Origin of the sequence: Pseudomonas sp. RG1 (assembly GCF_025910115.1) — a bacterium.
Lineage (GTDB): Bacteria > Pseudomonadota > Gammaproteobacteria > Pseudomonadales > Pseudomonadaceae > Aquipseudomonas > Aquipseudomonas atacamensis.
In genome coordinates this window covers 112,821-170,491 of record NZ_JAPCIK010000040.1, presented here as the reverse complement: position 1 = coordinate 170,491, position 57,671 = coordinate 112,821, and the positions used below count along the sequence as shown (strand labels likewise).

52 protein-coding genes (2 of these 52 cut by a window edge) are annotated in these 57,671 nt (G+C 56.6%); 43 read left to right on the top strand and 9 right to left on the bottom strand.

The window, feature by feature from the left end:
• From pheA to fabF, 31 genes are all read left to right on the top strand, one after another.
• A protein-coding gene (pheA, locus tag OK411_RS20230; protein ID WP_016770924.1) for a prephenate dehydratase crosses the window boundary here: on the top strand, positions 1–212 show its 3' end. Its footprint begins 883 nt before the window's first position; the window shows 212 of its 1,095 coding nt (coding positions 884–1,095); its start codon lies beyond the left edge, outside the window; its stop codon occupies positions 210–212.
• Positions 213–225: 13 nt separating this feature from the next.
• On the top strand, positions 226–1,338 hold the full coding sequence (gene hisC, locus OK411_RS20225) for a histidinol-phosphate transaminase (protein ID WP_071173169.1): 1,113 nt from the start codon (positions 226–228) through the stop codon (positions 1,336–1,338).
• Positions 1,339–1,366: 28 nt separating this feature from the next.
• On the top strand, positions 1,367–3,574 hold the full coding sequence (locus OK411_RS20220; RefSeq protein WP_264365613.1) for a bifunctional prephenate dehydrogenase/3-phosphoshikimate 1-carboxyvinyltransferase: 2,208 nt from the start codon (positions 1,367–1,369) through the stop codon (positions 3,572–3,574).
• Positions 3,571–4,260: a (d)CMP kinase gene (gene cmk, locus OK411_RS20215; protein ID WP_024013869.1), complete on the top strand. Its 690-nt coding sequence runs from the start codon at positions 3,571–3,573 to the stop codon at positions 4,258–4,260. Before OK411_RS20220 ends, cmk begins: the two co-directional genes overlap by 4 nt.
• Before the next feature lie 119 nt (positions 4,261–4,379).
• Positions 4,380–6,065, top strand: coding sequence for a 30S ribosomal protein S1 (gene rpsA, locus OK411_RS20210; protein ID WP_016770920.1), 1,686 nt, complete (start codon positions 4,380–4,382; stop codon positions 6,063–6,065).
• A gap of 192 nt (positions 6,066–6,257) precedes the next feature.
• On the top strand, positions 6,258–6,536 hold the full coding sequence (locus OK411_RS20205) for a hypothetical protein (RefSeq protein ID WP_122700170.1): 279 nt from the start codon (positions 6,258–6,260) through the stop codon (positions 6,534–6,536).
• Positions 6,537–6,689: 153 nt separating this feature from the next.
• Entirely contained in the window at positions 6,690–6,986 is a 297-nt protein-coding gene (ihfB, locus tag OK411_RS20200) for an integration host factor subunit beta (RefSeq protein ID WP_007950920.1), read from the top strand.
• Between the two features lie 30 nt (positions 6,987–7,016).
• The gene (locus OK411_RS20195) at positions 7,017–7,256 is read left to right on the top strand and encodes a LapA family protein (protein ID WP_136492961.1); all 240 of its coding nucleotides are present in this window, start codon (positions 7,017–7,019) and stop codon (positions 7,254–7,256) included.
• Between the two features lie 224 nt (positions 7,257–7,480).
• Positions 7,481–8,557: a dTDP-glucose 4,6-dehydratase gene (rfbB, locus tag OK411_RS20190; RefSeq protein ID WP_217878636.1), complete on the top strand. Its 1,077-nt coding sequence runs from the start codon at positions 7,481–7,483 to the stop codon at positions 8,555–8,557.
• A complete protein-coding gene (gene rfbD, locus OK411_RS20185; RefSeq protein ID WP_264365595.1) occupies positions 8,554–9,447 on the top strand; it encodes a dTDP-4-dehydrorhamnose reductase in 894 nt (297 codons plus the stop codon). The genes rfbB and rfbD overlap by 4 nt, the downstream gene beginning before the upstream one ends.
• Positions 9,444–10,364: a glucose-1-phosphate thymidylyltransferase RfbA gene (rfbA, locus tag OK411_RS20180; RefSeq protein WP_136492964.1), complete on the top strand. Its 921-nt coding sequence runs from the start codon at positions 9,444–9,446 to the stop codon at positions 10,362–10,364. Before rfbD ends, rfbA begins: the two co-directional genes overlap by 4 nt.
• Positions 10,364–11,383, top strand: coding sequence for an NAD-dependent epimerase/dehydratase family protein (locus tag OK411_RS20175; RefSeq protein WP_319636918.1), 1,020 nt, complete (start codon positions 10,364–10,366; stop codon positions 11,381–11,383). Before rfbA ends, OK411_RS20175 begins: the two co-directional genes overlap by 1 nt.
• Positions 11,380–12,390 carry an MraY family glycosyltransferase gene (locus OK411_RS20170; RefSeq protein ID WP_264365594.1) on the top strand — a complete coding sequence of 337 codons (1,011 nt, stop codon included), beginning with the start codon at positions 11,380–11,382 and terminating at the stop codon, positions 12,388–12,390. Before OK411_RS20175 ends, OK411_RS20170 begins: the two co-directional genes overlap by 4 nt.
• Before the next feature lie 498 nt (positions 12,391–12,888).
• Positions 12,889–13,743, top strand: a complete 855-nt coding sequence (locus OK411_RS20165; RefSeq protein ID WP_136492966.1) for a dTDP-4-dehydrorhamnose reductase family protein — start codon at positions 12,889–12,891, stop codon at positions 13,741–13,743.
• Between the two features lie 16 nt (positions 13,744–13,759).
• Complete coding sequence (locus OK411_RS20160) at positions 13,760–14,770, top strand: SDR family NAD(P)-dependent oxidoreductase (protein ID WP_136492967.1); 1,011 nt, start codon at positions 13,760–13,762, stop codon at positions 14,768–14,770.
• A complete protein-coding gene (wecB, locus tag OK411_RS20155) occupies positions 14,763–15,884 on the top strand; it encodes a non-hydrolyzing UDP-N-acetylglucosamine 2-epimerase (RefSeq protein WP_264365593.1) in 1,122 nt (373 codons plus the stop codon). The genes OK411_RS20160 and wecB overlap by 8 nt, the downstream gene beginning before the upstream one ends.
• A gap of 142 nt (positions 15,885–16,026) precedes the next feature.
• Positions 16,027–17,205 carry a methyltransferase domain-containing protein gene (locus OK411_RS20150; protein WP_136492969.1) on the top strand — a complete coding sequence of 393 codons (1,179 nt, stop codon included), beginning with the start codon at positions 16,027–16,029 and terminating at the stop codon, positions 17,203–17,205.
• A complete protein-coding gene (locus OK411_RS20145; RefSeq protein ID WP_136492970.1) occupies positions 17,202–18,416 on the top strand; it encodes a glycosyltransferase family 4 protein in 1,215 nt (404 codons plus the stop codon). Before OK411_RS20150 ends, OK411_RS20145 begins: the two co-directional genes overlap by 4 nt.
• Complete coding sequence (locus OK411_RS20140; RefSeq protein ID WP_136492971.1) at positions 18,413–19,636, top strand: glycosyltransferase; 1,224 nt, start codon at positions 18,413–18,415, stop codon at positions 19,634–19,636. The genes OK411_RS20145 and OK411_RS20140 overlap by 4 nt, the downstream gene beginning before the upstream one ends.
• The gene (locus tag OK411_RS20135) at positions 19,633–20,430 is read left to right on the top strand and encodes an ABC transporter permease (protein ID WP_217878634.1); all 798 of its coding nucleotides are present in this window, start codon (positions 19,633–19,635) and stop codon (positions 20,428–20,430) included. The genes OK411_RS20140 and OK411_RS20135 overlap by 4 nt, the downstream gene beginning before the upstream one ends.
• Positions 20,427–21,830 carry an ABC transporter ATP-binding protein gene (locus OK411_RS20130; RefSeq protein ID WP_217878633.1) on the top strand — a complete coding sequence of 468 codons (1,404 nt, stop codon included), beginning with the start codon at positions 20,427–20,429 and terminating at the stop codon, positions 21,828–21,830. The genes OK411_RS20135 and OK411_RS20130 overlap by 4 nt, the downstream gene beginning before the upstream one ends.
• Positions 21,831–21,838: 8 nt before the next feature.
• Entirely contained in the window at positions 21,839–22,885 is a 1,047-nt protein-coding gene (locus OK411_RS20125; protein ID WP_264365592.1) for an acyltransferase, read from the top strand.
• Between the two features lie 52 nt (positions 22,886–22,937).
• A complete protein-coding gene (locus OK411_RS20120) occupies positions 22,938–23,741 on the top strand; it encodes a glycosyltransferase family 2 protein (protein ID WP_136492973.1) in 804 nt (267 codons plus the stop codon).
• A gap of 33 nt (positions 23,742–23,774) precedes the next feature.
• Positions 23,775–26,207: a YfhO family protein gene (locus tag OK411_RS20115; protein WP_264365591.1), complete on the top strand. Its 2,433-nt coding sequence runs from the start codon at positions 23,775–23,777 to the stop codon at positions 26,205–26,207.
• Between the two features lie 69 nt (positions 26,208–26,276).
• Positions 26,277–27,272 carry a lysylphosphatidylglycerol synthase transmembrane domain-containing protein gene (locus tag OK411_RS20110; protein WP_136492975.1) on the top strand — a complete coding sequence of 332 codons (996 nt, stop codon included), beginning with the start codon at positions 26,277–26,279 and terminating at the stop codon, positions 27,270–27,272.
• Between the two features lie 33 nt (positions 27,273–27,305).
• Positions 27,306–28,340, top strand: coding sequence for a glycosyltransferase (locus tag OK411_RS20105; protein WP_264365590.1), 1,035 nt, complete (start codon positions 27,306–27,308; stop codon positions 28,338–28,340).
• Between the two features lie 5 nt (positions 28,341–28,345).
• Complete coding sequence (locus OK411_RS20100) at positions 28,346–29,368, top strand: glycosyltransferase (protein ID WP_136492977.1); 1,023 nt, start codon at positions 28,346–28,348, stop codon at positions 29,366–29,368.
• The gene (locus OK411_RS20095; protein ID WP_136492978.1) at positions 29,365–30,591 is read left to right on the top strand and encodes a glycosyltransferase family 4 protein; all 1,227 of its coding nucleotides are present in this window, start codon (positions 29,365–29,367) and stop codon (positions 30,589–30,591) included. Before OK411_RS20100 ends, OK411_RS20095 begins: the two co-directional genes overlap by 4 nt.
• A 149-nt stretch (positions 30,592–30,740) precedes the next feature.
• On the top strand, positions 30,741–32,735 hold the full coding sequence (locus tag OK411_RS20090) for a polysaccharide biosynthesis protein (RefSeq protein ID WP_136492979.1): 1,995 nt from the start codon (positions 30,741–30,743) through the stop codon (positions 32,733–32,735).
• Between the two features lie 110 nt (positions 32,736–32,845).
• On the top strand, positions 32,846–33,181 hold the full coding sequence (locus tag OK411_RS20085) for a ComEA family DNA-binding protein (protein WP_056788395.1): 336 nt from the start codon (positions 32,846–32,848) through the stop codon (positions 33,179–33,181).
• 205 nt (positions 33,182–33,386) lie between these two features.
• Positions 33,387–34,661 carry a beta-ketoacyl-ACP synthase II gene (gene fabF / locus OK411_RS20080; protein ID WP_038860441.1) on the top strand — a complete coding sequence of 425 codons (1,275 nt, stop codon included), beginning with the start codon at positions 33,387–33,389 and terminating at the stop codon, positions 34,659–34,661.
• Here the strand turns inward: fabF and OK411_RS20075 are convergent.
• The 3 genes from OK411_RS20075 to eat all read right to left on the bottom strand — a co-directional run bounded on the left by OK411_RS20075 (position 34,658) and on the right by eat (position 37,014).
• Positions 34,658–35,215, bottom strand: coding sequence for a TetR/AcrR family transcriptional regulator (locus tag OK411_RS20075; RefSeq protein ID WP_024013854.1), 558 nt, complete (start codon positions 35,213–35,215; stop codon positions 34,658–34,660). The two genes, fabF and OK411_RS20075, sit on opposite strands and share 4 nt — an antisense overlap.
• Before the next feature lie 137 nt (positions 35,216–35,352).
• Positions 35,353–35,520, bottom strand: coding sequence for a DUF2897 family protein (locus tag OK411_RS20070; RefSeq protein ID WP_016770901.1), 168 nt, complete (start codon positions 35,518–35,520; stop codon positions 35,353–35,355).
• Between the two features lie 129 nt (positions 35,521–35,649).
• Complete coding sequence (eat, locus tag OK411_RS20065) at positions 35,650–37,014, bottom strand: ethanolamine permease (protein WP_217878629.1); 1,365 nt, start codon at positions 37,012–37,014, stop codon at positions 35,650–35,652.
• A 423-nt stretch (positions 37,015–37,437) separates the two neighbouring features.
• Between eat and kdpF the strand changes: the two genes are divergently transcribed.
• The 6 genes from kdpF (at position 37,438) to OK411_RS20035 (ending at position 45,616) form a co-directional block, all read left to right on the top strand.
• Positions 37,438–37,527 carry a K(+)-transporting ATPase subunit F gene (gene kdpF / locus OK411_RS20060; RefSeq protein ID WP_007899818.1) on the top strand — a complete coding sequence of 30 codons (90 nt, stop codon included), beginning with the start codon at positions 37,438–37,440 and terminating at the stop codon, positions 37,525–37,527.
• Between the two features lie 8 nt (positions 37,528–37,535).
• Positions 37,536–39,230: a potassium-transporting ATPase subunit KdpA gene (gene kdpA / locus OK411_RS20055; protein WP_024013853.1), complete on the top strand. Its 1,695-nt coding sequence runs from the start codon at positions 37,536–37,538 to the stop codon at positions 39,228–39,230.
• 10 nt (positions 39,231–39,240) lie between these two features.
• Positions 39,241–41,298 carry a potassium-transporting ATPase subunit KdpB gene (gene kdpB / locus OK411_RS20050; RefSeq protein ID WP_122611496.1) on the top strand — a complete coding sequence of 686 codons (2,058 nt, stop codon included), beginning with the start codon at positions 39,241–39,243 and terminating at the stop codon, positions 41,296–41,298.
• Between the two features lie 229 nt (positions 41,299–41,527).
• Positions 41,528–42,073, top strand: coding sequence for a potassium-transporting ATPase subunit KdpC (gene kdpC, locus OK411_RS20045; protein ID WP_024013851.1), 546 nt, complete (start codon positions 41,528–41,530; stop codon positions 42,071–42,073).
• A gap of 144 nt (positions 42,074–42,217) precedes the next feature.
• Entirely contained in the window at positions 42,218–44,869 is a 2,652-nt protein-coding gene (locus OK411_RS20040; protein WP_264365589.1) for a sensor histidine kinase, read from the top strand.
• 48 nt (positions 44,870–44,917) lie between these two features.
• Positions 44,918–45,616, top strand: coding sequence for a response regulator (locus tag OK411_RS20035; RefSeq protein ID WP_056788412.1), 699 nt, complete (start codon positions 44,918–44,920; stop codon positions 45,614–45,616).
• Positions 45,617–45,764: 148 nt separating this feature from the next.
• Here the strand turns inward: OK411_RS20035 and OK411_RS20030 are convergent, their stop codons facing one another.
• Positions 45,765–46,802 (bottom strand): patatin-like phospholipase family protein, encoded by a 1,038-nt coding sequence (locus tag OK411_RS20030; RefSeq protein WP_039759961.1) that lies wholly within the window; start codon positions 46,800–46,802, stop codon positions 45,765–45,767.
• Positions 46,803–47,016: 214 nt separating this feature from the next.
• Between OK411_RS20030 and OK411_RS20025 the strand changes: the two genes are divergently transcribed.
• The 3 genes from OK411_RS20025 to OK411_RS20015 all read left to right on the top strand — a co-directional run bounded on the left by OK411_RS20025 (position 47,017) and on the right by OK411_RS20015 (position 49,193).
• Positions 47,017–47,295: a hypothetical protein gene (locus tag OK411_RS20025; protein ID WP_016770894.1), complete on the top strand. Its 279-nt coding sequence runs from the start codon at positions 47,017–47,019 to the stop codon at positions 47,293–47,295.
• Positions 47,296–47,400: 105 nt separating this feature from the next.
• Positions 47,401–48,162, top strand: coding sequence for a CHAD domain-containing protein (locus tag OK411_RS20020; RefSeq protein ID WP_264365588.1), 762 nt, complete (start codon positions 47,401–47,403; stop codon positions 48,160–48,162).
• Between the two features lie 236 nt (positions 48,163–48,398).
• On the top strand, positions 48,399–49,193 hold the full coding sequence (locus OK411_RS20015; RefSeq protein WP_136492984.1) for an acyl-CoA thioesterase: 795 nt from the start codon (positions 48,399–48,401) through the stop codon (positions 49,191–49,193).
• 1 nt (position 49,194) lies between these two features.
• On the opposite strand, the gene OK411_RS20010 is transcribed toward OK411_RS20015, so the two are convergent.
• The 3 genes from OK411_RS20010 to OK411_RS20000 form a co-directional block, all read right to left on the bottom strand.
• Positions 49,195–49,560, bottom strand: a complete 366-nt coding sequence (locus tag OK411_RS20010; protein ID WP_064391411.1) for an Mpo1-like protein — start codon at positions 49,558–49,560, stop codon at positions 49,195–49,197.
• Between the two features lie 202 nt (positions 49,561–49,762).
• A complete protein-coding gene (locus OK411_RS20005; RefSeq protein ID WP_217878626.1) occupies positions 49,763–51,244 on the bottom strand; it encodes a methyl-accepting chemotaxis protein in 1,482 nt (493 codons plus the stop codon).
• Between the two features lie 193 nt (positions 51,245–51,437).
• Positions 51,438–52,244 carry a TatD family hydrolase gene (locus OK411_RS20000; protein ID WP_264365587.1) on the bottom strand — a complete coding sequence of 269 codons (807 nt, stop codon included), beginning with the start codon at positions 52,242–52,244 and terminating at the stop codon, positions 51,438–51,440.
• 234 nt (positions 52,245–52,478) lie between these two features.
• On the opposite strand from OK411_RS20000, the gene OK411_RS19995 reads away from it, so the two are divergent.
• The 3 genes from OK411_RS19995 to OK411_RS19985 all read left to right on the top strand — a co-directional run bounded on the left by OK411_RS19995 (position 52,479) and on the right by OK411_RS19985 (position 55,006).
• Positions 52,479–53,900: a transglycosylase SLT domain-containing protein gene (locus OK411_RS19995; RefSeq protein WP_264365586.1), complete on the top strand. Its 1,422-nt coding sequence runs from the start codon at positions 52,479–52,481 to the stop codon at positions 53,898–53,900.
• 113 nt (positions 53,901–54,013) lie between these two features.
• Positions 54,014–54,448 carry a DoxX family protein gene (locus OK411_RS19990; RefSeq protein WP_016770887.1) on the top strand — a complete coding sequence of 145 codons (435 nt, stop codon included), beginning with the start codon at positions 54,014–54,016 and terminating at the stop codon, positions 54,446–54,448.
• Between the two features lie 249 nt (positions 54,449–54,697).
• Entirely contained in the window at positions 54,698–55,006 is a 309-nt protein-coding gene (locus OK411_RS19985) for a class I SAM-dependent methyltransferase (protein ID WP_123443538.1), read from the top strand.
• A 6-nt stretch (positions 55,007–55,012) separates the two neighbouring features.
• Here the strand turns inward: OK411_RS19985 and greB are convergent, their stop codons facing one another.
• Positions 55,013–55,510 carry a transcription elongation factor GreB gene (greB, locus tag OK411_RS19980; RefSeq protein WP_071173132.1) on the bottom strand — a complete coding sequence of 166 codons (498 nt, stop codon included), beginning with the start codon at positions 55,508–55,510 and terminating at the stop codon, positions 55,013–55,015.
• Between the two features lie 34 nt (positions 55,511–55,544).
• Positions 55,545–57,671 carry the 3' portion of an ABC transporter permease gene (locus OK411_RS19975; RefSeq protein WP_264365585.1) on the bottom strand. 378 nt of this gene lie beyond the right edge of the window, so 2,127 of the gene's 2,505 nt are visible here — the last part of the coding sequence; its start codon lies off the right edge, out of view — the gene reads right to left on this strand; it ends in the stop codon at positions 55,545–55,547.

Genomic DNA, 57,671 nt, shown 5'->3' with positions numbered 1-57,671 from the left:
TCCATGAGCTGCTGGTGCCGTTCCACGACAATGGCATCGACCTGACCCGCATCGAAACCCGTCCGTCGCGCAGCGGCAAATGGACCTACGTGTTCTTCATCGACTTCGTCGGCCACCACCGCGATCCGTTGATCAAAGGTGTGCTGGAAAAGATCAGTCAGGAAGCAGTAGCACTCAAAGTGCTGGGTTCCTACCCGAAAGCAGTTCTCTAAGGGGCGGTAGCAAATGAGTGGCAACTTCCTCGCTCTGGCACAGCCGGGCGTGCAACAACTTTCGCCGTACGTTCCGGGCAAGCCTGTGGACGAACTGGCGCGCGAGCTGGATCTGGATCCGGCAAAAATCGTCAAACTGGCGAGCAACGAAAACCCATTGGGCGCCAGCCCGAAGGCATTGGCGGCGATCCGCGAAGAGCTGGCCGAGCTGACCCGCTACCCGGACGGCAATGGTTTCGCCCTGAAGTCGCTGCTGGCCGAGCAGTGCCGCGTCGAGCTGAATCAGGTCACGCTGGGCAATGGCTCCAACGATATTCTTGAGCTGGTTGCGCGTGCCTATCTGGCGCCGGGCCTGAACGCGGTGTTCAGCGAACATGCATTCGCTGTGTATCCGATTGCTACCCAAGCTGTCGGTGCGCAGGCCAAAGTCGTTCCAGCCAAAGACTGGGGCCATGACCTGCCGGCGATGCTTGCGGCCATCGATGCCAACACCCGCGTGGTGTTCATCGCCAACCCGAACAACCCGACCGGCACCTGGTTCGGCGCAGAAGCGCTGGACGAATTCCTGCAGGACGTTCCCGAGCATGTGCTGGTAGTCCTCGACGAGGCTTACATCGAGTACGCCGAAGGCAGCGATTTGCCGGACGGTCTCGACTTCCTCGCGGCGTACCCGAACCTGCTGGTGTCGCGCACCTTCTCCAAGGCCTATGGTCTGGCCGCGCTGCGCGTCGGTTATGGCTTGTCGACGCCTGTGGTGGCAGACGTGCTGAACCGCGTTCGCCAGCCATTCAACGTCAACAGTCTCGCGTTGGCGGCGGCGTGTGCGGCGCTGAAGGACGAGGAATATCTGGCGCAAAGCCGTCAGCTCAACGAATCCGGCATGCACCAGTTGCAGGCGGGTTTCCGTGAGTTGGGGCTGGGCTGGATCGAGTCCAAAGGCAACTTCATCTGCGTCGATCTCGGCGTGGTCGCGGCGCCGATTTTTCAGGGCTTGCTGCGCGAAGGCGTGATCGTGCGTCCGGTGGCCAATTACGGCATGCCGAACCACCTGCGGGTGACCATCGGTCTGCCGGCAGAAAACAGCCGTTTCCTCGAAGCGCTGCGCAAGGTTCTGGCTCGTGGTTGATGTCACTGCGCTGCAACCTGCTGCACCTATGATCGGTCGCCTTGTGGTGGTCGGTCTGGGGTTGATCGGTGGTTCGTTTGCCAAGGGTTTGCGTGAAAGCGGCCTGTGCCGTGAAGTGGTCGGAGTCGATCTGGATCCGCAATCGCGCAAGCTCGCGGTCGAATTGGGTGTGGTCGATCGCTGCGAAGACGATTTGGCGGCGGCTTGCATCGGTGCCGATGTGATTCAGCTGGCGGTGCCGATTCTGGCCATGGAAAAACTGCTCGCGCGTCTGGCTGTCATGGATCTGGGGCAGGCGATTCTTACGGATGTCGGCAGCGCCAAAGGCAACGTGGTGCGCGCGGCGACCGAAGCGTTCGGCGGCATGCCGGCGCGTTTCGTGCCGGGGCACCCGATTGCCGGTTCCGAGCAGAGCGGGGTGGAGGCCTCGAACGCCGAGCTGTTCCGCCGGCACAAGGTGATCCTGACGCCGCTCGAGCAGACCGATCCTGCCGCACTGGCGGTGGTCGATCGCCTGTGGCGCGAACTGGGCGCCGATGTCGAGCACATGCAGGTCGAGCGTCACGATGAGGTGCTGGCCGCGACCAGTCATCTCCCGCACCTGCTGGCCTTCGGTCTGGTCGATTCGTTGGCCAAGCGCAATGAAAATCTGGAGATCTTCCGTTACGCTGCCGGTGGTTTTCGCGATTTCACAAGAATCGCCGGAAGCGACCCGGTGATGTGGCACGACATCTTCCTCGCCAACCGCGAGGCTGTCCTGCGCACACTCGATACATTTCGCAGCGACCTCGACGCCTTGCGCGACGCGGTCGATGCAGGGGATGGGCACCAATTATTGGGCGTTTTCACGCGCGCCCGGGTTGCCCGCGAGCATTTCAGTAAAATCCTGGCCCGCAGGGCCTATGTGGACGCTATGAATTCCAACGATCTGATCTTCCTGGCTCAACCTGGTGGCCGCCTGTCCGGTCGGATTCGCGTACCGGGTGACAAATCGATTTCCCACCGTTCGATCATGCTCGGCTCGCTGGCCGAAGGCGTCACCGAAGTCGAAGGCTTCCTTGAGGGCGAAGACGCCCTGGCGACCTTGCAGGCGTTTCGCGACATGGGCGTGGTCATCGAAGGCCCGCATCACGGCCGCGTGACCATCCACGGTGTCGGCCTGCACGGCCTGAAACCTGCGCCGGGCCCGATCTATCTGGGCAACTCCGGCACCTCGATGCGTCTGCTCTCTGGCCTGCTGGCGGCGCAGAGCTTCGACAGCACCTTGACCGGCGACGCTTCGCTGTCCAAGCGTCCGATGAATCGCGTGGCTAATCCTCTGCGAGAAATGGGCGCCGTGATCGAAACGGCTGCCGAAGGTCGTCCACCGATGACCATTCGCGGTGGTCACAAGCTCAAAGGCCTGACCTACACCATGCCGATGGCCAGTGCCCAGGTGAAATCCTGTCTGCTGCTCGCCGGTCTGTATGCCGAAGGCAAGACCACCGTTACCGAGCCGGCACCGACCCGCGATCACACCGAGCGCATGCTGCGTGGCTTCGGCTACCCGGTCAGCGTTGACGGCGCCACGGCTTCGGTCGAGTCCGGCGGCAAGCTCACCGCGACTCACATCGAAGTGCCGGGCGATATTTCGTCGTCGGCATTCTTCTTGGTCGCGGCCTCGATCGCCGAGGGTTCCGAGCTGGTGCTCGAGCACGTCGGTATCAACCCGACCCGCACTGGCGTGATCGATATCCTGCGTCTGATGGGCGCCGATATCACTCTGGAAAACCAGCGTGAAGTCGGCGGCGAGCCAGTGGCTGACTTGCGCGTGCGGGCAGCTAAACTCAAAGGTATCGAGATTCCGGAGGCGCTGGTGCCGCTGGCGATCGACGAATTCCCGGTCCTGTTCGTTGCGGCTGCGTGCGCCGAAGGGCGTACCGTGCTCACCGGCGCAGAAGAGCTGCGCGTCAAGGAATCCGACCGGATTCAGGTCATGGCGGACGGCTTGCTGGCGCTGGGCGTCAAGTGCGAACCGACCCCGGACGGCATCATCATCGACGGCGGCCAGATCGGCGGCGGTGAAGTGCACGGTCACGGCGATCACCGTATCGCCATGGCGTTCAGCGTCGCCTCGTTGCGCGCTACCGCACCGATCCGCATCCACGATTGTGCCAACGTCGCGACCTCGTTCCCCAACTTCCTCGCGCTGTGCGGGCAAGTCGGCATTCGTGTGGCACAAGAGGCTCAGTCGTGAAAAACATTGCACCGGTCATCACCATCGATGGGCCAAGCGGCTCCGGCAAAGGCACGGTCGCCGGGATTCTGGCCAAGCGTCTGGGCTGGAACCTGCTGGATTCCGGTGCGCTTTATCGCTTGCTCGCGTTCGCTGCGCACAACCATGGCGTCGACCTGACCAATGAAGAGCTGCTGAAGACGTTGGCCGCTCATCTGGATGTGCAATTCATCGCCGCGACCGAAGGTCAGCTGCAGCGGATCATTCTAGAAGGCGATGAAGTCAGCGATGTCATTCGCACCGAAAGCGTCGGCTCCGGCGCCTCGCAAGTGGCTGCGCTGCCCGCCGTGCGCGAGGCGCTGCTGCAGCGCCAGCGTGCGTTCCAGGAAGCGCCGGGGCTGGTGGCGGACGGTCGCGACATGGGCACGGTGGTATTTCCGGATGCACCGCTGAAGATTTTCCTCACCGCCAGTGCCGAGGAGCGGGCGCGCCGTCGATATTTGCAGTTGAAGGGCAAAGTCGAGGGTGTTAGTCTGTCGAGTCTGCTAGATGAGATCCGTGCACGCGATGAGCGTGACACCCAGCGCGCAGTAGCCCCGCTCAAGCCGGCGGCCGACGCGATTCAGCTGGATTCAACGGAGCTTTCCATCGATCAGGTGCTTGAACGCATCATGAGCGAGATCGCCATTCGCGATATCGCCGGGTGACCAAGAAGGCCGCAGGGGACCAGTCATAGTCCTGCGGTGCTTCTTTTAAATGAAACTAACCCACACCGTCTGGGGTGTGGAGATGGGCGTTTACTTCGCCCTCATCTACAGGAATTAAAATGAGCGAAAGCTTTGCGGAACTCTTTGAAGAAAGCCTGAAAACCCTGAACCTTCAGGCAGGCTCCATCATCACCGGTGTTATCGTTGATATCGATTACCAGGCTCGCTGGGTAACCGTTCACGCTGGTCTGAAGTCTGAAGCACTTATCCCGCTTGAGCAGTTCTACAACGATGCTGGCGAACTGAACATCAACGTTGGTGATGAAGTTCACGTTGCTCTGGATTCGGTTGAAGACGGCTTTGGCGAAACCAAGCTGTCCCGTGAAAAAGCCAAGCGCGCTGAATGCTGGATCGTTCTGGAAGCAGCCTTCGCAGCCGAGGAAGTGGTCAAGGGCGTTATCAACGGTAAGGTTAAAGGCGGCTTCACTGTCGACGTTAACGGCATCCGTGCGTTCCTGCCAGGTTCCCTGGTTGACGTCCGTCCTGTGCGCGACACCACGCACCTGGAAGGCAAAGAGCTGGAATTCAAGGTCATCAAGCTGGACCAGAAGCGCAACAACGTTGTCGTTTCCCGTCGCAGCGTCCTCGAAGCCGAGAACTCCGCCGAGCGTGAAGCTCTGCTGGAATCCCTGCAGGAAGGCCAGCAAGTCAAAGGTATCGTCAAAAACCTCACCGATTACGGCGCATTCGTCGATCTGGGTGGCGTGGACGGCCTGCTGCACATCACCGACATGGCCTGGAAGCGCATCAAGCATCCTTCCGAGATCGTCAACGTTGGTGACGAAATCGACGTCAAGGTTCTGAAATACGATCGCGAACGCAACCGTGTCTCCCTGGGCCTGAAGCAACTGGGCGAAGATCCATGGGTTGCTATCAAAGCCCGTTACCCAGAAGGCACTCGCGTTACCGCTCGTGTAACCAACCTGACCGACTACGGCTGCTTCGCTGAGCTGGAAGAAGGCGTTGAAGGTCTGGTACATGTTTCGGAAATGGACTGGACCAACAAGAACATCCACCCTTCGAAAGTCGTACAAGTCGGCGACGAAGTGGAAGTCATGGTTCTGGACATCGACGAAGAGCGTCGTCGTATCTCCTTGGGCATCAAGCAGTGCAAGTCGAACCCATGGGAAGACTTCTCTGGCCAGTTCAACAAGGGCGACAAGATCTCCGGCACCATCAAGTCGATCACCGATTTCGGTATCTTCATTGGTCTGGACGGCGGCATCGACGGTCTGGTTCACCTGTCCGACATCTCCTGGAACGAAGTGGGCGAAGAAGCCGTACGTCGTTTCAAGAAGGGCGACGAGCTGGACACCGTCATCCTGTCGGTTGACCCAGAGCGCGAGCGCATCTCCCTGGGCATCAAGCAACTGGAAAGCGATCCGTTCTCCGAGTACGTCTCGGTTAACGACAAGGGCGCTATCGTGACCGGTACCGTGAAAGAAGTTGACGCCAAAGGCGCCATCATCGTTCTGGCCGACGACATCGAAGCTACCCTGAAAGCCTCCGAAATCAGCCGTGACCGCGTTGAAGACGCGCGCAACGTTCTGAAAGAAGGCCAGGAAGTTGAAGCCAAGATCATCAGCGTTGACCGTAAGAGCCGCGTAATCCAGCTCTCGATCAAGTCGAAAGACGACGCTGAAGAGAAAGAAGCCATCCAGAGCCTGAAAGCAGCTCCGGAAGGCGAAGCAGCTGACACCACTATGGCGGCACTGCTGCGTCAAGCAATGGCCAAACAGAACTGAGTTCTGCTTGATCATTAAAAAGGGCGACTTCGGTCGCCCTTTTTTGTGCCTGCGATTTGGCTCTTGTACGTCCGTGCATGAAACCAATGGCTTCGGCTGCGGGTCTGTTTCTTTAATCGGATCAATCGCCTATTCGCGACTAAGCTTGATCTTGAGCATTAGTCGTCAGGCTTGCCTGGCATAAGGAAGTGGATGAACAAGTTATTTGTTATTGCAGTGGTCTTGGCGCTGGCAGGGTGCACCACCAGTGCGAAAACCCATGCGGTGCGCGGCGTCAGTGGTATCGAGGTCGATTGCTCCGGGTTGGGTTCCGGTTGGGAAAAGTGCCAGAAGCGTGCAGCGAAGGAGTGTAAAGGCAAGGGCTATAAGGTCATCACCCGTTCTGACGATGCCAAAGATGAAGACGAATACCCGTTTGGCTTTAATCCGGCGGGCTTCGTGACCCGGACCATGCTGGTGATGTGTCGTTAGGGCAGCGGTGATCCGACTCGCCACTGGAGTGCCCTGAAAATGGGCGTTTTGACCCCGGGAAAGATATGTCAATCCCTGGGCTGTTCAAAATCTTCCGGGCATGCTAAAACCTTTCAAGCGCTGATCTAGCTGCTTGAAAAAGAAGGGAAAAATATGACGAAGTCGGAGTTGATCGAACGAATTGTCACCCATCAAGGGCTACTCTCATCCAAGGATGTGGAGCTGGCCATCAAGACCATGCTTGAACAAATGTCTCAGTGCCTCGCCACAGGTGATCGTATCGAGATCCGTGGATTTGGCAGCTTCTCCCTGCACTACCGCGCACCGCGCGTCGGCCGCAATCCAAAGACCGGCCAGTCGGTAAGTCTGGACGGTAAATTCGTTCCGCATTTCAAACCGGGCAAGGAATTGCGTGACCGGGTGAACGAAGAAGAGGAGGAGGGCGCTTGATCTTCGCTATTCAAATTCAAGGGGGCGTGAATGCGTAACCTGAAACGCATACTGGTTGGCGTTTTTCTTCTGCTGGTGGTTCTGGTTGTCCTAGCGTTTGTGCTGGAAAACCAGCAATCGGTTTCACTTTTGTTTCTGGGTTTTTCCGGCCCGCAGTTGCCGGTGTCGGTTGTTGCGGTGTTGGCGTTGCTGATCGGTATGCTTGTCGGTCCTGTATTGGGCTGGTTTCTGGGGCGCTCGTCCAGAGCTGCACGCAAGCGAGTGGTGTGAAAACGACAGGCGCACGGCATCTGTCGAAATTGCGCCTCAGCCTGTCTTTATCCATTAGTAAAACCATCATTAAGCTGAAAAAATGCATCCCTTGTTCGATCGTGCCTTCATGCACGTCGATTCAGACTGACTCTGACGGATGCCAACTGATAGTGGCTTCTGCATTCATGGATTAGACCGCGCTCGCTGGCAGCGCTGTCCGCAGCTCAAGGGTATCGCTTCGCGTGAAAGTTCTAGTTACCGGCGGCGCCGGCTTTATCGGCTCGGCAGTCATCCGTCACATCATCTCCAACACTGCCGATGCAGTGGTCAACGTCGATAAGTTGACTTACGCCGGCAACCTGGAGTCCCTGGCAGAAGTCAGCCAGAATTCGCGTTACACCTTCGAGCGTGTCGATATCTGCGATCGTGATCAGATCGGCCGCGTCCTGCGTGAACACCAACCTGATGCAATCATGCACCTGGCCGCAGAATCCCACGTTGACCGCTCGATCTCCGGCCCGTCCGAGTTCATCCGGACCAACATCATTGGCACCTACACGCTACTCGAAGCCGCGCGCCACTACTGGGCTGCGCTGGATGACGCGCGCAAAGCCAATTTCCGCTTCCACCACATTTCGACTGACGAAGTTTACGGAGACCTCGAAGGTCCGGAAGACCTCTTCACCGAAACCACCCCTTACCAGCCAAGCTCGCCTTATTCGGCAAGCAAGGCCAGCTCCGACCATCTGGTCCGTGCCTGGGCCCGCACGTACGGCCTGCCGACACTGGTCACCAACTGCTCGAACAACTACGGCCCGTGCCACTTCCCAGAGAAGCTGATCCCGCTGATCATCCTCAACGCGCTGGAAGGCAAACCGCTGCCGGTGTACGGCAAAGGCAACCAGGTTCGTGACTGGCTGTATGTCGAAGATCACGCGCGCGCGCTGTACAAAGTCGTTACCGAAGGCGTCATCGGCGAGACTTACAACATCGGCGGTCATAACGAAAAACAAAACATCGAAGTAGTGCATACGCTGTGTGCGTTGCTCGATGAATTGCGTCCGGATTCGGCACATCGTCCGCATGCGAGCCTGATCACTTATGTTCAGGATCGTCCTGGACATGACGTGCGTTATGCGATCGACGCAAGCAAGATTCAACGTGAGCTGGGTTGGACTCCGAAAGAGACTTTCGAAACCGGTATTCGCAAGACTGTCGAGTGGTATCTGAATAACACTGAGTGGGTTGAGCACGTGAAGAGCGGCAGCTACCAGCAGTGGATTGATCAGAACTATGCGGATCGCTCGAATAAAGCATGAAGATCCTACTTCTAGGAAAGAACGGTCAGGTGGGCTGGGAGCTGCAACGTTCCCTGGCTCCGCTTGGCGAACTCGTCGCTCTTGATCGTCACCTTGTTGATGGCCTCTGCGGTGATGTGTCGAATCTTGAATCCTTGCGTGCAACGATTCGTCAGATAAAGCCCGACGTTATTGTTAATGCTGCTGCTTATACGGCGGTTGATAAAGCTGAGTCGGAAACCGAATTGGCAGATCGCGTAAACGGACTCGCGAGTGGCGTTATGGCGGAAGAAGCCGCCGCGTCGGGCACATGGCTGGTTCACTATTCGACGGATTACGTTTTCAGTGGCCAAGGCGTCACGCCATGGCAGGAAACAGACGCTGTTGCGCCGGTGAACCATTACGGCTCCAGCAAGCTATCCGGCGAACAGGCAATTATCGCGTCGGGTTGCATGTATCTGATCTTTCGTACCAGCTGGGTATATGGTGCTCGCGGCAACAACTTCGCGAAGACCATGCTGCGCTTGGCCAAAGACCGCGATACGTTGAGCGTGATTGCAGATCAGATCGGAGCGCCGACCGGGGCTGATCTGATTGCTGACGTTACGGCACTGGCTATCCAGCAAGTTATAAAGCGTCCAGAGTTGGCCGGTCTCTACCACTTGGCCGCTGCTGGCGAAGTGTCCTGGCATGGATATGCGAGTCTTGTAATCGACTTTGCAAAAGCCCAAGGTGAGGAGTTGGCTGTGAAAACGGTCAGTCCTATCGAAGCGACTGCATATCCGACACCTGCACGTCGCCCTCTGAACTCACGTTTGAATACTCAGAAGCTGCGCGACCATTTTTCTCTACACTTGCCGGATTGGCAAAGTGGTGTGACCCGAATGCTTAGGGAAGTTCTGAACAAATGACCACGATAAATCGTAAAGGCATCATCCTCGCCGGTGGTTCGGGCACCCGACTGCACCCGCTGACGTTGGGCGTCTCCAAGCAGATGCTGCCGATCTACGACAAGCCGATGATTTTTTATCCTTTATCGGTTTTGATGCTGGCAGGCATACGCGAGATTCTGGTTATTTCCACACCAGAGGATCTTCCCAGTTTTCGAAAGTTACTGGGTGACGGTAGCCGCTACGGCATCTCATTAACCTTTGCTGAGCAACCAAGCCCCGACGGGTTGGCCCAGGCGTTCATCATTGGTGAAGAGTTCATCGGGGATAGCCCCTGCTGCCTCATATTGGGAGACAACATCTTTTACGGGCAGCACTTTTCTGAAAAACTGATATCCGCGGCAAATCAAAGTTCTGGTGCCACGGTTTTTGGCTATCACGTTTCAGATCCCGAGCGTTTCGGTGTGGTCGAATTCAACTCTGCTGGCAGGGTGCTAAGTATAGAAGAGAAGCCGAGTCAGCCAAAATCCAGTTATGCGATCACTGGATTATATTTTTACGATAATCAAGTTGTCGAGATTGCCAAGAGCATCAAGCCTTCGGCGCGGGGCGAGCTTGAAATTACCGATATCAATCGTGCGTATCTTGAAAAAAATACATTGAAGGTTGAAATGCTGGGCCGTGGATTTGCCTGGCTGGATACGGGTACTCATAACGCGTTATTGGAAGCCAGTCATTTCGTTCATACCATAGAGCAGCGCCAAGGACTTAAAGTGGCTTGTCTGGAGGAGATTGCTTACGTTAACGGATGGATAACTACCGAAGAGCTGCGTACTCAGGCGCATAATCTCGGCAAGACGGGCTACGGGCAATATTTGCATAAACTTTTGGCATCGTCGCAAGACCCGAGCAGCGGATCGCCGTCGGCATTGATCTGATGAAGGCGCATTATCAGAATAATTGGAAACCAGAAGAATATGATCGAGCGGATGATATGAGCGCGTCGCGGGTTCTCGTGACAGGTGCAAGCGGATTTGTTGGACGCGCTCTAGTCGCGAAATTGCTGGCTTCCGAAAAATTTTCTCCAGTAGGCGCCGGTCGTTCCCTTTCCCCTGACCCTGCATCAGGTGAGCGGATTCATTATGAGCTGGGTCTGGAGGTTCCGTCAGAGACGTTGCGCGGCATCGATACAATTGTTCACGCTGCCGCCAGGGTTCATGACATGAAAGCCTCGGGAACTGACAATTTGGAGCAGTATCGGCAGGCTAATAGCCATGCGGCATTGAAACTTGCTGAATCAGCGGCGCGAGCGGGTGTCAGGCGATTTATATTCATCAGTTCCATAAAGGTCAACGGAGAAGAAACCCGGTTAGATAGGCCCTTCACAGCGCTTGACGCTCCAGCTCCAGCGGATGCCTATGGCATTTCAAAGTGGGAGGCTGAGTGTGGACTTCGCGAGCTGGCTCAGCGGACTGGCCTTGAGGTCGTCATAATTCGGCCACCCTTAGTATATGGACCCGGAGTGAAGGCAAACTTTTTGCGAATGGTCAGATGGGTACATTCAGGTATTCCATTGCCTTTTGGCGCAATCAACAATCGGCGTAGTATTGTGGCTATGGATAATCTGGTGGGTCTGATAATTCGCTGCATTGATCACCCAGCGGCACCGGGCAACACTTTTCTGGTCAGTGATGGTGAAGATTTGTCTACCACTCAGTTGCTTGAGAGCGTGGCCAGATCACTTGCTGTGCGCTCGGTCCTTATTCCGGTTCCGGAGCGTTTGGTGATCGCAGGCTTGGGACTGATGGGTAAGCGTGCGCTTGCCAAAAGGTTGTGCGGGTCGCTTCAAGTCGATATCAGTCGCACGCGGGATTTACTGGAGTGGGAGCCGCTCGTTACAAGCCGTCAAGCGCTTGATCATGTGGCAGTACATTACTTGGGAGCGAGCCAGAAATGAGTGCCCTCTTTGTTGGGGTGTTTCTGGCATCACTCCTGATGACATTCATGTTGCGGCGTTATGCGCTGCATCGCCAGCTAATTGATATGCCTAACGCCCGCAGTTCTCACACTGTTCCAACCCCTCGCGGTGGAGGAGTGGCCATAGCGGTGTCGTTCTTGGCCGCTTTGGCGGCGGTCGCTGCGGTCGGGATCTTGCCTTTGGGTCAGTTCGCTGGACTTTTTGGTGCGGGACTGATTGTTGCCTTGATCGGATTTGCCGACGATCACGGTCATATCGCCGCGCGTTGGCGTTTGTTAGGCCACTTTGCCGCAGCCAGCTGGTTGCTCGTCTGTTTTGGGGGGCTGCCACGTCTGAATGTGTTTGGTTTTGATGTTGATCTGGAGTGGTACGGTGCGATCCTGGCCGCTGTTTACTTAGTCTGGGTATTGAATCTTTACAATTTCATGGATGGTATTGATGGCATAGCGGGTGCGGTAGCAATCTGTGTCACCGTAGTTGGTGCAATTCTGTATTACTGGTGTGGTCACCCTCAGCAAGTATGGACGCCTTTGCTGCTTGCCAGCGCGTGCGCGGGGTTCCTTATATGGAATTTTCCCCCGGCAAAGATATTCATGGGCGATGCAGGTAGCGGCTTTTTGGGGATAATTTTGGCAAGCATGGCACTTCAGGCTGCGTCGATTGAGCCTCAGCTGTTGTGGAGCTGGCTTATATTGATGGGGGTTTTCGTCGTGGATGCGACCTACACTATGCTGCGTCGGTTGATACGTGGTGAAAAAATCTATGAGGCGCATCGCAGTCACGCCTACCAATACGCGTCTCGTCAACATTCCAGTCACAAGAAAGTGACGCTATCGGTCGTCCTGATCAACATCGTTTGGCTGACGCCTTTGGCGTTGTGGGTGGGTAAGGGAGGGCTGGATGGTCTTTCCGGCCTTGTGCTCGCTTATGTTCCGTTGCTCTTTCTTGCTATCAGGTATAACGCCGGAAAACCGGAGTACCTGTGAAAATCTGACTGTCGAGTCGACGTTGGAGTTCTTCGCACAGGTAATTTGTATCACGCCTTTGAATCCTGGCAGGATGGCGGTTGTCGTCCTCTCAGTCGGTCAAAATTGTATGGTAAACTTCGTTGGTTTTTATAGGGTGGTGGCATAAGGCTGGTAGTCCAGTTGTTTTCTCCTTGTAAAAGCCCGGCAGCGACTCTGTCGATAGGTCTATGTGCGTTGGATGCCTGTACCCCGGGAGGTATCGAAACCGCATTTCCTGGCTACATGGATGAACAGCGGGTTCCAGCTGGAATTGTGTGCGCACTGCGGATTTGAATATTGCGGCCTGAGGTCGCTTTTCTAATCTGCTTTGCCATCGGATTCAAGCTAAGGAGCCCTGCCTCGCATTGAGTAGAGATTCGCGATACGCCCTTCATCGAAGCCGCGCATCTAGACGTCCACTGGTGAGCAGGAACCGAACCTAAACACGTTCCGGTTCGGGAAGTGAGGAGTAGAGTAATGAAAGTTTTGGTGTTGGGTGTTTCCGGAATGCTGGGTAATGCAGCCTACCGAGTATTGTCCGCAAACCCCGATTTGAGGGTTTTTGGTACTGCTCGAAGCGAAGGCGCCCGAAAGTTTTTTTCACCAGCGTTGGCGGAGAACATCCTGCTGGGTGTAGATGTTGAAAGTCAGGACTCTCTTATCAAGGCTTTCGGAACCGTCCGTCCGGACGTGGTGGTCAACTGCGTAGGATTGGTCAAGCAGCTTTCCGACGCGAACGACCCACTGATGGCCGTGCCGATCAATACTTTGCTGCCGCACCGTCTAGCGGCACTGTGCAAAGCCGGTGGCGCCCGCCTGGTTCATGTAAGTACCGATTGCGTATTCTCTGGCAAGACTGGAGGCTATCGGGAGTCCGATTTTCCTGACGCGTACGATCTTTATGGCCGTACCAAGTTGTTGGGGGAGGTCGATTACCCTCACGCAATAACTTTACGCACGTCCATTATCGGACGTGAATTGTCGGGACACCGCAGTCTTGTTGGCTGGTTTCTGGCGCAGAGCGGTAAAGTCGATGGCTTCACTGGAGCTATCTTCTCAGGCTTGCCGACAATGGAATTGGCGCGTGTCATCAATGAATACGTATTGCCACGCCCTCATCTGCACGGCCTGTATCATGTAGCCGCTAAACCTATAAATAAGTACGAGTTGCTAAAGCTTGTGGCGAGCACTTATGGAAAAGATACGGAGATTGTCCCTTCCGATAGGCTGACAATTGATCGTTCGTTAAATGCAGATCGTTTTGCTGAGGCGACGGGTTATGTTGCCCCAGAGTGGTCTGTGTTGATCAAAAATATGCATGACTTCAATTAAGCGCAAGGTTTAGACAATGTTTGATAACAAAGTACTAATGATCACTGGCGGTACAGGCTCCTTCGGAAATGCTGTTCTTAATCGTTTTTTGAAAACCGACGTCAAAGAAATTCGTATTTTCAGTCGTGATGAAAAGAAACAGGAAGATATGCGGATCGCGCTTAACAATCCGAAGCTCAAGTTTTATATCGGTGATGTCCGCGATTACGACAGCATACGCAATGCTATGAAGGGCGTTGACTATGTATTTCACGCCGCAGCATTGAAACAGGTTCCATCGTGTGAGTTTTACCCAATGGAGGCTGTTCGTACGAACGTCCTGGGCGCTGATAACGTCATGCAGGCAGCGATTGAGAACCATGTCGGTCGTGTAATCGTACTCAGCACGGACAAGGCGGTCTATCCCATCAACGCCATGGGCATCTCCAAGGCAATGATGGAGAAGTTGATGGTTGCCAAAGCGCGAATGCAAACGGAAGGCGAGACGGTCTTCTGTGCTACCCGCTATGGCAACGTCATGGCTTCTCGCGGTTCGGTTATTCCATTGTTCATCGAACAGTTGCGAGAAGGTAAGTCTATTACCATCACCGATCCAACGATGACACGTTTCCTGATGTCTCTGGAAGATTCGGTTGATCTGGTATTGCACGCTTTTGAACACGGCAATCAAGGTGATATTTTCATTCAGAAGGCTCCGGCTTCGACTATCGAAGTGCTGGCCCAGGCTTTGAAGGAATTGTTCCAGAAGGACAATGAAATTCGCGTGATTGGTACTCGTCACGGCGAAAAATTGTTCGAGTCCTTGGTCGCTCGCGAAGAATTGGCGAAGGCAGAGGACATGGGGCAGTACTATCGTGTACCTGCGGATAATCGTGATCTGAATTACGCTAAATTCGTTGTGGAGGGCGAAACTGAAATTTCCAGTTTCGAAGACTACACGTCTCATAATACCGAGCGCCTTGATGTAGAAGGTGTAAAGAAATTGCTGCTGAAACTTTCCTATATTCAGGAGCAACTTAATGCTTAAGGTCATGACCATCGTCGGAACTCGTCCTGAGTTGATCAAGATGTCTCGCGTGATAGCGGAATTTGACACGCATACTCAGCACATTCTGGTCCACACCGGGCAAAATTTCGATTACGAGTTGAACCAGGTATTCTTCGATGATCTGGATATTCGCAAGCCGGATTATTTCCTCGGCGCTGTCGGCAGCAATGCCGCGCAAACCATCGCTCGGGTCATCGAGAAAGCTGATGAGGTCATGGAGGCAGAAAAACCTGACGCGTTAATGCTTTATGGGGACACCAACTCTTGTCTCGCAGTTATTGCTGCAAAGCGTCGGAAAATTCCTGTTTTTCACATGGAAGCGGGTAATCGTTGCTTCGATCAACGCGTACCAGAAGAGCTTAATCGTAAAGTTCTTGATCATCTCAGCGATATAAACCTCGTGTTGACCGAGCATGCGCGACGTTATTTGCTTGATGAAGGCATCCCACCTGATCGGATCATCAAGTCCGGTTCTCACATGCAGGAAGTGCTTGAGCATTTCATGCCAAGAATCGACGGCTCCGAAATCCTCGAAAAACTTGAGCTGAAGTCCAAGTCATTCTTCGTTGTGAGTACTCACCGGGAAGAAAACGTCGATACGCCGAGCAACTTGCAGGATTTGCTTGATACATTACAGGCGCTCGTTAAAACTTACGATATGCCGGTGATAGTTTCAACACACCCGCGCACCCGTCAGCGCCTTGAAGCATTGGGACTTGACGGTCTGGATTCGCGAATTCAGTTCCTGAAACCCTTCGGATTCTTTGATTACATCAAATTGCAGAAAGAAGCGTTCTGCATTTTGTCAGACAGTGGAACAATTACCGAAGAAGCGTCTTTGTTGGGGCTGACCGCCGTGACTATCCGCAACGCACATGAGCGTCCGGAAGGCATGGATCAAGGTACCCTGATCATGAGCGGATTGAAGTCTGAGCGAGTTCTGGATGCCGTGCGTATCGTTACGACTCAGGACCAGGCCGATAGTGTGCGCTCCGTAGTCCCAGACTACGAAGGTGGTCTGGTATCACAGAAAGTACTTCGAATCGTTTTGAGTTACGTTGATTTTATCAATCGCGTTGTTTGGTCGAAATAAAATGTGCGCATTCGGTATGTATATTCACATACCTGAATGCGCTATTTTTGAATGAGCGTAATGTTCAAGTCAAAAATGGTTTCGATTAATCAGACAAGCGGTTTTCCATTTCACGCTTGTTGATGCTAAAGGGTAAAGTTACGTGAATACGATTATCGATGAAGGCGTTGTCTGGTGCGACCGCGAAGAGCTACACAGCAAGGCCGCCAGTTTCATCAGACCTGTGTCGACTGTATTGGACATTGGCTGTGGTATCCGGCCTCAGCAATATATAACGCCTGAACAGTTGATCTGCGTAGAGCCGCATCCTGAATATGTGGAATTGCTGAAAGAAAATCTTAAGGATTCGAGCTCGGTCATCATCCCTCTTGATGCGATACAAGCGTTGGCCGGGATGCCAGATCGTTCAATCGATTCGATTTTTCTAATCGACGTGATTGAGCATATGGAGAAGGAAGTCGGCGCACAGGTTCTATTGGAATGTGAACGAGTTGCGCGTCAGCAGGTAATTATTTTTACTCCGCTTGGATTCATGCCGCAGGAGGTCCACGCCGGAGCCGTCGACGGCTGGAATCTTCATGGTGGAGAGTGGCAGGACCACAAGTCAGGCTGGTACCCGGAAGAGTTTCCTGGTTGGGACATCATTGGCTGCAAGCACTTGCATTTGCAGGACTACCTTGGTCAGGATATAGATCCTCCATATGGCGGTTTCTATGCAATAAAAAATATCAATAAAGTCGCAAATCATTTTAATGATGTTTATTCAAACGACATCATTGCGAGTCGGGTTGCGCATCTCGATTGGCTTCATGATAATTTCCCACTGCTCAGTGAAAAAGTAGTTGGTCGTGATATTAATGCCAGCTATTTGAAGTGCGGTTTAGCCGCTTGCCAGCGTACTACGGAACTGTTCATCGAGTTGGGTGCAACTGAAAGTCGGGAAGTTATTCTGAGCAAGGCTGCGCATGAGAAATCCGAGGCGATGCTTCTGGAAACGCGCAAGCACAACGAGCGCATCAAGGCGTTTGCTGACGAATTTGCCAGGCTTGATGGTTTTGCTTTTTCGCGTTCCGAATTCGACTCGAGAGCGGCTGCTCTCGACGCCTATGCGCACGAGCTGGACGGTAGAGCTAGCGAGTTCGAGGCTAAGTGTAGTGAGTTCTCTGCAAAAGAGTCCGAATTAGTTGCTCGTGAATCGCTGCTGGCAAGCAGAGATGCTGAATTGTCCAAACGCGAAGAGCTACTCAACGCCTTGGATAAGGAGATTAATAATAATTTATGCGGAAAAATAAGCCGCTCAATCCGGGCTCTGTTTAAATGAAAGTCTTGCAAGTAAATGGCTACGAGTCTCCAGGTCGTCGATTCAATGGTCTTTCCATTACGCCGCTTCTGAAAAAATATGATGTCGAGTCCCGTCACCTCATTTGGGAAAAAGATACGCAAAACCCCGAGGTCCTGACATTCGAAGGGAAAAACACCAGAAAGATCAACCGGATTATCAATCGCGTTGAGCGGCTGACTTCGATGCAATCCGTGTTGTATCCGCATGCCCGCGAAATGATGAAGATGCCCGCCTTCGAAGAAGCGGATGTCCTGCATTTGCATATTATTCACTCGGGCTACATGAGCCTGTCAGACTTGCCCGAGATTACCCGAAGAAAGCCCACAGTGTGGACGCTACATGACCCGTGGGCCATGACTGGACATTGTGTGTATCCATTCGAATGCAAACGCTGGATGACTGGCTGCGGCAAATGCCCAGATCTGGATATTCACTTTCCATTGTTAATGGATACCACCCGATTTTTATTCAAATACAAAAAGCGTGCTTACAACAAATCGAAGTTTGATGTGATCGTGGCGTCCAAGTGGATGCGCGATATGGTCGAGGCTTCTCCTCTATTCGAGGATGTGGATATCCACCAGGTACCGTTTGGCCTGGACCTTGATTTCTTCAATCCAGACGCGTCGCCGGATGCTCGCAAACGTTTCGGTATTCCTGACGACGCGTTGGTCATTTGTTTCCGAGCTGTTGACAATCAATTCAAGGGCTTGCCCTACATCATTCAGGCACTTGAGAAGATCAGTGCCAAGCAGCCGGTATGTTTGCTGACGCTCAACAGCAAAGGACTGGTTGAGCAGTTTGCTGACCGTTTTCAACTCGTTGAACTCGGTTGGACCAACGATGAGGAACTTGCTCGCGATGCATTTGTTGCTTCCGATATCTTCCTGATGCCTTCGATTGTAGAGGCATTTGGTGTGATGGCGATTGAGGCACTCGCTTGCGGCAAGCCGGTGATCGTTTTCGAGGGAACGTCTTTGCCAGAGGTCACTTTCGCTCCCGAAGTGGGCGTCTCGGTGCCGATGTACGATGGTGAAGGGCTGTATCGGGCGTTGCAAAACCTGATCGATAATCCGGCCGAACGTGAAGAACGCGGTCGCAAAGGACGAGAGATTGCCGAAAAACACTATGGCGATGACTTGTACGCACAGCGACTGGCGGAGATATATAAAACGGTTGCTGCTAAATGAAAGTAATGCTTTTGACAGATATCCCACCCTGCCGAAATTTCACGGCAGGTTTGGTGCTGGATCGGTTGGTCGGCTTTTTGCCCAAGGATCAGATTGCGATCTGTGCTGTTGTTAATCCGGCGCTGAATCCGGAAATTCCCGCAGAGCTGGACGCAGTTCCGAAACTTCTTTTGAAAAAACCAAGAGAAGCGGCAGTGCGCGTTCTGCCTAGAAAAGCCGGGGTTCTATCGGCATTTCCATTTGAGCTAGTACAGGCCAATCGTGTTCAGCGTGAACTGCTGCCTCAGATCGTCAAGTTTGCGACAGAGCAGAAGGTGGATGCAGTATGGGTCGTGCTGCAAGGCCAGACGATGGTGCGCTTGGCTCGTCAGGTCACCGGTGCACTGAATGTGCCCCTGTTGACTCAGGTATGGGACCCGTTCGGATGGTGGTTGCAGGCGAATCTGATTGATGGATTTACCCGTCGTCGCTTGCTTAAAGAGTTCGACCAGGTCATCAAGAGCAGCGCTTCATGTGCTACCGCATCGTGGGCAATGTCGGAGAACTATACGAACAAGTACCGGGTGACTAACGCCCCGGTGATTGCCGGGCTACCACGTGAGCTGGCGTTGCCACCTGCGACAAATATGCATGATGGTGATGAGTTCATTATTGCGATGGCGGGACAGTTCTATGCTCAAACCGAATGGGAGTGTCTGCAACACGCGTTGAATTCATGCAACTGGAAAATTGCCGGCAAACGCATTCGCGTGCGTGTGATGGGCGGCGCTTTCAAAGTGTTCACACAGAGCCCTTCAAACTTCGAGTATCTGGGCTGGCAGAGTCAGGACGATACGATTCGGCTGTTGTCCGAATCCGATCTTCTCTACATGCCTTACTGGTTTTCCGGTGAATATCACGAAGAATCCAGTAACAGTTTTCCATCGAAACTGGTTACTTACTTTGCCTCGGGACGCCCGGTTTTCTGTCATGCGCCTGGTTACGCATCGCCGGCGAAGTATATCAAGGACAATGAAGCTGGCTTTCTCTGCGAATCGCTGGACACTGCAGCGATCGTCAGTCAGTTGGAGAGGGCAGTGAAAGACACCGAGGCGTATGGCCGTTTCGCTGCCAACGGCCACGCGTGCTTCCTGAGGGACTTTACTCTGGAGCGAATGAAAGAGTCGTTTCTGGCGTTCTTGGGGACACACACTAAGGCATCATTGGGGCTTTCCAGTTGAGTCAATCTATTATCATTGCTCATGTCAGGCATTTCGATCTGATCAAACAACTGATCAAGCGTGATGTTGATATGCGATTCAAAGGGGCGCTTTTAGGCGTCCTCTGGCCTCTGATCACTCCATTGCTGACGCTGGCAATGTACGCGGTCGTGTTCGGTTATTTCCTGCCTTCGCGCTGGCCCGGCGTAGAAGGCATAACCGGCTTTGCACTGATGTTGTTCCCCGGTCTCATCGTTTTCCAGTTCTTTGCCGAATGCGTCAACCGTGCGCCAAATTTGATAACCACGAATCCCAATTTCGTAAAAAAAGTGGTTTTCCCGGTTGAGCTTCTTGTTTGGGTACCGATTGGCTCGGCGGCGTTCCAACTGTGTCTGAGCGTTGTTGCGTGGGCCGCCATCGCGCTGTTCGTCAACGGTGAAATGAAATGGACGATCGTCTTCCTGCCGTTAGTGATCGCTCCTCTGGTGCTTTGCCTCTTGGGTCTCACATGGTTTCTTAGCGCGTTAGGCGTTTTTCTAAGGGATATTGCACAGCTGACGATCGTGATTACTCAGGCATTGATGTTTTTCTCTCCGGTTTTGTATCCGCTTGACAAATTGCCGCAATGGGCCAGTCATTTGATTATGCTCAATCCGCTGTCGTTCATCGTCGAACAAGCAAGGATGGTGATGATCAATGGTTCAATTCCTGATTTTCAAGGGTTGCTGATTTATTCCTGCGTAAGTTTGTTCGTGTGCTGGCTTGGCCTTCGGTTTTTCAGGTCGGTAAGACACGGCTTTGCGGACGTTTTATGAGTATGGATATGACAACAGAAGCGAAGCCGCAGCCAGTCATCGAAGTCGTCGGTCTGGAAAAGGCTTATCACATTTACGATGCGCCTCATGATCGGTTGAAACAAATTTTTCTCGGCTGGAAGCGAAATTACTATAGAGATTTTCTGGCTCTCAAGAATGTCAGTTTTGAAGTTTTGAAAGGGCAGTCAGTCGGCGTGATTGGTCGCAACGGTGCAGGGAAAAGTACCCTCCTGCAGTTGTTGACAGGCACTCTGACGCCTACAAGCGGGTCAGTAAAGATCAACGGTAAGGTCGCGGCGGTGCTGGAGCTTGGTTCGGGCTTCAATCCGGAGTTCAGTGGTCGCGAAAACATATATTTGTACGCCAGCCTGTTTGAATTGAAAAAAACCTGTATTGAAGAGCGGTTTCAGAAAATTGTCGATTTCTCGGAACTTGGCGATTTCATTGATCAGCCGGTGAAGGCATATTCCAGTGGTATGCAGGCGCGCTTGGCGTTTTCGGTCATTGCGCATGTTGATGCGGATATTCTGATTATCGATGAAGCCTTGTCGGTGGGCGATGCGTTCTTCGCACAGAAGTGCATGCGTTTCCTTCGTCAGTTCCAGGAGAGGGGGACGATCCTCTTCGTTAGCCACGACCTCGCTGCAGTCACGGCTTTTTGTGATCACGCAATCTGGCTGGAAGGTGGCGTTGTCCGCGACGCAGGCAGTGCAAAAGATGTATGCGAAAAATATTTCGCCCAACTGTATATGCAGCACACCGGTGCGGACGGTGCTGCGGCTGCGGTCGAGGCGGCTGCTATTGAACAGGACGCCGAAGAAGCAGATGATATGGTCGATGAGGAGCCTGACGCCGAAATCATCGAGCAACGCATCGTCATGCAGGATGACGGTTCGATTTCCAAGGGAGCTCAGGAGATCGAAGGTTTTGGCTTCAACCCGCAGTCATCTACATTTGGCACGGGTGGGGCAGAAATTCTCAACGTCAGTTTCACCAACGCCAATGGACGACCATTGACTGTCTGTGAAGGCGGCGATGAAGTAGTGGTAAAAGTTTCCGCCAGGGCTAACCACGATGTTGATATGCCAATCATCGGCTTTATCATCAAGGATCGACTGGGTCAGCCACTGATCGGTGGAAACACTTATCATTCCTACAAAAATACGCCGGTCAGAGTTACTGCCGGCAAACGAGTCGATGCAGCCTTTCATTTCAAATTGCCGATATTGGCTGTCGGCGATTATTCAATCGTAGCGGCTGTTGCCAACGGCACTTTGCATGAACACGTGCAATTGCACTGGATGCACGACGCTGTACTTTTCAAAGTGGTCGCTACCAGTATCGACGGCGTAATCGTCGGCGCGCCGCTGGATAAAATTATCCTTACCACCAAGGCTTGATGCATACCATGACACTACAAAAAGATCCGGGACGCTTAGCCTGGGCCGATGCTTGTCGATTGATCGCGATGTTTGGAGTACTCCTCATCCATATCTCGGCGCCTATATTTTATGACTTCAGAAATATAGAGCTGAACAGCTTTTTGGTCGCCAATGGCCTGGACTCGATTGCCAGAGTATCGGTGCCTCTGTTTGCGATGCTATCCGGGGCATTATTGCTTGGGCGTGACATGTCCAAAGGGCTTGGGGGAATCGTGTCGCGAATCCTGAAAGTGGCGATTCCGTTGGCGTTCTGGAGCGTGCTGCACGTATTCTGGATCAACTACTGGACCGGTAAGCCAATGGATATTCCGAACGCCCTTGCTCAATCTTGGCAAGGTCCGGTGATGTATCACTTGTGGTTTGTATACATGACAATAGGCGTGTATATCCTTCTGCCCATTCTGCAACCGATCTCGGTGGCTCTTTTGGCGAGCAAGCGCCTTGCGGCATATTTTTTTGGCGTCTGGTTCGCCGTCAACGCGGTAACGATCTACTTCCCGGCCAATATCGTCACGCACCTTACGCTAACCAGCTTTTTGAATTGGCCAGGTTACTTCCTGTTAGGGTTCTACATCATTCGCTCGGATGTCCTCACCAGATTGCCCATCTGGGGTAGCGCGTTGGTGTTCTGTCTGGCGACTCTGGCGACATTCCTGCTTAGCTGGAGATTCAATTCGCTGTCAGCTGTACCAGATGAAACAGCATTTCTGTACTTCAGTCCTAACGTATTGATCGCTGCGTGTGCCGCTTTTCATATGATAAGTAAAATACGCGTTACTCCGATTTTGCTACGACCCGTGGCATTTCTTTCCAGTATCGTGTTCCCTGTCTACTTCATGCATTTATTGGTGATCGATTTGATCAAGGCGGGCATGTTCGGGTTCACCTTGAATCTGGCGTCGATGTCTACTTTCACCGCCATTTTCAGTCTTTCCCTGAGCACGTTTGCAGTGTGTCTTCTGCTGGCAGCTCTGACCCGTGTGATACCGTATTCGGCAAAACTGGTAGGTTAAAACCTAATTCTGATAAGCACACTGTTAAAGTAGCCCGTTTGAGAGAGTAAAAATGACCATAAATGAATCCTTCCACTCTGTTCCTGAGGTTTCCGGTTCGCTAGCGTCTTCGGTTGAAGATCCTATCGATCTGACTATCGTTATCCCGTGTCTAAATGAAGCGGAAAATATTGTCGGTATTCTCGACAGTGTGAAAGTTGCGGTTTCCAACCAGCCGTTCACTACCGAAGTCATTGTTGTAGATGATAAAAGTGATGATGAGACGTACAGTCTCGCTATGGCCTGGGGAGAGGCCAATCGGGACCAATTACCGGTTCGTGTGATCAGCCGTTCTCTGCACCGACGCGGTTACGGGGCGGTCGTGCGCTTCGGAGCAGCTCATGGCATCGGGCGCTATTGTATTTTTGTTTCCGCCGATGCCGTTGATCCGATTCATCTGATTCCTGCACTTTACAACGAGATGGAAAAGGGCGCGATTCTGGCCCAATGCTCTCGATACATCCAGGCGGGCGATGATGGAACGATTCCTTTCAAGTACAAATTCTTCCAGTTTTTCTTCCGCATTGGTGTTCGAATTGCGTTGGGGCAGTACATTCCTGATTCGACATACGCATTTAAAATGTTCCGCAGAAGAGAGACATTGGGTGTAGGGCTGAGTCAAAACCGGTTCAGCATCAGCCCAGAGATCACCTTCAAGTCAATTCTTATGGGCGGCGAAGTCAAGTACATCGCAGGGGCACAGGGCGTGCGTGAGCGCGGGGTTTCCAAGTTTATCTTCAGAAAGGAAGGCTTGGGCTTTGGCTATTGCTTGATCCGCGCCTTCCTGCACAAAACAAAATTGATTTACTGGTTCTGATACCCCTTAGATATTGAAGAATGTGGATGCCCCGTGTCTAATTTTTTTGCTGTCGTAAAAGATCGATTCAAAATAAGTCGTAAAGTGGCGGAAGCTTACTTCGTGGCACTGATGTTACTGGTGGCCGCATTTCCAGACGTGATATTCAAAGGTGCCAGTCTGCGACTGACTGATCAAATTACTGCGGCCTTCACGGGCGTTCCTCTAAAACCGTTTTATCCGATTCCAAATACAACTGGTTGGTGGGCTGGGTATAACGACAACGGAGGGGCGACTTATCAGTCCGAACCTATGATCCAGTTCATGACCAACAGCGTCCGTGATGGTGATAGCCCCTATTGGAATCCATATTCAACAGCAGGTGCCTTGGGACCAGAAGCGCTCGTCGATCAGAAATTTTCTGCAATGACTTTGGCTAATGCGTTCTTGGGAGGCGGTTCCCTTACTTACAATATCGTCATTCTGATCGGACTATTTTTTGGCGTTTTTTTTATTTACCGCATCGTCAGGGAAGTATTTGGGCTTTCTGCTGTGGCAGCGTTTGCTTCAAGCACATTCTATCTATTGAATGGTTATATAACGGCAAATTTGGGATCTAATGTCACCCAAAGCTACTTGTATGTTCCGTTGTGTTTGTACGGCGCATTACTGTTTGTGTCGAAAATCTCGGTGGCGCGCTGGAGCGTGGCCGTGCTTGCTTTCGCGCTATTTTTCACCTGCACATTCATGCCGACTACAATCACATCTTTGATCGTCATTGGATGCATCACGATCGGCTATATGCTGAACTGCGTCACAACCAAACAGTACTCCATGAGAACTGGACTGATAGCGATGTCTTTGCTAGGGCTGGCACTGATCTCATCGTTTGTACTGTTAGCGCCGCTTTACTTTCCATTTCTGGAAAATTTGAAAAGTCTGGGAACATTGGACGACTATTCGAAACGGCATTTTTGGCCCTTGAGTTTCCCCAACGCTATTCCGTCCTTTTTTTCGTCGTCGCATTTGTTTGAATCATATAATGGTGCTGAACCGAGTGCAGCCATGTTCAACAATAGCGGCTCGTTTACCGGTAATACGGTGTTTCACAGTGGGGTTATCGCTATTGCGCTGGCCAGTTGTGTATTGTCCAAGCGCCTCGGCCAATTCAGGTGGCTGATAGGTATCAGCCTGGGCGTTACCGCTTTGGTGCTCGTACGCCTTTTCGATCCAGTCTGGATTCAACTGTTATTCGCACAACTTCCGATCATCGGTAATATCGGCAGCCAGTACTGGTGGCCGGTTATCATGTTTTTCCTGACCTTCATGATAGGTTTCGGGATTCACAATCTGCAAGAGCGCAACGCTCGTATATTACCTTGGTTGGCGTTGCTTACGCTCGGCGTGGGCACGTTGATGTGGTGCTATTCCGCTTTTGGACTGCAAGAACCGCATTTGGAATATAAAATATCGGCATTAACCTTGTTGGCGTTGGCAAGTGCCTTGATGCTTTCGTTATTGCTGTTCTCGAAATATATTGGCAGTGGTGCAGCCTTGCGCGGAGTGTGCACAGGTGTTGTTATGCTGATGTTTATTGAACTGATGCTGATGGGGAAAATGATTCGTTTCCAACGGAATGATCTTTTCGCTAACCTGCCTCCAGCGCTTCAATTCGTTAAACAGAACATTGGCGTATCTCGGACATTGAATTTTGGTCAGCGCGGACTCTATCCAGAGCTGGGTTCGGCATTTCAGATTCAGGAAGTGAGCACTATGAACCAGGGCGGTCTGCCCGAGTTCAGAGATTTTTTCTACTCAGTGATAAACCTGGAAGGCCGCCAACGGCTTGGTTATCACCCCACCACGCCGCTTGGCTCCTTTCCTTCACTAATCCTGATTCAGGACACGCCGGAAAAGAACATCATCAACTGGCAAGCGATGAATTTTCTCGGTGTCAAATATGTGCTCTTGCCTTTGACGTACACCGCTTACGAAGCTGATCTGAAATCTCGCGGCTTCAAAGAGGTTTACCAGAGCTTGGAAACAAGAGTAATGGAGAACATGGACGTCCTGCCGCGTGCTTTCGCCATCAGTACCGATGGGCTGGCCGAAAAGAATAATCTAGTGTTACCTGCAGACTACGCCAAGCACGTTGTTCCGGTATCCATCGACTCCTACCATAATGCCCGCGTGAAATTATCTGGCAGCACGGATAAAGAGTCTTTGATCGTTCTGTCTGATACATGGCACTCCAATTGGTCTGCCAAGCTGAATGGAAAAAAGGTGCCTATTGTCAAAGTTGATAATGTGTTTCGTGGAGTGGTCGTACCAGCGGGTGATTTTAAGATAAAGATGACTTATCGCCCCAAATCTCTGCCTTGGGCCCTGGGGGCTTCGGTTCTGATGATCATGCTTCTGCTGTATCTCTGCATCTGCCGGAAACGTATGAATGCAAAAATTGATTCGTGGTTGGTCAAGGCCAGTTGATTGTGAGTTTTCAGCTTGCAATTTCGATGGAAAAACCAGATCTCGGAAATATAACCAAGGTTGATCAAAATGCTTCGTGCAGTTAAGAAGAGCCATGTTTTCCTGCTGATCAAGCTGACGCTGGCAGTGATACTGGTGATGGTTTTATTGAATAGCGGGCAGCTTGATTTTCGCTCGATCTTGATCGTGTTCGAAAAACTCGATTTATTCGTCCCAGCGTTGGTTTGTCTTTTCCTCGGCATCGTCATCAGCGGGTTTCGCTGGTGGCTGCTGCTACGCGCAACGGACAACAACATTCCCTTGGGTACCGTGCTCAATCTGCAATTGATCGGCAGTTTCTTCTCGACCTGGCTACCCGGCGCTGCTGGCGGCGATGCTGTGCGCGGGGTTCAGGTTTTTCGACTGTTGAAGAACGGTCGGTCGACGGCGTTGTTATCAATCGTGGCGGACAGGGTGTTTGCGATGATCGGATTGATTTCCGTCGCAGTCCTGGTGTCTTTTTTTCTGCCGATGGCGATTTCTCCCGACGCAAGTATCTACGAATATGTGGGATTGATTCAGACGTTGGCTTTTGTGCTGGTCGGCGCAATAATTCTCGCATTGGTTGGCATCTATTTAGCCTTGCGGTTTTCGTTTATCGATTACTTGCCAGTCAAGATTCGTCACTACTTGCACCCATTTGGCGTTACCCTGTTGATGTACCTGCGTGCATGGCCCACGTTGCTGATCTGTTGGGCGGTCTCGGTATTGGCGACCGGCATTGTAATTATCGGAATGGTGACTATTGCCTCCATTTTTTCTTATGCGGCCAATCCGCAGGTCACTGCCATTGCAGGTATTTTCGGCAACCTCTTTTCGGTTATACCGATTACTCCGGGTGGAGTAGGCGTGGGGGAGTCAGTCTTCTCGAAAGTGTGCGTTGAGCTTGCAGCACGCACTGCGCCCTTTGCCACAATCTATTTCAGTTTTCGTGTGGGAATGTTGATCGTTAATATTCCCGGTATGATTGTTTCATTATTTTATAGCACGGCCCGGCACCGAGAAAAGGCAGATACCTCAATTTGACGGGGGTGGGCTGGTGTTTGATGAAACGATTCAATGGCGGGGATTGAAATGAGTTTTTGCGATGGTGCTGATTCAGTAGTGGCCGAGTTCAAACCCCGCGTCACCGTTGTTATTCCCGTTTATAACGGGGCTGAGTTCCTTGCCCAAGCGATCACTAGCGTTCTCGAGCAGACCTATCGCGATATCGAACTTATTGTTGTCAATGATGGAAGTAATGATGATGGAGCCACCGACAGAATAGTGCGCTCTTTCGGTAATGCGATCCGTTATTATACGAAGAGTAACGGGGGCGTTGCCTCTGCCTTGAATTTGGCAGTTCAGGAAATGTCGGGAGAGTATTTCTCCTGGTTAAGCCATGATGATCTTTACGCCAAAGACAAGATCTCCAGACAGATTGACTTTCTGTCGTCTCAACCAGAACACACCATTGTCTACTCTGACTACTCTATTTTCACTGGTAAGGATGTCGGCAAAGCGGTGCCGGTTACCATGCCAACCGTGCAACCGGAATATTTCCGTTACTGGATTACTGCCCAAAGCGCTCTGCATGGCTGCAGTCTGTTGATTCCGCGCAGCGCATTCGAAGTGGCTGGATCATTTCATGAAGGGCTTAGAACAACGCAGGACTATGAACTCTGGTTCCGTATGGCGGGCACCCATCGATTCGTCCATATTCCTGAACTTCTCCTGTTTGCGCGCAGTCATGGTAATCAGGATACCCACCGATTCGCTGACCTCGCGTTTGCTGAAGCTGGCGATTTATACCTGGAGTTCGTGAAGTCAATGAGCCCGTCGGAGGTCCCGGGTAGCTCACCTGCGGAAGTAGGTTCCAATTATTTACGGCTGGCTTCCGGTCTCTGGCAACGAGGTTTCAATGATGCGGCAGCTTACAGTGTCGCTCTTGCTCGTCGGTATGGTGTTTCCTTCTATCATGTGCTTGGATCTCAGTTACTGGCTGTGTGCGCGCGTAGCATCAGGCGGTATGCCCGCGCTGCGCTTTCTCCACAGAGAAGGCAGACTGTTCGACGTGTCATCGGGCATTTGCTGCCGTTTCATAGAGGCCGTTAGTTTTTTTGAATACTTCCAAGAAGCTTTTTTTGCATGCGCCGAATGTCCATGTCGGGGGAGGCTTGAGTTTACTGAGGGCACTCTACGCTCTCCCCGAACTCAATGTGGCCGTCGAACAGCTGGATATACGCGCGCAAGCCTGGTTGACCCCTGTATCCGCGAGTACCTATTGGGTGCATCCGACTTTTTTTTCCAGGCTGTCAGCCGAATTACGGTTGCGGCGGCAAGTAGAAGCTAAGGATGTCGTGTTGTGTTTCCACGGTCTCGTCCCTTTGTTGCCGTTGAGGGGTGAAGTCACGGTTTTTCTTCAAAACCGGATACTACTTTCACCAGCGAGCCTGAAAACATACCCTCTGAAGACAAGATTGCGTTTGTGGGTCGAGCGCTCAATGCTCAAGGCTTTCGCGCATCGAGTACAAAAATTCGTGGTACAGACGCCGTCAATGGCAGAACAAGCGCGGGCATTCCTTGGGGATTTGACACCTGTGGTCGTCTGTCCTTTTGTGATTGCGCAGTTCAATGAGCGACGAGCAGTCGTGGCAGATAAACGTTTTGATTTCATCTACGTTGCAAGCGCAGAACCACATAAAAATCACCAGAAATTACTGGCCGCATGGTGTCTTCTTGCGCAGCAAGGGTTACGGCCTGAACTGGCGTTAACGGTACCTTTTAGTTCGCCAATCGCGGACCGGATCGAAGAGCTCAAGCAAACCTGGGGCCTGAATATTTCAAATTTTGGTCACGTCAGTCCGCAACAGGTCGCTGCGTTGTACGATCAATCCAACGCGTTGATTTACCCCTCGTTGACTGAGTCCCTCGGGCTGCCACTAATCGAGGCGCAGTCGCGCCACCTGCCGATTGTCGCTGCGGAACTGGATTACGTGAGGGATGTAGTCGAACCAGTTGAAACCTTTGATCCGAGATCGCAAACTTCGATAGCCCGAGCTGTGAGTCGCTTCATGGGGATCGAACAGGTTGTACAACCGATGAATGGCCCCGAAGTGTTTTTGAGGGAAGTATTGCGATGAAGGTTTTGCTTTGGACGCAATACTTCTGGCCTGAAAACTTCCATATAAATGAAGTGGTCGCAGAACTCGTCCGACAGGGCGCCGACGTTACGGTGTTAACGGGCAAGCCGAATTACCCTGACGGTGAAATTTTTCATGGGTATCGAGCCTTGGGAACTCAGATCGACGACTTCAACGGAGTCGAAGTCATTCGGTTACCCTTGTATCCGCGCGGGAAAAACTCAGCGAAAGGACTCATCCTCAACTATTTGTCCTTTATTCTTTCAGGCTATTTATTGGCCCCTTGGGTGCTGCGTGGAAGGCAATTCGATATTGTGTTCGTCTACGCTCCATCGCCTTTGCTGCAGGCATTGCCTGCAATTTTTGTCTCCTGGATCAAACGCGCGAGAATGGTATTGTGGGTGCAGGATATCTGGCCAGAATCCCTTAAGGCCACCGGGTTTATCACTAACAGCAAGGCCCTCAGGTGCGTTGAATGGGTTGTTCGGTATATCTACCGCTATTCCGACTCGATTCTGATTCAATCGCAAGGTTTCCGTGATTCGGTGCAACGGCTTTGCCGTAATTGGTCCAAGGTAAAGTTTTTTCCTAATTCTGCACCGGAATCCGTGGCTGGCGAAGGGGTTCAATCGTTCGACTGTAGTCCACTTGTCGAGCATTTTTCTGTGGTCTTTGCCGGCAATATCGGTATTGCACAGTCTTGCGACACGATCGTGGGTGCAGCCAAGATTTTGCGCAATTACAAAAAAATCCGCTTCTTTCTCGTGGGCAGCGGGAGTATGGAGCAATCCGTTACCCAGATGATTCAGGATGAGCAGCTGGAAAATATCGAATTGCCCGGACGCGTTTCTTCCGAAGAAATGCCAAATGTTTACGCGGCTTCTTCAGTCCTGTTACTGACGCTGAGTGCTGATCCGATATTTGCGCTCACGATTCCCAGCAAGTTTCAGAGTTATCTGGCAGCGGGGAAGCCGATCATTGCCAGTTGCAACGGGCAAACGGCGGCAATGGTAGTAGAAGCGGGCGCTGGATTGAGTTGTGCGGCACAGAATGCAGACGAGTTGGCTGAAGCGGTATTGACTCTATATCGCACGGATCGGAACCGCCTGGCAGAAATGGGCACGCGAGGACGCGCTCTCTTTCTTGACCATTTTGGTCTTTTTGGCCGGGTGTCTCAGTTGATCGATCATTTCGAAGCCGTGCTGAAAAAAACGACGCGGTGAGCGCGTGTTCATTTCGTTTGCCTGTGCTGCCAGGAAATGAGGCTTTGAACGACCTCTTGTCATAATATCTCTGTGACGCCGATCCCTACCTACGTACAATGCGCGCTACTGTCGCATGCAAGGGAGCGGGAGACTTGGGACAAGGGTATATGGATAAAGTACGTATGTTTCTGCTGACATTGCCGCGCCGGCAGAAACGGTTGATCCAGGTGCTGACCGACGTCGTTCTCGTCTGGGTAGCCTTGTGGATGGCTTTTATCGTGCGTCTGGGGATTGATGAAATGATCAATCCTTTCAAAGTTCATATCTGGCTGTTCGCGTGTGCCCCGGTCGTGGCGATCCCATTGTTCATCCGCTTCGGCATGTACCGTGCGGTAATGCGCTACTTTGGCAATGACGCGCTAGTCGCGATTATCAAAGCGGTCAGCTTGTCAGCGTTGATTCTTGCCTTGGTCGTTTACTGGTACAGCAATCATGAAGCCGTCGTTCCCCGTTCCATTATCTTCAACTACTGGTGGCTAAGCCTCGTCATCATCGGTGGCTTGCGTCTGTGCATGCGCCAGTATTTCATGGGCGACTGGTTCAATGCTGCACAGCACGTGCCCTTTACGAACCGGGATGACGGACTGACGAAAGTGGCAGTGTACGGTGCTGGTGTAGCTGGTAATCAATTGGTGGCAGCTTTGCGTATGGGGCGCGTGATGCGACCTGTCGCTTTTATCGATGACGACTCCAGTATTGCAGATCGGTCCATTTCCGGCTTGCATGTCTACAAGCCGAAAAACATACAGCAAATGATCGATGTGACAGGTGCCCAGGAGATCCTCCTGGCACTGCCGTCTTCCACGCGCGCCCGGCGCAGGGAGATACTGAATCTCCTGGAACGCTACCCGCTGCATGTCAGAAGTGTGCCTAACTTCACTGATCTGGCCAGTGGTCGGGTAAAAGTCGAAGATATCCAGGAAGTTGACATTGCCGACCTGCTCGGACGCGACGCTGTCCCCGCCCAGCCTGATTTGCTTGAACGATGCATCAAAGGCAAAACAGTCATGGTGACAGGTGCAGGAGGGTCAATCGGATCGGAGCTATGCCGGCAGATATTTTCGTTGGGACCGACCACACTCTTACTTTTTGAACACAGTGAGTTTAACCTCTACAGCATTCTTACTGAACTGGAGCAACGTGCACTCCGCGAGTCCGTGAATGTGCGACTGTTGCCGATTTTAGGTTCAATACGCCATCACGAGAAGCTGCTCGATGTCATGAAGACGTGGCATGTGGATACCGTCTATCACGCTGCGGCTTATAAGCACGTGCCTATGGTAGAGCACAATATTGCTGAAGGTGTTCTCAACAATGTGATAGGTACGCTAAATACTGCTCAGGCCGCGCTCAAGTCCGGGGTAGCCAACTTCGTATTGATTTCCACAGACAAAGCAGTACGCCCTACCAATATCATGGGTAGCACGAAACGTCTGGCCGAATTGACGTTGCAAGCACTGAGTAATGAACTCGCCCCGGTGTTGTTCAATGAAAAAGCTAATGTCGCCCATGTCAACAAAACCCGGTTCACCATGGTCCGCTTTGGTAACGTCCTGGGATCCTCCGGGTCGGTCATTCCGGTTTTTCACAAGCAGATCAAATCGGGTGGGCCACTGACGGTAACTCATCCCAAAATTACCCGCTATTTCATGACAATTCCCGAAGCAGCCCAGTTAGTGATTCAAGCCGGCTCCATGGGCCATGGAGGCGATGTTTTTGTGCTGGACATGGGCGATCCGGTGAAAATTGTCGAATTAGCTGAAAAAATGATTCATCTGTCGGGCTTGAGTGTGCGCTCCGAGCGTAATCCGCAGGGAGATATTGCGATTGAGTTCACCGGTCTGCGTCCAGGTGAAAAGCTTTATGAAGAACTGCTCATTGGCGAAAATGTCTCGGCGACCGACCATCCAATGATCATGCGTGCGAGTGAAGATCATCTGCCCTGGGAAGTCTTGAAAAGCCGCTTGAGCGAGCTGCTGGCTGCTGTCGAGCTCGATGATTATGCGCGCGTCCGTCAGCTCTTGCGCGAGACCGTATGTGGTTATTCACCGCATGGCGAAATCGTCGACTGGATCTACCAGCAACGTCGTCTCGAGCCCTGATTGTTTCACATCCTGTAACGCTCGCATTTTTGACTTAGCTCCATCATGACCTACGTTTAGAGAGCAGCTTGGGAAAAGCTGCTTTCTAAAACGATGATGGAGCGTCACTTATGCGTACCGGTTATTTCTACTCGCTGATTTTTGCTTTCCTCACCAGCGCCTCGATCGCTGCGATTGCTGCGCCTGTAGCGCCCACCGAGACAACAAAGGCGCCTTTGCTGATGGATGCGGCAGCGCCCTCGGCAAGCGCGAAGGTCGATCTCAACGGCGCGGATGCGGCAACGTTGCAGAAGGAGTTGGCGGGTGTGGGTGAGGCCAAGGCGCAGGCAATTGTTGCGTATCGGGATACAAACGGGCCGTTCGCGTCGGTGGATGAGTTGCTGGAAGTGAAGGGGATTGGCAAGGCGATTCTGGATCGCAATCGTGAAAAGCTGGAAGTGAACTAAGCTGACAGTTCAACGCCGAGAGGCCGGTCATTGACCGGCCTTTTTATTGAGCGCTGATCGGGTGGATGCCTGAACGCTGAAAATTACGGGTATCATATTACACCTTGATTATGCCTATAATAATTTCCATCGGGACTGATCCAGCAGTCGAATCGCAGCACACCGATGCACGTCGAATTTTGAATTGATAAGGGGTAACCACGGTATGAACCAACGTCGAGTCGTCGTCACGGGCATGGGCCTGGTTTCACCCTTGGGCAGTGATGTTGAAATCGTCTGGCAGCGTTTGCTGGCCGGTCGTTCCGGGTTGCGCAACTTGCCAGATGCAGTCGTGGCTGATCTGCCGACGCGGGTCGGCGGGAGTGTGCCGACGGTGGAGGAGGATGCCGAGGCCGGGTTTGATCCGGATCGTGCGACGCCGCCCAAGGAACAGAAGAAGATGGATCGCTTCATCATGTTCGCCATGGAAGCGGCTCGGCAGGCGCTGGAGCAGGCCGGTTGGCATCCAGCCGACGCCGAAAGCCAGGAGCGCACTGCGACAATCATCGGCTCGGGCGTCGGTGGTTTCGGTGCGATTGCCGATGCGGTGCGTACCACCGACAGCCGTGGCCCTCGGCGGTTGTCGCCGTTCACCATTCCATCGTTTCTGGTAAATCTCGCGGCGGGTCATGTGTCGATCCAGCATGGCCTCAAAGGACCGTTGGGCGCACCGGTTACCGCCTGTGCCGCCGGGGTGCAGGCGATCGGTGATGCCGCGCGGTTGATCAGGGCGGGAGAGGCGGACATCGCTGTATGTGGCGGTGCGGAGGCGTCGATCGATCGCGTCAGCCTGGCCGGTTTCGCTGCCGCGCGGGCGCTGTCCAGCGGCTATAACGACACCCCTGAAAAAGCTTCGCGTCCCTTCGACAGTGGGCGCGATGGTTTCGTGATGGGCGAGGGCGCCGGTCTATTGGTCATCGAGTCGCTGGAGCATGCGCTTGCACGCGGTGCGAAGCCGCTGGCCGAACTGGTCGGTTACGGCACCACCGCCGACGCCTATCACCTGACCGCCGGTCCGGAAGACGGCAGCGGCGCACGCCGGGCGATGCAATTGGCACTGGCTCAGGGCGGTGTGACGCCGGAGCAGGTGCAGCATCTCAACGCTCATGCCACTTCAACACCGGTCGGTGATTTGGGCGAGTTGGCGGCGATCAAGGCGTTGTTTGGCACGCAGAACAAGATCGCCGTGACTTCGACCAAATCCGCCACCGGTCATTTGCTCGGTGCGGCCGGTGGGCTGGAGGCGATTTTCACGCTGCTGGCGATTCGTGATCAGGTGGTGCCACCAACGCTCAACTTTGAAAACCCGGATCCAGCGAGCCAAGGGGTGGACATTGTCCATGGCGAGGCGCGGTCGATGGCGATCGAATATGCATTGTCCAACGGCTTCGGTTTTGGCGGGGTCAATGCGAGCGTGTTGTTCAAGCGCTGGGAAGGTTAATCGCTCGATTGCTTGAGATGCTCGCGGGTGACGTCGAGGATGCGCTGGGCGAAGTCGGCATCCGCGACGCTGCGTGACAGCAGAAGAGCACCGGCCAGGGTCGCCATGATGACAATGCTGCGATCGGCGCTGTTCTCGCCATCGAGCGTGGCCTGAATTTGTTCGAGGCGAGCATTGAGGACTTCGTCACTGGTGGGGCTTGGCTGGCCGCGCAGGCCCAGTTCCGAGGAAATGGTCAGCAGCGGGCAGCCTTCGTGGGGCGAGGTCTGATGCCACTCCGACAGGTAGGTATCGATAAAGACTTGCAGCGGGTTTTCCTGCGCGAAGATTTCTTCGCACAGGCCCGCGACTTGCTCGCCGGCCTCTTGCAGGGCTTTTTCGACCAGTTCTTCCTTGGATCTGAAGTGCGAGTAGAAGCCGCCATGGGTCAAGCCCAGGGCTTTCATCAAAGGCTGCAGGCCGGTGGCGCCGATACCGTCCTTGCGAAATCGGGCGGAAGCTTCCTTGATGATGCGTTGATGGGTCTGGGCTTTGTGATCTGGCGAGTAACGCATGTGGAGCTCTCCGCGACGATGCTGCCATCTTAACCACGGAAGATTAAATGGTGACTGTACTTCTAAAATCTAAACAGCCTGCGGGTAAGTCCGATCGTGCTGAAAAAACAAACCCCGCCATTGCGGCGGGGTTGGTATCAGCGGTCTTGTGCATCCTTGGCATCCGCTTCGGCATTGCGCTGTGCGACGCGCTTGCGTTCTTCATCGGTCAGTTCGACCTTGTTGGCGGTGTCGCGCAACATCATCAATCCGCCGACAATCGAGCCGATCGCAACGACCAGAATCAACCAGGCATACCAGGGCATAACGGCTCTCCTTAATGGCAGCTCGACGGGCGAGGACTTCGCCGTGCGATGCTGCATACCACCTTTGAGCGAAACGACTTCGCAGTGGTTCCATTCTAGGCCGCTTATGCCCGGCACACCCGAACCGTGTTACAGACCGGTCAACATGGCATCCGCCGGCGCATCGGCGCGCAGTTGTCCGGTGAGCATGAAGTAGCAGAACCCCACCGCCATGAAGCCGAGGAAAATCAGCCCGATCAACGTGTTGAACCACGCCATCGCCACCAGGCAAACCACCGCCAGCACCAGCGCGATCAGTGGAACCAGCGGATAGCATGGTGCACGGAAAGTACGCTCAAGATTCGGCTCCGACTTACGCAGTTTGAACAGGCTGAGCATGCTCATGATGTACATCACGATGGCGCCGAATACGGCCATGGTGATCATCGCGGCGGTGAGAGTCATGCCGCCGAGGTTGATCAGGCCGTCGCTGTAGATCGCGGCAATGCCGATGATGCCGCCGGTAATGATCGCCCGGTGCGGCGTCTGGAAGCGCGACAGTTTCGCCAGCGAGGCCGGCAGGTAACCGGCGCGGGCGAGGGCGAAGAATTGGCGTGAGTAGCCGAGGATGATGCCGTGGAAACTGGCGACCAGGCCGAACAGGCCGATCCACACCAGCATGTGCAGCCAGCCGGAGTTGTCACCGACCACGGTTTTCATCGCTTGCGGCAGTGGGTCGTTGATGTTGGACAAGGTGCGCCAGTCGCCGACGCCGCCCGCGAAGAACATCACGCCCATTGCCAGCAGCACCAAGGTCAGGATGCCGCTGATGTAGGCTTTCGGGATCGTGCGTTTCGGGTCCTTGGCTTCTTCGGCGGCCATGGCGGCGCCTTCGATGGCGAGGAAGAACCAGATCGCGAAGGGAATCGCCGCGAACATCCCGGCAATTGCCGGCGCGCCGAAGACGTCGGAACCGGCCCAACCATTCAGTGCGAAGTTGCTGAAGCTGAACGCCGGCGCGACCACGCCCATGAACACCAGCAACTCAGCCACCGCCAGCACGCAGACGATCAGCTCGAACGTCGCGGCCAGTTTCACCCCGAGAATGTTCAGGCCCATGAACACGATGTACGCGCCGACCGCTGCGTGTTTCGGGTCGAGCGCCGGAAATTGCACATTGAGATACGCGCCAATCGCCAAGGCAATCGCTGGCGGGGCGAAGACGAATTCGATCAGCGTGGCCAGTCCGGCGATCAATCCACCTTTTTCGCCAAACGCGCGACGGCTGTAGGCAAATGGCCCGCCAGCATGGGGAATCGCGGTGGTCAGTTCGGTGAAACTGAAGATGAAGCAGGTGTACATGGTCGCGACCATGAATGAAGTCACCAGAAAACCCAGCGTACCGGCCACGCCCCAGCCGTAACTCCAGCCGAAATATTCCCCGGAAATCACCAGCCCTACGGCAATGCCCCACAGGTGCAGCGTGCCCAGCGTGGGTTTGAGTTGTGTGTTCATGCGCTTGCTCCCGCAATGGTTGGAAAGCTCGGGGGAGGGCGTGTGCAGTGGGCGTGCCATCACCGTGAAACAAGTCGTAATGAGTTCAAAGCTGTCGCAGCGGGGATGTTCGCAGCTGGATGGGCGTTTTTTGTGCGCCAGTTGGGAGCAGCGGAGTCTGTTATGCCGCCTTCGCGGGCAAGCCCGCTCCCACAGGTTTTTGCGTCGTCCGCAGAGTTTGATTCCGGCATGGAAGCTGTAGGAGTCGGGCTTGCCCGCGATGAGGTCCGACCTGACGCTGCAAAAACCTGCTGTAAAGCCCGCATAAACCCACTCTTTACGCTTTCTTTATGACCCACGCCGCGCCTCGCTCTCGTTCCTTTACAGCCTCCTTCCCGACAATCGCTGCACACACGGCAATACGCCGTTACACGGAGATCTTCCATGAGCGTTCTGGACGGGGTGTCACTGCTGTTGGCAGTGGGGCTGTTCATTTATCTGTTGGTTGCGCTGTTGCGCGCGGACCGGAACTAGGAGCGGCTATGCACAGTTATGACTATTGGCTGATCCTCGGGTTTTTTGCGCTGGTCCTGCTGCCGGCGCCGTTCCTTGGGCGCTTCTATTACAAGGTGATGGAGGGCCAGCGCACCTGGCTGACGCCGATTCTCGGCCCGGTCGAGCGCGGTTGCTATCGTCTTGCCGGGGTCGATGCGCAGGCGGAGCAGAGCTGGCAGAAGTACACGCTGGCGCTGCTGGCGTTCAACCTTGCCGGTTTTCTGCTGCTGTTTGCGATTCTGCTGTTCCAGGATCACCTGCCGCTGAACCCGCAAAACCTGCCGGGCCAGGAATGGACCCAGGCGTTCAACACCGCGGTCAGTTTCATGACCAACACCAACTGGCAGTCCTACAGCGGTGAAGCGACCCTCAGCTACCTGAGCCAGATGGTCGGTCTCACCGTGCAGAACTTCGTCAGCGCCGCCACCGGCCTGGCCGTGCTGGTCGCGCTGTGCCGTGGCATCGGCCGTAAGTCGGCGCAGACCCTCGGCAACTTCTGGGTCGACATGACCCGCGCCACCCTCTATGGCCTGCTGCCGCTGTGCCTGCTGCTGGCGCTGTATCTGGTCTGGCAGGGCGTGCCGCAAACCTTCGCCCAGTATGTAAATGCCGTGACCCTGCAAGGCGTCGATCAGGTGATCCCGCTCGGCCCGGCCGCCAGCCAGATTGCGATCAAGCAGCTGGGCACCAACGGTGGTGGTTTCTTCGGGGTCAACTCGGCGCACCCGTTCGAGAACCCGACCGCGTGGAGCAACCTGTTCGAAGTCGCTTCGATCATCCTGATCCCGGTGGCGCTGGTGTTCACCTTCGGCCATTACGTCAAGGATCTGCGCCAGAGCCGCGCGATCATCGCCTGCATGCTGGCGCTGTTCCTGATCGGCGGTGCGACCTCGCTGTGGGCTGAGTATCAGCCGAATCCGACCCTGAACAATGCCGCCGTCGAGCAGACCGCGCCGCTGGAAGGCAAGGAAGCACGCTTCGGTACTACCGCGACGGTGCTGTGGTCGGTGACTACCACGGCCGCGTCGAACGGCTCGGTCAACGGCATGCACGACAGCCTCAACCCGCTCAGCGGCATGGTCGCGCTGGTCAACATGATGGTCGGCGAAGTGATCTTCGGCGGTGTCGGCGCCGGGCTCTACGGCATGTTGCTCAACGTGCTGATCGCGGTGTTCCTCGCCGGTCTGATGATCGGTCGTACGCCGGAATACCTCGGCAAGAAGCTGCAAGCGCGTGAGGTGCAATTGCTGGTGGTGACGCTGCTGGTGATGCCCGTCGGCGTGCTGGTGCTCGGCGCGATTGCCGCCACGGTTCCCAGCGCTGCGGCAACCATCAGCAACCCCGGCGCGCACGGTTTCAGTCAGTTGCTCTATGCCTACACCTCGGCGAGCGCCAACAACGGTTCGGCATTTGGTGGCCTGGGCGCGAACACGCCGTTCCACAACCTGATGCTCGGCCTGGGCATGTTGATTGGCCGCTTTGGCTACATCCTGCCGGTGCTGGCACTGGCCGGTAGCCTGGCGATGAAGAAAAGCGCACCGGTCGGCCAGAACAGCTTCCCGACTCACGGCCCGCTGTTCGTGACCCTGTTGACCGTGACCATTCTGCTGGTGGGCGGCCTGACGTTCTTGCCGACGCTGGCGCTCGGTCCTGTCGCCGAACATTTAAGTATGGGCTTCTAAGGAATCCATCATGAATATGCCTGCAATCAAACCCGCCGCCGTCAAAGCGCCGGAACAAGCCAAAACCGCGATCTCGGCCCTGTGGCGTCCGGCGCTGGTGCAAGCCTTCGTCAAGCTCGACCCACGGCAACTGGCGCGTTCGCCAGTGATGCTGGTGGTCGAACTGACGGCGATTTTCACCACCGTGCTGTGCTTCCTTCCGGATGCCGACGTGCCGACCTTCGTCGCCGCGCAAATCGCTCTGTGGCTGTGGTTCACCGTGCTGTTCGCCAACTTCGCCGAAGCCTTGGCCGAAGGTCGTGGCAAGGCTCGCGCCGACAGCCTCAAGGCCGGCAGCGAAGGCCTCAGCGCCCGTTGCCGCCAAGCCGATGGCAGCTTCAAGATCGTGCCGGCTGCCAATCTGCGCAAGGGCGACGTGGTGCGAGTCGAAGCCGGGGAGATGATCCCCGGTGACGGCGAAGTCATCGAAGGCATCGCGGCGGTCAACGAAGCGGCGATTACCGGTGAATCGGCGCCGGTGATCCGCGAGTCCGGCGGCGACCGTTCCGCCGTCACCGGCAACACGCGGCTGGTGTCCGACTGGCTGCTGGTGAAGATCACCACCAACCCTGGTGAATCGACCCTCGACCGCATGATCGCCCTGGTCGAAGGCGCCAAGCGTCAGAAGACCCCGAACGAAGTCGCGCTGGATATCCTGCTGATCGGCCTGACCCTGATCTTTCTGCTGGTGGTCGTCACCCTGCAACCGTTCGCGCATTTCGCCAACGGCAGCCTGCCGCTGGTGTTCCTCGTGGCGTTATTGGTCACGCTGATTCCGACCACCATTGGCGGTCTGCTGTCGGCCATCGGTATCGCCGGGATGGATCGTCTGGTGCGCCTGAATGTGATCGCCAAGTCCGGCCGCGCGGTGGAAGCGGCGGGTGACGTGCATGTGCTGTTGCTCGACAAGACCGGCACCATCACCTTCGGCAACCGTCGTTGCAGCGCGGTGTATGCCGCGCCGGGAGTGACCGGCCGTGAGCTGGCCGAAGGCGCGTTGTTCGCCTCGCTGGCCGACGAAACCGCTGAAGGCAAGTCGATCGTCGAGTTCCTCCGTGGCCTGCATCCACAACCGGAGCCGGCCCCGGAAACCCTGACCGCCGTGCCGTTCAGCGCGGAAACCCGCTTGTCCGGCGTCGATTATCAGGGCCGCGTGTATCGCAAAGGTGCGGTGGATTCGCTGCTGGCGTTTCTCGGTCAACAGCGTAGCGATCTGGCCCCGGCGCTGGCGCGGGAAATCGACAAGATCGCCCAAAGTGGCGGCACGCCGTTGCTGGTCTGCGCTGACGGCAAATTGCTTGGCGCGATCCATCTCAAGGACGTGGTCAAACCAGGCATCCGCGAGCGTTTCGCCGAGCTGCGCAAACTGGGGATTCGCACGGTGATGGTCACCGGCGACAACCCGCTGACCGCTGCTGCGATCGCCGCTGAAGCTGGCGTCGATGATGTGCTCGCTGAAGCCACGCCGGAGAAAAAACTCGCGCGCATTCGTCACGAGCAGAACGACGGTCGCCTGGTTGCCATGTGCGGCGACGGCGCCAACGATGCCCCGGCGCTGGCTCAGGCCGACGTCGGCATGGCGATGAACGATGGCACGCAAGCGGCACGTGAAGCGGCGAACATGGTCGACCTCGACAGCGACCCGACCAAGCTGCTCGACGTGGTGCAGATCGGCAAGGAATTGCTCGTGACCCGTGGCGCGCTGACGACCTTTTCCATCGCCAACGACATCGCCAAATACTTCGCGATTCTGCCGGCGCTGTTCGCCTCGATTTACCCGCAGCTGGGCGTGCTGAACATCATGCATCTGAGCAGTCCGCAGAGCGCGATTCTCTCGGCCATTGTCTTCAACGCTTTGATCATCGTTGTGCTGATTCCACTGGCATTGCGCGGCGTGCGCGTGCAAGCAGCAAGTGCGGCGGCGTTGCTGCGGCGCAATCTGCTGATCTATGGCGTCGGCGGGATTGTCGTGCCGTTCGTGGGGATCAAGGTGATCGACATGCTGCTTACGGCGTTGCATCTGGTGTGAGGCTGAAAAGAGCCCCTCACCCTAGCCCTCTCCCGGGGGGAGAGGGGACTGATCGAGGTGTTTGTGCGAGGTTCGCCGACCTGAAATTCCGAGCCGAACTCAGGTCTTGAACAGCATGAAGATCGGCTCCCTTTCTCCCTCGCCCCTTGGGGGAGAGAGCTGGGGTGAGGGGGAAAAGATCTCCCTGACACCCGGCAAAAGTTTGTCCAACGAATTCGAGGATCTTGAAATGTCCACAATGATACGCCCGGCCCTGACCCTGTTAGCGCTGATGACCCTGATCACCGGCGTCGCCTATCCACTCGCGGTCACCGGCATCGCCCAGGTCGCCTTTCCCGACCAAGCCAACGGCAGCCTGATCCACGACGCCGACGGCAAAGTTCGCGGCTCGTCGTTGATTGCTCAGGATTTCAGCGGCGACAACTGGTTCCACCCACGGCCGTCCGCCGGGGCTTTTGCCACGGTCGCCAGCGGCGCCAGCAACCTCGCGCCGAGCAATCCGGCCTTGGCGACCCGCGTAATCGAAGACGCGCAAAAACAACAAGTCGCTGGGCAGGGGCCGGTGCCATTGGCTTTGCTGACCACCTCCGCCAGCGGCCTCGATCCGCACTTGCCACCGGCAGCAATTGCCTATCAACTGGCGCGTGTCGCGGCGGCGCGCAACCTGCCGGTGTCGACCTTGCAGCAATTGCTCGATAAGCACATCGAACAGCCGCTGGTTGGGCCGCCGGTGGTGAATGTGCTGGAGCTGAACCTGGCACTGCAAAATCTGTAATTCAGTTGATACCGATCGTTCCCACGCTCTGCGTGGGAATGCATCAATAGACGCTCTGCGTCTGCTTTTATGGGACGCAGAGCGTCCCGGTCTGCATTCCCACGCAGAGCGTGGGAACGATCATCAGGAAGAGAGACATCAAGCATGAGCGACTCCGGCCGCGCCGACGCATTATTAGCAGACCTGCCCCGCGATGGCCGTGGCCGGCTCAAGGTTTTCCTCGGCGCAGCCCCCGGGGTCGGCAAGACCTACGCCATGCTCCAGGCGGCGCACACGCAACTGCGCCAAGGCGTGAAGGTCATCGCCGGCGTGGTCGAAACCCATGGCCGCGCCGAAACCGAAGCCTTGCTCGGCGGCCTGCCGCAGCAACCACTGGTGCGCAGCGAATACCGTGGCGTGCTGCTTGAGGAAATGGACCTCGACGGCATTCTCGCGGCCAAGCCGAAGCTTGTGCTGGTGGATGAACTGGCCCACAGCAACGCCCCCGGCAGCCGTCACGCCAAGCGCTGGCAAGACATTCAGGAACTGCTCTCCGCCGGCATCGACGTGTTCACCACGGTCAACGTCCAGCACCTGGAAAGCCTCAACGATCAGGTGCGCGGTATCACCGGCGTACAGGTGCGCGAGACCCTGCCGGACTGGGTCCTGCAGGAAGCTTTCGAGCTGCTGCTGATTGACCTGCCGCCGCGTGAATTGCTTGAGCGTCTGCGCGAAGGCAAGGTCTACGTGCCGGAACAGGCCCGCGCCGCCATCGATGCGTTTTTCACCCAGACCAATCTCACCGCACTGCGCGAACTGGCAATGCAGACCGCTGCCGCGCAGGTCGACAACGATCTCGCCCAGGGCTATCGCCAACTCGGCCAGGCCGCGCCGGCGGTGCGCGGGCGTTTGCTGGTCGGTATTGATGGCGATGCGCAGGCCGAGCGGCTGGTGCGTCACGCCAGCCGCGTCGCCCAGCGCCGGCATCTGCCGTGGAGTCTGGTGCATGTCGACAACGGCAGTGCGCGGGATGAGCAATCGCGGTTGCGCCTGCAAAGCGCCCAGCAACTGGCCGAACGCCTCGGTGGCGAAGTGGTGCTGTTGCGGGCGGGCGAAGTGGCGAAAACCCTGATTCAACACGCCGCGGAACGCCGCGCCAGTCTGTTGCTGGTCGGCCAGTCGCGGCCACGGTTGCGCCGTAGAGTGTTCGGCGGTGGCCTGGCGGCGCGCCTGCTGCGTCAGGCGCACGGTCTGGAAATCAACGTGCTCGACAGTGACCACGAGCAGCACCAACCGCGCCCGCGTAATTCATTCACACTGGTGTGGTTCGACTACGCGCTGGCGCTGGTCGCGACGTTGTTGGCCACGGCCTTGGCCTGGGCGGTATCGAGTGTGTTGCCGTTGCCGAACATCTCCTTGGTGTTTCTCGCGGCGGTGTTGCTGGTGGCGGTGCGCAGTAGCCTCGGCCCGGCGCTGGCCTGTGCGGCGTTGTCGTTTCTCACCTACGATTTTCTGTTTATCCCGCCGAATTTCTCTTTCAGCATTCAGCGCGAAGAAGACGTGCTGACGCTGCTGTTCTTCCTGTTGATGGCGGCGCTCACCGGCAACCTTGCGGCGCGTCAGCGGCGGCAGTTGCAGGCTTTGCGCGATACCCAGGAAGAGACCAGCGAACTGCTCGACCTGTCGCGCAAACTCACCGCCGCGACCGACCGCCAAGCCGTGATCAGCGCTGCCGCGCAACACCTCGAAGGCTGGAGCGATCTGCAATTGTGCTTGCTCAACCGCGACGGCCAGGGCGGCTGGAAAGTCGAAACCGGCGGGCCACTGCAATTTACCGAGGCCGAACGCGCCGCCGCCGATTGGGCCTGGCAACACGATCAACCGGCGGGCAAGGGCACCGGTACCTTGCCGCTGGGCCGTTGGTGGTGGTGGCCGTTGTCGGTCGAGGACGGGCCGCTGGCGTTGCTCGGTGTTTGCGCCAAGGAAGGCCAGAGCTTGAGCGGTCAGCGCCGACGCTTGCTCACTGCGCTGAGCCAGCCTTTGGCGCAAGCCCTGGCCCGCGCGCAATTGGCCGATGACCTCGAAGCGGCGCGTCTGCACGGCGAAACCGAACAGTTGCGCAGCGCCTTGCTGGCCTCGGTGTCCCACGATTTGCGCACGCCGCTGACGGCCATGCGCGGCAGCATCGACAGCCTGTTGGCCCTCGGCGAAGCGATTCCGCTGGAGGATCGCCGCGAGCTGCTCGAAGGCACCCGCGATGAGGCCGAACGCCTCGACCGCTACATTCAGAACCTGCTCGACATGACCCGCCTCGGCCACGGCGCCTTGAAGCTGGCGCGCGACTGGGTATCGCCGGCCGATATCGTCGGCAGTTCGCTCAATCGCCTGCGCGCCGTGCTGGCGCCGCTGCAGGTCAGCACCGAAGTGCCGGCCGAGTTGCCGTTGCTGTATGTGCACGCGGCGCTGATCGAGCAGGCGCTGGTTAACGTGCTGGAGAACGCCGCGCGATTTTCGCCCAGCCACGGTCGCCTGCAACTGCGCGCCGGCGCCGATGAGCAGGAGATTTTCTTTTCGGTCAGCGACGAAGGCCCGGGGATCCCTGAAGAGGACCGAGCGAAGATTTTCGACATGTTCTACACCGCCGCGCGCGGTGATCGCGGCGGGCAGGGCACGGGGTTGGGGCTGGCGATCTGTCAGGGCATGGTCGGCGCGCACGGCGGGCGTATCTCCGTGGCTGACGGCATCGACGGGCGTGGCACCTGCATCACCTTGCATCTGCCGTTGCAGGCGCAACCGGGGATGGACGGTGAAGCTTGAAGTCGACTGCGCTACTCTCTTGCCAATCTATTGTGTTGATGTGAATTCATGAGCCAGACCGCGACTATTTTGGTCATCGACGACGAACCGCAGATCCGCAAATTCCTGCGCATCAGCCTCGCTTCACAAGGCTACAAAGTGCTCGAAGCCGGCACCGGCGCTGAAGGCCTGGCGCAAGCTGCGCTGAGCAAACCGGACTTGGTGGTGCTTGATCTCGGCCTGCCGGACATGGACGGTCAGCAGGTCCTGCGCGAACTGCGCGAGTGGGCGACCACGCCAGTGCTGGTGCTGTCGGTGCGCGCCAGTGAAGGGCAGAAGGTCGAAGCGCTGGATGGCGGCGCCAATGACTACGTGACCAAGCCGTTCGGCATTCAGGAATTTCTCGCCCGAGTCCGCGCGTTGTTGCGTCAGGCACCGGCGGGGGAGGCGCAGCCGGCGGCGCTGAGTTTCGGCCCGTTGACCGTGGATCTGGCCTATCGACGCGTGCTGCTCGACGGCGCCGAAGTCGCCCTGACCCGCAAGGAATACGCCGTGCTCGCGCAATTGGCGCGGCATCCGGGGCGGGTGATCACCCAGCAGCAATTGCTCAAGGATATCTGGGGACCGACGCACACCGAGGACAGTCATTACCTGCGCATCGTGGTCGGGCATCTTCGGCAGAAACTGGCGGATGACCCGACCCGGCCGCGGTTTATCGTGACTGAGGCGGGGGTTGGGTATCGGTTGTTGAGTGCTGATGGGTTGTAGTTTTGTGTTGTATGGTCGGGCGCCATCGCGGGCAAGCCCGCTCCCACAGTGAGCTATGTATCACCCAGATTTCATCCCCCCCGAGAACCCTGTGGGAGCGGGCTTGCCCGCGATGAGGCCGGAACATTCACCCACAGCCTTCAGGTAATTAACCCTGCTCCTGCTCATACCGATCCAGCGTATCACTGGCAATTTCCCGCCCGAGGGCGATCAACTCCGGCGCCTTGTAGAACTCGAAAAACCGGCACACCCGCTTCGGCACGTTGATCAGGATATCCGGCGGATACCCGGCGATCTTGTACTGCGCCAGTGAGGTCTGCATCACCTCGAAACTCTGGTTGATCAAATCCAGCAGCGACGCCGGCCCGACGTTATCGATGATGAACGAACCGGTGGCGGATTTCGGCGCGCCTTCGCGTTCCGGGGCGGCGGCCGGTTGCTGGCTTTCCGGTTCGACGCCCTCGAGCCACGGATTGATCTCCGCCGCCTCGGCGCGCAAGGCTTCCTGTTCCAGCTTCAACAATTGCTCGGCCTGTTTACGGCGGAATGGCAACTTCGAACCCATGGATTTGATCAGGCTGTCGAAGCGCGAACGAAACGCTGCAGGCCGCTCGATCACCGGCAATTTGTACTGGCGCTGATTGGTGGCGTTGAGGTTGACCGCGATGATCAGGTCGCAATGGCTCGATACCACCGGAACGATCGGCAACGGATTGAGAATGCCGCCGTCGACCAGCATGCGGTTGCCCTGCATCACCGGGGTAAACAGGCTGGGAATCGCCGCCGAGGCGCGCATGGCCTGATGCAGGCAGCCTTCCTGAAACCAGATTTCCTGCTGGTTGGTCAGATCGGCGGCGACGGCGGTGTAGGGGATGCGCAGGTCTTCGATGTTGATCTCGCCGACGATCTTGCGAATCTGCCCGAAGACCTTTTCACCGCGAATCGCGCCGAGACGGAAACTCACATCGACCAGGCGCAGCACGTCAAGGTAATCGAGGCTTTCGATCCAGCGCCGGTACTCATCCAGTTTGCCGGCGGCATAGATCCCGCCGACCACCGCGCCCATCGAACAACCGGCAATGCAGGCGATGTCGTAGCCGCGTTTTTCAATTTCTTCGATAACGCCGATATGGGCATAGCCCCGGGCGCCACCGGAGCCCAGCACCAGTGCGACACGCTTTTTCATCAAACTTCCTCCCGACAAGCCTGCACAATGCACGCATCGGCCAAGCGGCTCAATCGCCAAGGTCGTTGCGCGAAGCGGTGACGTCGTTTTTCGTTCGCGGCGCACGCTTGCGCGCTATGCTCTGCGCCACGTGGTTTGCCCGGTCAGCGAGGCACTTTTTCGCCGCTTGGCCGTCTTACCTGCACGACTGTTGACCTACCTTGAGGTGTGATTGATGAAAGCCTGGATCTGTGTACCGTTGATGGCTTTGGTTCTGGCCGGTTGCGCCGGCAAAACCGCGTACCGCGACAGCTGCGGCAGCCAACTCGACGCGGCCTGGCACGAACTGGACCTGGCCAAGGCTGAAGGCTTCGCCGGCACCGTCAGCTATTCCAAAGCGCTGTCGCTGCTGACCGCCGCCAAGACCCAGCAACAATTCGAAGGCTTTGAAGGCTGCAGCAAGAAAGCCGAAAAAGCCCGCTTCTACATCCGCGAATCCCGCGCAGGACGTTAAAAAAGCAGCTGCAAGTTTCAAGCTGCAAGCGGCAAGCTCAAAGCGACCCCATTCAGCTTGAAGCTTGTAGCTAGAAGCTTGCAGCTGTCTACGGAGTAGACCCCCATGATCGATCGCTTGGTGGCTCATGTTTTGAGCCTGGATGTGCGGCTGCTGGCATGTCAGGCGCGCTTGACTGCGCGCACTGATCTCGAGGCGCTGCATGATTTGCGCACTACGGTGCGGCGCTTGCGCAGTCTGTTGCGGCCGTTGCGCGGCTTGCCGGGAGTCGAGCAACTGGAGGCGGCGGCTTCGGCAGTGGGTGATCTGACCACGCCGTGGCGTGATCGCGAAGTGTTGGCGGCGTATCTGCTCGAGCATGAACAACCCGAGGCTGCGCAGCGGCGTCTGGCGCAAATGGCCGAGGCGTATCCGGCGCTGGCGGCGAGTGCGGAACTGGCTTCGTTGCTGATGATTCTCGACGCATTTCCACGGTTTCTGCGCGCGTCCGAGCGTCAGGGCTTACTCAAGGATCTGGGTAAACGCATTGAAAAACGCTTGGGCAAACAATGGCAGAAACTCGACGAAGCGCTGCACGATCCCGCCCATGACCGCCATCGTCTGCGCCTGCTGATCAAGCGCGTGCGCTATGGCATCGAAGCCTATCCCGAGCTGGATCGCTTGCCGAAACCGGCTTACAAACGCCTGAAATCGGCGCAAGGCGCACTGGGCGACTGGCACGATTGCTGGCAATGGCTGGCCCGCGCCGAGCAGGAAGCCGATCTGCAACCGTGCGTGGCCACCTGGCAGGCCGGGTTGATCAAGGCAGAGCTGAAGGCCGATCAAGTGCTGGAAAAGCTCAGCGCTACGTGTTTCAAACACTCCTGAAGATGGCTCTGTTCCCCTGTGGGAGCGAGCCTGCTCGCGAAGGGGCCGTGTCAGTCGCAATCGTTGTCGACTGATCGACCGCTTTCGCGAGCAGGCTCGCTCCCACAAGGTGATTTGTCGCTTGAAGGAATCGGGCCAAGGCCTATCTGTCAGCCCATTTGACCGGAATAGACGCTGCGCCGCCGCCCGGGGCTGGGTAAGATCCGCGCATTCCTTTCTCGTTTTCCGAGGTTGCCATGCGCTTTTGCGATCTGCTCGATGCTGTCCGCCAACAACCTGAAGTAATCATCCCCGCCGAATGGGGGCAGGGCCGTGCGAGTTTTGGCGGGCTGGTGGCCGCGCTGCAATTTGAAGCCATGCGCGCCAGGGTGCCGACGGAGCGCCCCGTGCGTTCGCTGGCGATTACCTTTGTCGGCCCGGTCGAGCCGGAGGTGCCGGTGAGTTTCGAAGTCGATGTGCTGCGTGAAGGCAAAGCCGTCAGCCAGGTGTTGGGCCGCGCCATGCAGAATGGTCAGGTGGTGACGATCATTCAGGGCAGCTTCGGTGCCTCGCGGCCTTCGGAAGTCGCCGTCGAAGCCTACCCGGCGCCCACCATGAAACACTGGGACGAATGCCAGGAGCTGCCATACATCAAAGGCGTGACCCCGGAATTCATGCGCCATCTGGCGATGCGCTGGAGCGTCGGCGGCATTCCGTTCTCCAACACGCCATCACGCTTGATGGGCGGCTGGGTGCGGTTGCGTGGGGATGTCAAAGAGGAGCCGGTCAACGAGGCGCATCTGCTGGCGCTGGTGGATGCCTGGCCGCCGGCGCTGTTGCCGTATCTGAAGAAACCGGCGCCGGGTAGCACGCTGACCTGGACCATCGAATTCGTGCAGCCGTTACACGACTTGAGCACGCTGGACTGGTGCCAATACCTGGCCGATATCGAATACGCAGCCGACGGCTACGGCCATGTCGCCGCGAAGTTGTGGAGTGCGAAGGGAGAGTTGATTGCCATGAGTCGGCAGACCGTGACGATCTTCGCCTGACTCAATGCCGACGGTGGCGCTCACGCCAGGCGCGCCACCAGCCACCGCTGAGAAAGAAACGTGGAAAGGTCAGAAACTGCTCGACCAGCAAACGTGACACGGCATCTTTGCGATCACTGAACGGCTCGGAGGCTTGCGCCTCCAGGCGGTGGCCGTGGCGCTGCAGACCCAGCGCCGCGACGATACCGATCACGCCGATGGCGACGCTGGCCAGGCTCAGGCTGAACACCCCCGACACGATCAGCAGAAACGCCACGATGAACAGCGGCACGGCAATCAGGTGCAGGACCAGATTGGTCGGATGCTGATGGTTGCCCGGGTAGGCGCGCCATTGCCACGCGGGAAGGTTGGGGTGACGTTTGCCCATGTTTGCTACTCCTCGATCCATGTTGAACACATGCTTGAAGAATAGGCCCGGGCGCGGAGGGCGGCGAATCAAGGTTGGCTATTGAAGTGATAGCCGTCATCGCAGGATTCGATGTAGATGCCTCTGACGCCTTCGCGAGCAGGCTCGCTCCCACATTGATTCAATGGTGCATGTGGGAGCGAGCCTGCTCGCGAAAGCGGACTCACAATTTCAACTGACCTATCGCCTTGTTCAACTCTCCGGCCAACGTCGCCAGCTCATTACTGGTCGTCGCCGAATCCACCGTCTGCTGCACGGTGTTCTCGGTCACGTCACGAATACTCACCACCGCCCGGTTCATCTCCTCGGCAACCTGACTCTGCTGTTCCGCCGCCACGGCAATCTGCGTGTTGCTTTCGCGCATCTGCGCCACCGCTCCGGTGATTTCCGCCAGCGCCGCGCCAGCCTCCTGCGCCTGCTGCACGCAGTCGTCGGCCTTGTACGAACTCTCCTGCATGAAATCCACCGCATCGCGGGTGCCGGCCTGCAACGCGGCGATCATGCCGGTGATCTCGTCGGTGGACGCCTGCACGCGCTTGGCGAGGTTGCGCACTTCATCGGCGACCACGGCAAAGCCGCGCCCCATCTCCCCGGCGCGGGCCGCTTCGATCGCCGCGTTGAGCGCGAGCAGGTTGGTCTGTTCGGCAATGCTGTGAATCACGCTGACCACGCCGTTGATCTTCTGACTGTCCTCGGCCAGGCGTTGAATCATTTCTGCCGTCTGCTGCACGCCGCTGGACAGTCCGGCAATCGACTGCTGCACCCGCGCCACCACCTGCTGACCGCTGCCGGCGAGGCCATCGGCGGTTTTCGATAGATCGCGGGTGGCGCCGGCGTGTTGCGCGATGTGATAAACGGTGGCGGTCATTTCGTTGATCGCGGTGGCAGCCTGATCGGTTTCGCTTTGCTGGCCGAGCATGCCGTGGCGCACATCATTCATGCTCGAGGCCAGCCGCGCAGCGCCGTCATCCAGTTGTCGCGCGGTGCTGGCAACGGTGGTTACGACGCGTTGATAACCGGCCTGCATGGCGTTGAAGGCATTGGCCATCTGCCCGACTTCGTCCTTGCCCACCAGCGGCACACGAGCAGAAAGATCGCCGGTTTTTTCAACGTGCAGCATCACGTCTTTCAACGTGTTGAGCTGGCTGAGCAGAAAGCGGATCAACAGTTGCGAGGCGCCGAGCATCGCCAGCATCAGGACGAAGACCGCCAGCGCATAGTTGGCGAAACGCTCGCTGAACACCTGGCTCAGGCTCGGGGCATAGGCGATGACCGCCACTTGCTCACCGTCGGCACGGCTGAACACTTCGGCGCCCAGCAACGGGTCGTCACCGAACAGTGGCATTTCATTGATGGCGTTCCAACCGTTGCTGCCGCTGATTTCCAGCAGCGGTTGATCATTGAGACGCGGCGCTTCACCGCGCTTGAAGGTCAGCACCTGAGCGGACTTGGGCACCGGTTGCCCGAGCGGCCAGGCTTTGAGCAACTGCGCCTGCGCCTGCGCGGACACCTGCGCGGCATGGTTGCGGGCCTGTTGTTCGAGGTGCACGGCGTACAAAACCAACAGCAGGGTGGTGACAAAGGCGACCGCGTTGACCGCCCAGAATTTGTATTTCAGCGAGATGTTGCTAAGCCAGGCACCCATGGAGGTCTTCTCTGATAGCGGAAACAGTTTTGGCAAGGTGCCATTATTGTGCCGCTATGCAGATTCGGGAGTTTTGATATGAATCAACAGATGCCGAGATCTATTGTGGGAGCGAGCCTGCTCGCGAAAGCGCTGCGTCCTTCAGCCCATTTGTAGCTGATCCACCGCCTTCGCGAGCAGGGGACGTGTGCAGTCAGATGAGAATGGGGAGTTTAAAAAACGCCCGGGCACACGCGGTGGTATGTGCGGCCAGCGCTTCCTCGGTCTCGCCGCGATGCAACGCCACTTCGCGCAGCACTTCGGTCAGATACGCCGGTTCGTTGCGGCCGTTTTTCGGCTTCGGCCGCAACGTGCGCGGCAGCAGATATGGCGCATCGCTTTCCAGCATCAGCCGCCCCGGTTTGATCTCTTTGACCAATGGATGCAGATGCGTGCCCCGGCGTTCGTCGCAGATCCAGCCGGTGATGCCGATGTGCAGATCCAGATCGAGGTAGCTGAACAGGGCTTTCTGCTCGCCAGTGAAGCAATGCACCACCGCCGCCGGCAGTTGATCACGGAAGTCCTTGAGGATCTCCAGCAGGCGCTGACTGGCATCGCGCTCGTGCAGGAACACCGGCAATTGCAGCTCGACGGCCAGCGCCAGATGTTCTTCCAGTACCTTTTCCTGTTGCGGGCGCGGGGAGAAATCGCGGTTGAAATCCAGCCCGCATTCGCCCACCGCGACGACACTGGATTCGTTCAGCAGACTGCGCAGGCGACGAGCACTGTCAGTGTTCCAGTCGCTGGCCGAATGCGGGTGAATACCGGCGGTGGCGAACAGCCGTTGGCCGCTTTCATCCAGTTGCTGGCACAGTTCCAGCGCCTGCTCGCTGCCCTCGACGCTGGTGCCGGTCAGCACCAGTTGGCAGACGCCGGCGGCGTAGGCGCGGTCGAGCACGGCCTGGTGTTTGTCGGCGAAACTGGGGTTGGTCAGGTTGACGCCGATATCGATGAGTTGCATGGTGCTACCTCGGGCCGAAGGCCGGAAAGCATAACAGAGCTGTAGATTTATAAGAAAAGCCAAGAACTACAAAGACTTATGGCTGTCTGTTGAGGCCGCGACGAACTCCGGGGTGGCGACGATGCCATCACTGTGCCAGTCTCTCGCACTTTGCCAGCGCTCAGAGCGCTCTGTTTTCGTCGGTGATGTCGTCTCTTTTGCGACGAATAGCCCCGTATTCTTTTCGGAGAGTGGATGCATCGTCCCTCGGTTCTGCTGCTGTTGTGTGCTGCGCTACTGCTGCCGATGACGGCGGTCGCGCGCCTGCCCGGGCCGCTGCAAGCCGTGCCGGCGAGCAAGGTGCGCGACCTCTCGGAAATCCGCAGCAGCCGCGTGTTGCGGGTGCTGGTCAATCAGAGCCGCAACAGCTCCGGCGAAGTCCAGGGCCAGGCCATCGGTGTCGAGTACCACCGACTGCGCGCGTTCGAGCAATACCTCAATGGCCATGCTCGCGACGGCCAGGAAGTCACCCTCAAGATCATTCCCAAAGCCAAGGATCAATTGCTCGGCGCCTTGCAGCGCGGCGAAGGCGATATGGTCGCGCCCGGTGAATTGCTCGATCTGCCTTCTGGCTACGCGGTCGCCAGCAGTGAGCCAATTGCCAGCAACGTGCCGCTGGTGCTGGTCGGCATCAAGGGCCAGCGCCGTTACACCAAGGTCGAGCAACTGTCCGGCAAAACCCTGGCGCTGCCCACCGGTAGTGCGGCGGGGGAGGTGGTCAGTCAGCTCAACCAGAAACTGGCGCTGCACAAACTGGCGCCGATCAATATCGAGTGGGTCGATCCGACGCTGGCGGTGGAGGATGTGCTGGAGATGGTTCAGGCCGGGATTTTCCACCTGACCATCGTCGAGCAACCGATTGCCGAGCGTTGGGGCAAGATCCTGCCGAAGCTGCGTCTCGATCGGCAACTGAGCCTCGGCGAGCCGGGCGAAGAACATTGGTTCGTGCGGCGCGATGCGTCGATGTTGCGCGCGAGCATCGATCGCTTCCTCACCGGTTACAAGAAACCGTCGGACGAAGACGCGGCGTTTCTGCGCATCTATCGACGCCTGTATCAAGTACACAATCCGCTGGCCAAAGCCGATCGCCAGCGTCTGGAAAAACTCCGTCCGACCCTGCAGAAGCATGCCGACGCACAAAACATGGACTGGCTTAACCTGGCGGCGCTGGCGTTCAAGGAATCCCGTCTGCAGCCCAACGCTCGCAGCGGCAGCGGTCCGACCGGGCTGATGCAGATCACCCCGTCCGCCGCGCAGCGGGTCGGCGTGAGCAATATCCAGAATCTCGATGCGAATGTGCAGGCCGGCGCCAAGTACCTGGCGATGATCCGCCGCAAGTTCTTCAGCAGCCCGAAACTCAACGAGCGTGAGCGCATGGCTTTCACCCTCGCCGCGTACAACATCGGCCCCGAGCGCGTGCAGGGTATGCGCGCCGAAGCCCGCCGCCGTGGCCTCAATCCCAACCAGTGGTTCTTCCAGGTCGAGCGCATCGCCATGGAGCAGGTGGGGATGGGCGCCGTCAGCTATGTTAATAGCGTGAACAAGTATTACCTGGCATTCGACCGGGAGCGAGAGTCGCTCGAGCCCCGCCAGCAGAAAGTGGTCACACGGAAGTAATCTAACAATTCGATTGTTATGGCGAAATTTTTGCGCTTTAAACATGAAATAAACTGATTAATATAGCGACCAACCCAAACAAACAAACACTTCTGCACAACAAGGAATGCACCATGAGCTCTCTGATCAACAAGGTTCTGTTCACCCGCGCCGGTTACGGCCTGACTGTCCTGCGCATTGCTGTCGGCGTGATCTTCGCCGCCCACGGTTCGCAGAAACTCTTTGGTCTGTTCGGTGGTTACGGCCTGGCCGGCACCGCACAATGGATGGAAAGCATTGGCCTGACCCCCGGCTACCTGATGGCCTCGCTGGCTGGCGGTACCGAGTTCTTCGCCGGTCTGGCGCTGATCATCGGCCTGCTGGCACGCCCGGCGGCACTCGGTCTGGCGTTCCTCTCGCTGGTGGCGATCTTCTCGGTGCACATCGGTAACGGTCTGTTCATGGCCAACAACGGTTACGAGTTCGCCCTGGCTTTGTTGGCCGGCAGCATTGCGGTCCTGATCGAAGGCGCGGGCAAGCTCTCGGCGGATCGCGCCATCGCCGGTTGAAGGCTCTGGCTCAAGGCAAAGGCCCGCATTGCGCGGGCTTTTTTTTGTTGCGGGGGATTCTTGACACTGGTCGGTCACGTTCTCTAGGATGTTGCCCATGCGCCGATTTAAACAGCTACTTGCGGGGCGCCAGGTGATTTCTACAGTTACCGTCAGAAGCCGGAACAGGGCTTCGAAATACCGCTAAAGCGCTGGTTCGGTGTTGCCTCTCACCTGCCATGCAGACTTTTGAGGCAGAGACACGACACGATGAACGCACTACGCCCTCCAGCACGTCCCGCGCCGATCACGGCACATGTCACCCAGCACAACCCGAAAATCCTTCTTGGCGGCAAACACCAGCCGACGCTGTTGCGTTATCTCGATGGCTGGCCACGTCGCAGCGGCGGTCCTGCCGCGTTCCTGATCCAGTTTGTCGATGACGGCGAGTCGCTGGCGCGTTTCGCTACGGACAGCTTCGATCTGGCGGTGATTCAGGCGCCGAGCGCAGAAGATGCGCCGGAGATGATCAAGCAACTGACCCGCGTTGCACGGCAGGGCCTGATCACTCGGCGCTGATCAGTCTTACGGGTATTCAATCGCAACGATGTAAACGAACTGCTCGCCGGTCGGCGTCTGCACCCGCACTTCCGCGTCGAGTGCCTTGCCGATCAGCGCGCGGGCGAGCGGCGAGTCGATGCTGATCAAACCCTGTTTGAGGTCCAGTTCATCGGGGCCGACGATGCGGTAGCGCGACTGCTTGCCGTCCTCGTCTTCGATGGTTACCCAGGCGCCGAAATAGACTTTGTTCGGGTCGCTGGGTTTTTCGCTGACCACCTTGAGCGCTTCCAGGCGTTTGGTGAGAAAACGCACGCGGCTGTCGATTTCCCGCAGCATCTTCTTGCCGTAGGTGTACTCGGCGTTTTCCGAACGATCGCCTTGCGCCGCCGCTTCACTCACCGCCTGGGTGACCTGGGGGCGACGCACATGCCACAACTCATGGAATTCGGCGCGCATCCGCGCTTCACCCTCGGGGGTGATCAGCGCGGTGCCGGCGGTGCGGGGAGGGCGATAACGGCTCATGGCGACTTCTTGTGATTAAGACCGCTTGAGTCTATCAACCCTCGCGCAACACTGTCAGCGGGCTGGCGTTCAGCGCCCGGCGAGTGCCGAACACACCGGCGCCACCAATCAGCGCGGCACCAATCAACGGCAGCACCAGCAGCCATGGATGCGGATGCCATGGCAGATCGAAGGCGAAGCGGTACAGCACCAGACTGACCACCTCCGAACCGATCGCCGCGAGCAGACCGCTGACCGCTCCCAGCAAACCGAATTCGATACGCCGCGCCTTGATCAGTAACTGCCGCTCGGCGCCCAGCGCACGCAACAGCGCACCCTGGCGGATACGTTCATCCAGCGTCGCTTGCAGGCCGGAGAACAGCACCGCCATCCCCGCAGCCAGAACAAACAACAACACATATTCCACCGCCAGGGTGACCTGAGCGAGGATGCTGCGCAGCTGTTCGAGCAAGGCTTCGACCTGCAGGATGGTCACCGCCGGGAAGGTCCGCGACAGCTCGACGATCTGCTGATCATGCCCAGGGGCCAGGTAGAAACTGGTCAGGTAGGTCGCCGGCAGATCCTTCAGAGTGCCGGGCTGAAAGATCATGAAGAAGTTCGGCTGGAAGTTGTCCCAGTTGATCTCTCGCAGGCTGGTGACCTTTGCTTCGCGATTGACCCCGCCAACGCTGAACACCATGTGATCGCCGAGTTTGAGTTTCAGGCTTTCGGCCACCTTGCCTTCCACCGAAACCCCCGGCACGTCGTCGGACGGCTGGCCGCTCCACCACGAGCCGGCGGTGAGCTTGTTGCCCGCCGGCAGATCCGCCGCCCAGGTCAGGCTCAGGTCACGCTGGATGGCGCGGTCACCGGCCGAGTCCTTGCTGACGATTTGCTGCACCGCCTCGCCATTGATGCTGATCAACCGACCCGGCACCACCGGATACAACGGCGCCGCTTGCGCCGACACCTTGATCAGGTGATCGGCGAAGGCCTGCTTGTCAGCCGGGAGGATATTCAGCGCGAAATAGTTCGGCGCGTTTTTCGGTAGCTGGTTTTGCCAGGTGTCGAGCAGTTCGCCGCGCAGCAGTGCGATCAGCGCCATCGACAACAGGATCAGACCGAACGCCAGCGACTGCCCGGCTGCCGCCAATGGATGCCGCAACAACTGGCCCAGGCCCAGACGCCATGGCAACGAGGCGCGGGCGAGCAGGCGGCGCAGGCTTTGCAGCAGCAACAACAGCAGGCCGCCCAGCACCAGCGCGGCGACCACGCCGCCGCCGAGCAGGGCGAAGGTCAGCAGCAGGTCGAGGCTCAGACGCCACATGATCAGGCCCAGCGCACCCAGCGCCGCGCCATAGACCATCCATGTGCTCGAGGGGATCGGCAGTATGTCGCGGCGCAACACCCGCAGCGGCGGCACGCGACCCAGTGCAGCCAAAGGCGGCAGGGCAAAACCGGCCAGCGCCACCAGCCCGGTGCCAATCCCGGCCATCGCCGGAAACAGCCCGCCCGGCGGTACGTCACTTGGCAGCAAATCATGCAGCAGGGCGAACAGCCCCAGTTGCGCCAGCCAGCCGAGCAGCGCGCCACTGATGGCGGCAACCAGGCCGAGCACGGTCAGTTGCAGGCTGAACAGCACCATGGTTTCCCGGCGCGACAAGCCGAGGCAGCGCAGCAAGGCACTGGCGTCGAAACGCCGACTGGCGAAACGGTTCGCCGACAATGCCACTGCTACCCCGGCCAACAACACCGCAACCAGGCTGGCCATATTCAGATAACGCTCAGCCTTGCCCAGCGCACCGCCGATTTGCCGGTTACCGTCACGGGCATCCTGGATTCGCTGGTTTGCAGCGAGGCCCGGTTTGATCAATTCACGATAGGTTTCCAGCGTCTGCGGTTCACCGCGCCACAGTTCTCGATAGCTTACCCGGCTGCCCGGTTGCACCACGCCGGTGGCGGCGAGGTCGTCAAGATTGATCAGCACCCGTGGCGTCAGGCTGTAGAAGTTGCCAGCGCGATCCGGCTCGTAGGTCAGCACGCGGGTCAGCTTCAAGGTCTTCATGCCGACGTCGATGCTGTCGCCGATCTTCAGATCCAGCGCGGTCAGCAGACGTGCCTCGACCCAGGCTTCACCGGGTTGCGGTTCGCCGCCGACTTCTTCCTGGGCAAAGGGTGCGGG

Bases quoted from the DNA above. Each gene is read 5' to 3' on its own strand.
- hisC (WP_071173169.1), top strand. From the start codon at position 226: ATGAGTGGCAACTTCCTCGCTCTGGCACAGCCGGGCGTGCAACAACTT.
- OK411_RS20220 (WP_264365613.1), top strand. From the start codon at position 1,367: ATGATCGGTCGCCTTGTGGTGGTCGGTCTGGGGTTGATCGGTGGTTCG.
- rpsA (WP_016770920.1), top strand. From the start codon at position 4,380: ATGAGCGAAAGCTTTGCGGAACTCTTTGAAGAAAGCCTGAAAACCCTG.
- OK411_RS20205 (WP_122700170.1), top strand. From the start codon at position 6,258: ATGAACAAGTTATTTGTTATTGCAGTGGTCTTGGCGCTGGCAGGGTGC.
- ihfB (WP_007950920.1), top strand. From the start codon at position 6,690: ATGACGAAGTCGGAGTTGATCGAACGAATTGTCACCCATCAAGGGCTA.
- OK411_RS20195 (WP_136492961.1), top strand. From the start codon at position 7,017: ATGCGTAACCTGAAACGCATACTGGTTGGCGTTTTTCTTCTGCTGGTG.
- rfbD (WP_264365595.1), top strand. From the start codon at position 8,554: ATGAAGATCCTACTTCTAGGAAAGAACGGTCAGGTGGGCTGGGAGCTG.
- rfbA (WP_136492964.1), top strand. From the start codon at position 9,444: ATGACCACGATAAATCGTAAAGGCATCATCCTCGCCGGTGGTTCGGGC.
- OK411_RS20175 (WP_319636918.1), top strand. From the start codon at position 10,364: ATGAAGGCGCATTATCAGAATAATTGGAAACCAGAAGAATATGATCGA.
- OK411_RS20170 (WP_264365594.1), top strand. From the start codon at position 11,380: ATGAGTGCCCTCTTTGTTGGGGTGTTTCTGGCATCACTCCTGATGACA.
- OK411_RS20165 (WP_136492966.1), top strand. From the start codon at position 12,889: ATGAAAGTTTTGGTGTTGGGTGTTTCCGGAATGCTGGGTAATGCAGCC.
- OK411_RS20160 (WP_136492967.1), top strand. From the start codon at position 13,760: ATGTTTGATAACAAAGTACTAATGATCACTGGCGGTACAGGCTCCTTC.
- wecB (WP_264365593.1), top strand. From the start codon at position 14,763: ATGCTTAAGGTCATGACCATCGTCGGAACTCGTCCTGAGTTGATCAAG.
- OK411_RS20145 (WP_136492970.1), top strand. From the start codon at position 17,202: ATGAAAGTCTTGCAAGTAAATGGCTACGAGTCTCCAGGTCGTCGATTC.
- OK411_RS20140 (WP_136492971.1), top strand. From the start codon at position 18,413: ATGAAAGTAATGCTTTTGACAGATATCCCACCCTGCCGAAATTTCACG.
- OK411_RS20130 (WP_217878633.1), top strand. From the start codon at position 20,427: ATGAGTATGGATATGACAACAGAAGCGAAGCCGCAGCCAGTCATCGAA.
- OK411_RS20125 (WP_264365592.1), top strand. From the start codon at position 21,839: ATGACACTACAAAAAGATCCGGGACGCTTAGCCTGGGCCGATGCTTGT.
- OK411_RS20120 (WP_136492973.1), top strand. From the start codon at position 22,938: ATGACCATAAATGAATCCTTCCACTCTGTTCCTGAGGTTTCCGGTTCG.
- OK411_RS20110 (WP_136492975.1), top strand. From the start codon at position 26,277: ATGCTTCGTGCAGTTAAGAAGAGCCATGTTTTCCTGCTGATCAAGCTG.
- OK411_RS20105 (WP_264365590.1), top strand. From the start codon at position 27,306: ATGGCGGGGATTGAAATGAGTTTTTGCGATGGTGCTGATTCAGTAGTG.
- OK411_RS20095 (WP_136492978.1), top strand. From the start codon at position 29,365: ATGAAGGTTTTGCTTTGGACGCAATACTTCTGGCCTGAAAACTTCCAT.
- OK411_RS20090 (WP_136492979.1), top strand. From the start codon at position 30,741: ATGGATAAAGTACGTATGTTTCTGCTGACATTGCCGCGCCGGCAGAAA.
- OK411_RS20085 (WP_056788395.1), top strand. From the start codon at position 32,846: ATGCGTACCGGTTATTTCTACTCGCTGATTTTTGCTTTCCTCACCAGC.
- fabF (WP_038860441.1), top strand. From the start codon at position 33,387: ATGAACCAACGTCGAGTCGTCGTCACGGGCATGGGCCTGGTTTCACCC.
- OK411_RS20075 (WP_024013854.1), bottom strand. From the start codon at position 35,215: ATGCGTTACTCGCCAGATCACAAAGCCCAGACCCATCAACGCATCATC.
- OK411_RS20070 (WP_016770901.1), bottom strand. From the start codon at position 35,520: ATGCCCTGGTATGCCTGGTTGATTCTGGTCGTTGCGATCGGCTCGATT.
- eat (WP_217878629.1), bottom strand. From the start codon at position 37,014: ATGAACACACAACTCAAACCCACGCTGGGCACGCTGCACCTGTGGGGC.
- kdpF (WP_007899818.1), top strand. From the start codon at position 37,438: ATGAGCGTTCTGGACGGGGTGTCACTGCTGTTGGCAGTGGGGCTGTTC.
- kdpA (WP_024013853.1), top strand. From the start codon at position 37,536: ATGCACAGTTATGACTATTGGCTGATCCTCGGGTTTTTTGCGCTGGTC.
- kdpB (WP_122611496.1), top strand. From the start codon at position 39,241: ATGAATATGCCTGCAATCAAACCCGCCGCCGTCAAAGCGCCGGAACAA.
- kdpC (WP_024013851.1), top strand. From the start codon at position 41,528: ATGTCCACAATGATACGCCCGGCCCTGACCCTGTTAGCGCTGATGACC.
- OK411_RS20040 (WP_264365589.1), top strand. From the start codon at position 42,218: ATGAGCGACTCCGGCCGCGCCGACGCATTATTAGCAGACCTGCCCCGC.
- OK411_RS20035 (WP_056788412.1), top strand. From the start codon at position 44,918: ATGAGCCAGACCGCGACTATTTTGGTCATCGACGACGAACCGCAGATC.
- OK411_RS20030 (WP_039759961.1), bottom strand. From the start codon at position 46,802: ATGAAAAAGCGTGTCGCACTGGTGCTGGGCTCCGGTGGCGCCCGGGGC.
- OK411_RS20025 (WP_016770894.1), top strand. From the start codon at position 47,017: ATGAAAGCCTGGATCTGTGTACCGTTGATGGCTTTGGTTCTGGCCGGT.
- OK411_RS20020 (WP_264365588.1), top strand. From the start codon at position 47,401: ATGATCGATCGCTTGGTGGCTCATGTTTTGAGCCTGGATGTGCGGCTG.
- OK411_RS20015 (WP_136492984.1), top strand. From the start codon at position 48,399: ATGCGCTTTTGCGATCTGCTCGATGCTGTCCGCCAACAACCTGAAGTA.
- OK411_RS20010 (WP_064391411.1), bottom strand. From the start codon at position 49,560: ATGGGCAAACGTCACCCCAACCTTCCCGCGTGGCAATGGCGCGCCTAC.
- OK411_RS20005 (WP_217878626.1), bottom strand. From the start codon at position 51,244: ATGGGTGCCTGGCTTAGCAACATCTCGCTGAAATACAAATTCTGGGCG.
- OK411_RS20000 (WP_264365587.1), bottom strand. From the start codon at position 52,244: ATGCAACTCATCGATATCGGCGTCAACCTGACCAACCCCAGTTTCGCC.
- OK411_RS19995 (WP_264365586.1), top strand. From the start codon at position 52,479: ATGCATCGTCCCTCGGTTCTGCTGCTGTTGTGTGCTGCGCTACTGCTG.
- OK411_RS19990 (WP_016770887.1), top strand. From the start codon at position 54,014: ATGAGCTCTCTGATCAACAAGGTTCTGTTCACCCGCGCCGGTTACGGC.
- OK411_RS19985 (WP_123443538.1), top strand. From the start codon at position 54,698: ATGAACGCACTACGCCCTCCAGCACGTCCCGCGCCGATCACGGCACAT.
- greB (WP_071173132.1), bottom strand. From the start codon at position 55,510: ATGAGCCGTTATCGCCCTCCCCGCACCGCCGGCACCGCGCTGATCACC.